The organism is Coleofasciculus sp. E2-BRE-01 (assembly GCF_040221695.1).
GTDB lineage: Bacteria > Cyanobacteriota > Cyanobacteriia > Cyanobacteriales > Coleofasciculaceae > Coleofasciculus.
On sequence record NZ_JAVKEA010000245.1, the window covers coordinates 1 to 41,585 of the forward strand.

38 protein-coding genes are annotated in these 41,585 nt (G+C 45.6%); 25 read left to right on the forward strand and 13 right to left on the reverse strand.

Annotated features, from left to right (window positions below):
• Positions 1 to 187 precede the first annotated feature (187 nt).
• Positions 188 to 658 carry a hypothetical protein gene (locus RIG66_RS33175; RefSeq protein ID WP_446384270.1) on the forward strand — a complete coding sequence of 157 codons (471 nt, stop codon included), beginning with the start codon at positions 188 to 190 and terminating at the stop codon, positions 656 to 658.
• 54 nt (positions 659 to 712) lie between these two features.
• Here RIG66_RS33175 and RIG66_RS33180 read toward each other — a convergent pair whose 3' ends face one another.
• Complete coding sequence (locus tag RIG66_RS33180) at positions 713 to 1,699, reverse strand: hypothetical protein (RefSeq protein ID WP_446384272.1); 987 nt, start codon at positions 1,697 to 1,699, stop codon at positions 713 to 715.
• Between the two features lie 343 nt (positions 1,700 to 2,042).
• On the opposite strand from RIG66_RS33180, the gene RIG66_RS33185 reads away from it, so the two are divergent.
• From RIG66_RS33185 to RIG66_RS33195, 3 genes are all read left to right on the forward strand, one after another.
• On the forward strand, positions 2,043 to 3,053 hold the full coding sequence (locus tag RIG66_RS33185) for an ABC transporter permease (RefSeq protein ID WP_446384274.1): 1,011 nt from the start codon (positions 2,043 to 2,045) through the stop codon (positions 3,051 to 3,053).
• Positions 3,054 to 3,373: 320 nt separating this feature from the next.
• Complete coding sequence (locus RIG66_RS33190) at positions 3,374 to 4,378, forward strand: zinc-dependent alcohol dehydrogenase family protein (RefSeq protein WP_446384340.1); 1,005 nt, start codon at positions 3,374 to 3,376, stop codon at positions 4,376 to 4,378.
• Positions 4,379 to 4,508: 130 nt separating this feature from the next.
• The gene (locus tag RIG66_RS33195) at positions 4,509 to 5,288 is read left to right on the forward strand and encodes a pentapeptide repeat-containing protein (protein ID WP_446384276.1); all 780 of its coding nucleotides are present in this window, start codon (positions 4,509 to 4,511) and stop codon (positions 5,286 to 5,288) included.
• Positions 5,289 to 5,483: 195 nt separating this feature from the next.
• Here the strand turns inward: RIG66_RS33195 and RIG66_RS33200 are convergent, their stop codons facing one another.
• Complete coding sequence (locus RIG66_RS33200; protein WP_446384278.1) at positions 5,484 to 6,422, reverse strand: Rpn family recombination-promoting nuclease/putative transposase; 939 nt, start codon at positions 6,420 to 6,422, stop codon at positions 5,484 to 5,486.
• A 218-nt stretch (positions 6,423 to 6,640) separates the two neighbouring features.
• On the opposite strand from RIG66_RS33200, the gene RIG66_RS33205 reads away from it, so the two are divergent.
• The gene (locus tag RIG66_RS33205; protein WP_446384280.1) at positions 6,641 to 6,766 is read left to right on the forward strand and encodes a hypothetical protein; all 126 of its coding nucleotides are present in this window, start codon (positions 6,641 to 6,643) and stop codon (positions 6,764 to 6,766) included.
• A 180-nt stretch (positions 6,767 to 6,946) separates the two neighbouring features.
• Here RIG66_RS33205 and RIG66_RS33210 read toward each other — a convergent pair whose 3' ends face one another.
• A complete protein-coding gene (locus RIG66_RS33210) occupies positions 6,947 to 8,149 on the reverse strand; it encodes an HhoA/HhoB/HtrA family serine endopeptidase (protein ID WP_446384282.1) in 1,203 nt (400 codons plus the stop codon).
• Positions 8,150 to 8,347: 198 nt separating this feature from the next.
• On the opposite strand from RIG66_RS33210, the gene RIG66_RS33215 reads away from it, so the two are divergent.
• The 3 genes from RIG66_RS33215 (at position 8,348) to RIG66_RS33225 (ending at position 10,520) form a co-directional block, all read left to right on the forward strand.
• Positions 8,348 to 8,767, forward strand: a complete 420-nt coding sequence (locus RIG66_RS33215) for a metal-sensing transcriptional repressor (protein ID WP_446384284.1) — start codon at positions 8,348 to 8,350, stop codon at positions 8,765 to 8,767.
• Between the two features lie 17 nt (positions 8,768 to 8,784).
• Positions 8,785 to 8,931: a hypothetical protein gene (locus tag RIG66_RS33220; protein ID WP_446384286.1), complete on the forward strand. Its 147-nt coding sequence runs from the start codon at positions 8,785 to 8,787 to the stop codon at positions 8,929 to 8,931.
• A gap of 92 nt (positions 8,932 to 9,023) precedes the next feature.
• Positions 9,024 to 10,520 (forward strand): hypothetical protein, encoded by a 1,497-nt coding sequence (locus RIG66_RS33225; protein ID WP_446384288.1) that lies wholly within the window; start codon positions 9,024 to 9,026, stop codon positions 10,518 to 10,520.
• 82 nt (positions 10,521 to 10,602) lie between these two features.
• On the opposite strand, the gene RIG66_RS33230 is transcribed toward RIG66_RS33225, so the two are convergent.
• The 3 genes from RIG66_RS33230 to RIG66_RS33240 form a co-directional block, all read right to left on the reverse strand.
• Entirely contained in the window at positions 10,603 to 10,785 is a 183-nt protein-coding gene (locus RIG66_RS33230; protein ID WP_446384290.1) for a hypothetical protein, read from the reverse strand.
• Positions 10,786 to 10,913: 128 nt separating this feature from the next.
• The gene (locus RIG66_RS33235) at positions 10,914 to 11,822 is read right to left on the reverse strand and encodes an Rpn family recombination-promoting nuclease/putative transposase (RefSeq protein ID WP_446384292.1); all 909 of its coding nucleotides are present in this window, start codon (positions 11,820 to 11,822) and stop codon (positions 10,914 to 10,916) included.
• Between the two features lie 231 nt (positions 11,823 to 12,053).
• Positions 12,054 to 13,481 carry a DUF1517 domain-containing protein gene (locus RIG66_RS33240; RefSeq protein WP_446384294.1) on the reverse strand — a complete coding sequence of 476 codons (1,428 nt, stop codon included), beginning with the start codon at positions 13,479 to 13,481 and terminating at the stop codon, positions 12,054 to 12,056.
• A 420-nt stretch (positions 13,482 to 13,901) separates the two neighbouring features.
• On the opposite strand from RIG66_RS33240, the gene RIG66_RS33245 reads away from it, so the two are divergent.
• The 6 genes from RIG66_RS33245 (at position 13,902) to RIG66_RS33270 (ending at position 22,492) form a co-directional block, all read left to right on the forward strand.
• On the forward strand, positions 13,902 to 15,041 hold the full coding sequence (locus tag RIG66_RS33245) for a DegT/DnrJ/EryC1/StrS family aminotransferase (protein ID WP_446384296.1): 1,140 nt from the start codon (positions 13,902 to 13,904) through the stop codon (positions 15,039 to 15,041).
• A gap of 34 nt (positions 15,042 to 15,075) precedes the next feature.
• Entirely contained in the window at positions 15,076 to 15,969 is an 894-nt protein-coding gene (gene crtB / locus RIG66_RS33250) for a cyanoexosortase B (protein WP_446384298.1), read from the forward strand.
• A 144-nt stretch (positions 15,970 to 16,113) separates the two neighbouring features.
• Positions 16,114 to 16,836, forward strand: coding sequence for a cyanoexosortase B system-associated protein (locus tag RIG66_RS33255; protein WP_446384300.1), 723 nt, complete (start codon positions 16,114 to 16,116; stop codon positions 16,834 to 16,836).
• A gap of 348 nt (positions 16,837 to 17,184) precedes the next feature.
• The gene (locus RIG66_RS33260) at positions 17,185 to 18,399 is read left to right on the forward strand and encodes a polysaccharide biosynthesis/export family protein (RefSeq protein WP_446384302.1); all 1,215 of its coding nucleotides are present in this window, start codon (positions 17,185 to 17,187) and stop codon (positions 18,397 to 18,399) included.
• Between the two features lie 268 nt (positions 18,400 to 18,667).
• Positions 18,668 to 20,899 carry a GumC family protein gene (locus tag RIG66_RS33265; protein ID WP_446384303.1) on the forward strand — a complete coding sequence of 744 codons (2,232 nt, stop codon included), beginning with the start codon at positions 18,668 to 18,670 and terminating at the stop codon, positions 20,897 to 20,899.
• Between the two features lie 351 nt (positions 20,900 to 21,250).
• Positions 21,251 to 22,492 (forward strand): AbrB family transcriptional regulator, encoded by a 1,242-nt coding sequence (locus tag RIG66_RS33270; RefSeq protein WP_446384305.1) that lies wholly within the window; start codon positions 21,251 to 21,253, stop codon positions 22,490 to 22,492.
• Here the strand turns inward: RIG66_RS33270 and lysS are convergent.
• The 3 genes from lysS to RIG66_RS33285 all read right to left on the reverse strand — a co-directional run bounded on the left by lysS (position 22,455) and on the right by RIG66_RS33285 (position 25,732).
• Positions 22,455 to 23,615 carry a homocitrate synthase gene (gene lysS / locus RIG66_RS33275; protein ID WP_446384307.1) on the reverse strand — a complete coding sequence of 387 codons (1,161 nt, stop codon included), beginning with the start codon at positions 23,613 to 23,615 and terminating at the stop codon, positions 22,455 to 22,457. The two genes, RIG66_RS33270 and lysS, sit on opposite strands and share 38 nt — an antisense overlap.
• Before the next feature lie 471 nt (positions 23,616 to 24,086).
• Entirely contained in the window at positions 24,087 to 24,818 is a 732-nt protein-coding gene (locus tag RIG66_RS33280) for a rhomboid family intramembrane serine protease (protein WP_446384309.1), read from the reverse strand.
• A 218-nt stretch (positions 24,819 to 25,036) separates the two neighbouring features.
• Positions 25,037 to 25,732 (reverse strand): rhomboid family intramembrane serine protease, encoded by a 696-nt coding sequence (locus RIG66_RS33285; protein ID WP_446384311.1) that lies wholly within the window; start codon positions 25,730 to 25,732, stop codon positions 25,037 to 25,039.
• Positions 25,733 to 26,023: 291 nt separating this feature from the next.
• On the opposite strand from RIG66_RS33285, the gene RIG66_RS33290 reads away from it, so the two are divergent.
• The 8 genes from RIG66_RS33290 (at position 26,024) to RIG66_RS33325 (ending at position 34,158) form a co-directional block, all read left to right on the forward strand.
• Positions 26,024 to 27,277 carry an ATP-grasp domain-containing protein gene (locus tag RIG66_RS33290; protein ID WP_446384313.1) on the forward strand — a complete coding sequence of 418 codons (1,254 nt, stop codon included), beginning with the start codon at positions 26,024 to 26,026 and terminating at the stop codon, positions 27,275 to 27,277.
• Positions 27,278 to 27,542: 265 nt separating this feature from the next.
• Positions 27,543 to 28,436, forward strand: coding sequence for a hypothetical protein (locus RIG66_RS33295; protein WP_446384315.1), 894 nt, complete (start codon positions 27,543 to 27,545; stop codon positions 28,434 to 28,436).
• Between the two features lie 116 nt (positions 28,437 to 28,552).
• Entirely contained in the window at positions 28,553 to 29,446 is an 894-nt protein-coding gene (locus RIG66_RS33300; protein ID WP_446384342.1) for a succinate--CoA ligase subunit alpha, read from the forward strand.
• An 870-nt stretch (positions 29,447 to 30,316) separates the two neighbouring features.
• Positions 30,317 to 31,336 carry an aldo/keto reductase gene (locus RIG66_RS33305; protein ID WP_446384317.1) on the forward strand — a complete coding sequence of 340 codons (1,020 nt, stop codon included), beginning with the start codon at positions 30,317 to 30,319 and terminating at the stop codon, positions 31,334 to 31,336.
• A gap of 80 nt (positions 31,337 to 31,416) precedes the next feature.
• The gene (gene ribD, locus RIG66_RS33310) at positions 31,417 to 32,559 is read left to right on the forward strand and encodes a bifunctional diaminohydroxyphosphoribosylaminopyrimidine deaminase/5-amino-6-(5-phosphoribosylamino)uracil reductase RibD (RefSeq protein ID WP_446384318.1); all 1,143 of its coding nucleotides are present in this window, start codon (positions 31,417 to 31,419) and stop codon (positions 32,557 to 32,559) included.
• Positions 32,560 to 32,756: 197 nt separating this feature from the next.
• On the forward strand, positions 32,757 to 33,383 hold the full coding sequence (locus tag RIG66_RS33315; RefSeq protein WP_446384320.1) for a hypothetical protein: 627 nt from the start codon (positions 32,757 to 32,759) through the stop codon (positions 33,381 to 33,383).
• A gap of 279 nt (positions 33,384 to 33,662) precedes the next feature.
• Positions 33,663 to 33,950 (forward strand): BrnT family toxin, encoded by a 288-nt coding sequence (locus RIG66_RS33320; RefSeq protein ID WP_446384322.1) that lies wholly within the window; start codon positions 33,663 to 33,665, stop codon positions 33,948 to 33,950.
• Positions 33,928 to 34,158, forward strand: a complete 231-nt coding sequence (locus RIG66_RS33325; RefSeq protein ID WP_446384324.1) for a hypothetical protein — start codon at positions 33,928 to 33,930, stop codon at positions 34,156 to 34,158. Before RIG66_RS33320 ends, RIG66_RS33325 begins: the two co-directional genes overlap by 23 nt.
• Here RIG66_RS33325 and RIG66_RS33330 read toward each other — a convergent pair.
• Together RIG66_RS33330 and RIG66_RS33335 are read right to left on the reverse strand one after the other, a co-directional pair.
• The gene (locus RIG66_RS33330) at positions 34,142 to 34,381 is read right to left on the reverse strand and encodes a UPF0175 family protein (RefSeq protein ID WP_446384326.1); all 240 of its coding nucleotides are present in this window, start codon (positions 34,379 to 34,381) and stop codon (positions 34,142 to 34,144) included. The genes RIG66_RS33325 and RIG66_RS33330 overlap by 17 nt on opposite strands.
• 239 nt (positions 34,382 to 34,620) lie before the next feature.
• Positions 34,621 to 37,203, reverse strand: coding sequence for a glycogen/starch/alpha-glucan phosphorylase (locus RIG66_RS33335; protein WP_446384328.1), 2,583 nt, complete (start codon positions 37,201 to 37,203; stop codon positions 34,621 to 34,623).
• 68 nt (positions 37,204 to 37,271) lie between these two features.
• Between RIG66_RS33335 and RIG66_RS33340 the strand changes: the two genes are divergently transcribed.
• Positions 37,272 to 37,427: a hypothetical protein gene (locus tag RIG66_RS33340; RefSeq protein ID WP_446384330.1), complete on the forward strand. Its 156-nt coding sequence runs from the start codon at positions 37,272 to 37,274 to the stop codon at positions 37,425 to 37,427.
• Between the two features lie 513 nt (positions 37,428 to 37,940).
• Positions 37,941 to 38,144 (forward strand): hypothetical protein, encoded by a 204-nt coding sequence (locus RIG66_RS33345; RefSeq protein ID WP_446384332.1) that lies wholly within the window; start codon positions 37,941 to 37,943, stop codon positions 38,142 to 38,144.
• A 26-nt stretch (positions 38,145 to 38,170) separates the two neighbouring features.
• Here the strand turns inward: RIG66_RS33345 and RIG66_RS33350 are convergent, their stop codons facing one another.
• Complete coding sequence (locus RIG66_RS33350) at positions 38,171 to 38,557, reverse strand: PEP-CTERM sorting domain-containing protein (protein WP_446384334.1); 387 nt, start codon at positions 38,555 to 38,557, stop codon at positions 38,171 to 38,173.
• Positions 38,558 to 38,785: 228 nt separating this feature from the next.
• Positions 38,786 to 38,965 (reverse strand): trypsin-like serine protease, encoded by a 180-nt coding sequence (locus RIG66_RS33355; RefSeq protein ID WP_446384336.1) that lies wholly within the window; start codon positions 38,963 to 38,965, stop codon positions 38,786 to 38,788.
• Positions 38,966 to 39,321: 356 nt separating this feature from the next.
• Here RIG66_RS33355 and RIG66_RS33360 point away from each other — a divergent pair.
• Positions 39,322 to 41,585 (forward strand): two-partner secretion domain-containing protein (locus RIG66_RS33360; protein ID WP_446384338.1); only part of this gene is annotated, 2,264 nt, incomplete at its 3' end.

The following is a 41,585-nucleotide window of genomic DNA, read 5'->3' on the forward strand; positions in this document are numbered from 1 at the left end:
GGTCTTCCGTAGTTAGTGTGCTAAATTGTTAGTTAGATTTGCCCAAGTATTGGACAGCAATAGCTTTAACCGTTTTTACCCGAATTTCAATTTATTTTGAGGCGATCAAAAGCTACAGCCCTTGTGTGGAAAACCTTCTGACTCATTAAAACTGATAATTTAGCACACTAAGTCCGGAAGACCCCATTTGTGGTGTGAGGAACCGAATTGTCAGCATTTTGTTCATGATATCGATAAAGGAGTTTATGAGTTTAAAGCGCCGCGTGAATGGGTGGAAAAAGTCGCTCCCTACGCTAATTTAATTGCGGGAGTGTTGAAAACCTTAACCCCGATTACCGCACCCGTCGCGAATAGCTTTTTTGGCGAAGACTTCATGAAAGTTAGTAATATTCAATCTCAATTGGAGATAATGAAGGAGTTAACCAATACGATTCTCAGCGATAATAAACTCCTGATTGATGGAACCATCGGGATGCGAGATGGCTTACTCAGTCAAGCGGAACGTTCGGGAATTTTGGCGTTACATTCTTTCTTAGATGAGGAAGATCCCCATCATCAACGGTTGGGACTTAAGCGACTTCCAACCTATACCGGAGACTACCTTTGGTTATGTGAAAAACACTATCAGAATCGTCAGTCGAAGATGCCCCAGTTCTAGAGGATTTACAGGATACTATAGAAGGGTGCGATCGCTTCCAGGGTGGATTGGGTATTATCCGTTTTTTTGTTGAGATGCGGTTTGCAATTGGTGCATCAATCTCAGAAGTGGCTCATAGTTACTACAGGATTTTAACGCTCGGCTGAAATTAGCAATCGCTCCAGTGGGATCATTACCTCGGAGATGACCTAATCCTGCATCCATAAGTAATCCAGGATGTTCAGGGTATTTTTCATAGAGGGAATTATAGATGGTGTCGGCTGTTTGATAGTTCCCTTTCTTGGACAACGCATTTGCCTTAGCTAGTCGTTTGAGGTAGGGATCACGTCCGGTTAGCGATTTAATTTTGATCCACAGTGAAGCAGGAACGCCAATGACAAAGAGTAAGTTTAAGAAAAGCGTTTTCAAAAATAGTCCATTGGCACAATTATCGCAGACATGGCGGCGTTGGTAGAAAAATCCATAGAGAATGACCAGAAAGTAAAAGTAAAATTCAGTATAGCTTCTTACTCGGTCAAACATCCCACATTCATCGCAAAGGCGATAGGTTGCTCCTTTGGTCATTGACAGGAGATTTTCTTGAAAAATGGTTTCACAGAAGCGACAGTAAACATAGGTGGAAGTTTTATAATCAGAAAGGTCAATAGTTGCTTCACATTCAGGACATTTGACTGACCGAAAGCGGTGAAGTTGACCTGTCTGTGCCAATCGCTGTTTCTTCTTTTCTATTTCTTTAGCCGAAGCCCTTTTGTCAATGAACTTCTCTAAATCTCGGCATTTTCCCCCATAGATTTCTAAGACCAAGACTGAGTTGACTAAATGCTTGGACAGTTTTTTGCTGAAACAAGCTGTTTTAGATAAGGCTAAAACGAGGCGTTGATCGCGAGTCGTGGTATCGGCAATGTCTTCATAGACTAAGAGATCTTTTCCAAAAGTGATTTCTTGTTCATTTGCCATTCCTTTTTGAGAGAATAACCCTTGCGCTTTACCTTGCTTCACAAACCGGAACTTAAATGAAAGCTGAGATGTTGATGAGGACATAAAAAGACTCCTTGGAACGTGTCGTAAGACACTTTGACAGTTGAGTTACTCGGGTTAGGTCTACTTATACCTATTTCTAGAGCGAATACACCTTATGCACTATCAGCAAATCCAAGACCAGTTGAGTGTTAGTATACTCAGGTCATAAGTAGTCGGACAAAAGAAAACTGCACGCTCACTAAGTTTTGTAAACAAGCCTCAAACCCTTACAAAGGACGTAGCTTGCTTCTCGCAACAGCGAGTTCTCCACAGTTAGCTTTTATTGTGTCCACCTACTTAATCACACCATCTCTATAAACCATTATAGGATAAGGAATTGAGGTGAAAAACGTTAAACCCGAAGATGACTCACTATATCATCAAGCGTCTACTGAACCTATTACCTGTTCTCCTCGGTATTACCCTGTTAGTCTTTCTCTTCCTTCACCTAATCCCCGGTGATCCCGCAACGGTTTTGCTGGGAGAACGGGCTACCCCTGAACAGGTAGAAGCGTTACGGGAACAACTGGGTTTAAATCAACCCCTACCCCTGCAATACCTCACTTTTATCAACAATCTACTCCATCTGGACTTCGGCACAAGTATTATCAGCGGTATTCCGATTATTGATGAAATTAGAACCCGCTTTCCCGCCACCTTTGAATTATCCTTAGCAGCTATGATAATTGCCGTCATTCTGGGAATCCCGGCTGGAGTTTTAGCGGCGGTTTACAAGAATCGTCCCGCCGATAACCTAACCATGATTGGCTCATTACTAGGGGTTTCTATGCCTGTGTATTGGCTGGGATTACTGTTAATTTACCTGTTTGCTATTACCTTGAACTGGTTTCCCCCCAGTGGACGAATTAGTATTGAAGCGGGATTAAATTTTCAACCGATTACCGGATTTTACCTCTTAGATGCTATTCTAAAATTAGATATCAACCTATTAAAAGATGTCCTATCTCACCTCATTTTACCCGCTTTAACCCTTGGCACAATTCCCTTAGCCATTTTAGCTCGAATTACTCGTTCTTCTCTGTTAGAGGTTCTATCCCAGGACTATATTCGCACAGCTAGGGCAAAAGGTATTCCCGAACATTGGGTGATTCTTCGCCATGGATTAAAAAATGCTCTATTGCCTGTGGTGACGATAATTGGTTTGCAGTTTGGTACACTCTTAGGCGGTGCTATTTTAACCGAAACCATCTTCTCGTGGCCCGGAATTGGTTCCTGGATTTACGAAGGAATTTTGGCACGAGACTATCCCATTGTTCAAGGTGGCGTTGTTGTTATCTCGATTATCTTTGTCTTGGTTAATCTTGTTGTTGATATTTCCTATGCGCTAGTTGATCCGAGAATTAAGTATAAATAGCGAGTAATGCTAGGTTAAAGTCACCAGTTATCCTGACTTTTGACAGTCTGTGGCGCAAAGTGAGTGTGAATTCTGTAGGGGCGGGTTTCACCACTATCTTTTCGGTTGCAACCTGATGTAACTAAACCCGCCCAGACGCGCCATGGCGCGTCTCTACAATAGTTTTTAGACTTCCCGTGAAAAGTCAGATAAGTTATCAGGCATCAGAGGAGATATTTTGTATCTATGTGTTACCGTTTTTAGGAAAAATTCCCTATTCCTTGACAAAGGACAAATGACAACGGACAAATAACAAAGGACGAATGACAAAGGACAAAGACATGAAAGCCGTAGTCATGACTACTCCGGGTAAGCCAGAAGTGCTGCAATTGCAGGACGTACCCGAACCCAAACTGCAAACCGATAGAGACATATTAGTACGACTCCACGCCGCAGGCGTTAACCCCATCGATACCAAACTGCGAAACCGTGGCACATTCTATCCCGACGAAATGCCTGCGATTTTAGGCTGTGATGGGGCGGGTGTCGTGGAAGCCGTGGGGTCTGCTGTTAGCCGATTTCAGGTTGGTGATGAGGTGTATTTCTGTGCAGGCGGATTAGGAAAATCGGGTACAGGAAATTATGCCGAACTTACGGTTGTGGATGAACGTTGGGTCGCCCGAAAACCCAAATCCTTATCCTTTACAGAAGCCGCCGCCGCACCGTTAGTGCTAATTACCGCCTGGGAAGCCTTATATGACCGAGGGCGCTTAGAAGCGGGACAAACAGCGCTGATTCATGGCGGTGCGGGTGGTGTGGGACATGTTGCCATTCAACTTGCCAAAATCAAAGGGGCTGATGTTTGTACAACGGTGAGTTCCCAGGAAAAAGCCCGATTAGTGCGACAATTAGGTGCAGACGAACCGATTCTTTACAAACAAACCAACTTTGCCCAAGCTGCATTAGATTGGACAGAGGGAAAGGGTGTAGATGTCGCCTTTGATACTGTTGGGGGTCAAACCTTTTACGATACCGTTCCCGCCGTGAAAGTCTACGGGGATTTGGTCACCATTCTCGAACCTGACTATAATATCGGGAAATTGAAAACAGCGCGATCGCGAAATCTGCGGATTAGCTTAGAACTCATGCTAACACCGACACTCCAAGGATTAGTAGCAGCCCAGGAACACCAAACCGAGATTCTCGAACAATGCGCCCAATGGATAGATGAAGGTAAGCTGAACATTCACCTCTCTCAAACCTTTCTCCTCCCCGACGCCGTTAGCGCTCATCAAGCTATAGAATCAGGATCAAATACTGGAAAAATCGCCTTGCAGATTGCATAAAAAGTTAGTAGCTTGGCACACCTAATTTGATGGATTAGCATCTCTTGCTCCCCTCTCCCAAACTTGGGAGAGGGGCTGGGGGTGAGGGCTGTAGCCTAAGTTGACACCAAAACACCAATCATCAGTAAAAATGGACAAAGAGAACCAACTGCTTCAGCAATATAGCCAAAATCAACGAAACTTTTCCGGCATAAACTTACAAGGTGCAACACTAATCGCGGAAAGACTGCAAGACGCGAACTTCAGCCATGCTGATTTGAGCAACACAGTTTTCTTTGGCTCAAACTTGAGTGAAACCCTATTTCTGAATGCCAATCTTAATGGTGCTATCTTAGTTGCCACCAATTTAACCGATGCCATCCTGATAGAAGCCAACTTAATTAACGCCAATCTCAGCGGTGCAAAACTCATCGGCGCTCAATTAATCAACGCTCAATTAACTGGCATTACCATAGTCGGAGCAAACCTGAGCAATGCCAACTTGATTAACGCTGATTTGAGTCAGACCAATTTATATAAAGCCAACCTCAGTTGGAGTGAGTTGAGTCTGACGAATTTAAGTGAGGCGAATTTGAGTGAAGCAGACTTAAGTCATGGGCGTTTAGTCGGCGCTAATTTGACTGGAGCAGATATGAATGGTGCTAATTTGCAGGACACTAATTTCAGTGGTGCTAACCTGACTGAAGTTAACCTAAAAGATACTACATTAAACTTAAATTCGCCAGAATTATTAGCAGAAATTTTACGACAAGCGGCTGGAGACGACAAAGACAAACAAAACCTGGCTGAATTACTGCTCATGTATCGCCAAGGATGGGACTATTTACTCACCCTCAATCAGCCCTTAACTGAATGGGGAATCGAGACGATTAAAGCCATTGCCTCATCCGAGCAAAAATTTCCTAAATAGACCTGTTTGTAGTAGGCACTTTAGTGCCATAAAATTCTTTCTTGTCAACCCCTAACGTCATACCTATTGTAGGTTTCTATACTATCGTGTTTTCCTACATCTGGTGGGATACCGGATATGATATGGATTGTGATGTTGGGTTTCGTTCCTCAAGCTAACCTACGAGGTGAGAGATCGCACTCCTGTAACATCTGCTTAACGCGATCGCACTTCCAGCCAACTTGACAAATCTTCCCAACTGTTAAAATCAAAAATATCTTCTCCTAAACGTTCCAACTCTTCAATAGATAAATCTTCCACTTGGCTGGTGATTGTCACCGGAATATCTCCAAAACGCTTTTTCAGTTGGCGCATGATCAAGGCGAACGCCTCTTTAATTCGTCCTTTTTGCTCACCTCGTTCTTCACCTCGTTTTTCACCTTTTTCTTCAGCATAAGCAATTCGCCCTTTTTCATCTTGCAACATCATGCCTCGGCGATCCACGATATCTAACTCTTCCACCGTCATGTTAGCTTGGTTAGCCAGTTGTAAAGCAAATTCTATCTCAGAGATGGCTGCCAAACTCTCCGGAATATTATCTAAATGTGCCGTCTCTTTCAGGAAATAAATCCATTTATCTGTCAAACTATGTGACTCCGAGATGGTTTTATTAAACTTCGGCAATTCTACAAAAATGAGTCGCAATTCATTTTCCAAGATTTTAAACTTTTCTTCTTCCTCATGAAAAGCAAACTTACTAATTATTTTCTCCGTATCGTTAAATAGGATGAAATCGGTAATCGTCACCGCGATCGCTGGATTGAGTAGTGGATAATCTTCCCCTTTGACCAACTGATTACTATAAGCTTTTGCCAGGTTATACGCCACCCGTTTGTTAAAAGCCACCATAGACGCGATTTGCATCTCTATGATCACAATAGAACCATCCGCTAATACAGCTTTTACGTCCAAAAACGTGTCTTTTAAGGTGAACACCTGACCGGGATTATAAGGATTGATAATCGTTAAGGATTGAATCACCTTATCGCCGCCATAAATTATGGCATTAAGAAAGCTAATTAAAATTCTTTGGCTTTGTTCAGAACCGAATATTTTTTTAAAGGCATAATCAACCTTAGGGCTGATAAATTTCATTAGTTTCTCCCGTTTTAGCCTGAGATGATAGAAAATAATTTAATTGTAACATAAATAAAGAATCCCTGACCCATACCTCTTATTAAGATTAATTCAAGAAGAAAATATCGCATTTTTGAGATATTCGACAATATTTAAAACGCCACTCATCACATTTTATCAGAGCTTTCTTTCATTTTAGATATAGCATTCGCCAGGGTGATTAGGACATAAGATGAATGCTATGTATTGTTTTGATCCATGTTAGTGTCATAACCGTCGTGGCGGTTGCTATAAAAGTGATGCGATCGCCAGAAAAAATAGTTATGAAAACCATGCCTAATTATTCAATGTCGTTAACCTAAATCTTCTTGAGCCAACTCTCACAAGACCAACGGTTACCATCACTTCGGAGGAAATATAAGGTGCGTTAGAAGCTGTGCGATCGCGCTGGGAGTGTGTCCGAGAAAACCCAATCTGATGTGATGGATTGGAATGGTAGGGGCGCACAGACGTGCGCCCTTTGATCACACCGATGTGTTGCGCTACGTTGTTTCTCGCATTTCGCTGGTGCGTACTGATAAAGTTTTCGTCTGGTTCCCCCGCACGACTTTGATTTGGAGAACTTGATTCACACCACTATTCTCCACCAAACGTTGTAACTGTTCAGCACTTGCCACCGATTGTCCATTAATGGCTGTGACAACATCGCCACGACGCATACCCGCCGCTGCGGCTGGTGAATCTGGCACAACTTGCACGACTAAAACCCCATTCACTTCCGGCACCATAAAGGAGGAATTGGGATCGCGATTATTTTCTTGCGCCAGTTGCGGGGTTAGGGTAGTCATGCGAATGCCGATGAACGGGTGAACAACCTTTTCACCCCGCATCAACTTGGCGGTAATTTCTTTGGCTTTATTGATGGGAATGGCAAACCCAATCCCCATCGCATCCGCACGAATGGCGGTATTAATGCCAATGACTTGTCCCTGTTGGTTTAAGAGTGGACCGCCAGAGTTACCGGGGTTAATTGCGGCATCGGTTTGAATGAAGTCGAGTCGTTTTTCAGGAATCCCAGCTTCTGCACTCGATCGCTGGAGGGTACTGATAATTCCTAACGTCACGGTATTATCTAACCCCAAGGGATTACCCACCGCGATCGCCCAATCCCCAACTTGCACATTAGTCGAGTCTCCCAATGTGACAACCGGCAAGTTGTTGCCATCAATTTTGACCACCGCTAAATCTGTGATTTCATCGACACCCTGGACATTTCCTTCAAACTGGCGTCCATCTTTGAGAATCACCGTTACCTTATCTGCCCGATCCACCACATGGGCATTGGTGACAACCACACCAGTGGGATCAATAATAAAGCCAGATCCTTGACCCCGCAGACGGCGTTCTTGGGGCATTTGGGGAAATGCATCCTCCCCGAAAAACCGCCGGAAGAAGGGATCATCAAAAAATGGATCGAGGCGGCGTGTCACTGTACGTTCCGTGTCAATTCGTACCACAGCCGGTCCCACTTGATTCACCGCCGCTGTGACAAAACTGCCGCCGATATCGGTAATGGGTGGGCGTTGGGCGAGAACTATTGGGGATTCGGGTTCATTTGTCAAGATCGGTTCAGCGTGAGAGGGTGAGACATTATAAAACCCAACCGTCAACAGAACACCTGTCGCGATCGCAATCAGATAAGCGCTGATTTGGCGTAACCGAGGGAACAACGTTGTCAATCGCATAGCCTTATTTTTGAGTTCAGTTATATGTATCTATGATCATCTATCCAAATTATTGTCACAAGCACTTAACATTGGCTGGTTGATCCAGGACGTTCTTTGAGCCAAGAGTGTTTCAGCGATGGGCGATTCCCCTCCATTAGAAAACCTGGCTCCCAAACATCTCAACTCTGGATTAGGATGAACAGTAAGAACCAAACCATGAATAGTTACCCATCCCGAACTGGAGTTAAGCCATTGATTAATGAAACCTATACTCGGTCAGCGTCAGACCAAGATTCGCTGAATCAATCCTTTCATCCCAGTCATGGTGAGCATGATCATGATCATGCTGGATCTACCCACGCCCATGTTCACGATGAAGAGTCTCTGCGGCGAATAGTCAATCGGCTTTCTCGAATTGAGGGACATATCCGAGGGATTAAGACGATGGTACAGGAAAGTCGCCCTTGTCCCGATGTGTTGGTGCAAGTTGCTGCCGTGCGAGGCGCATTAAATCGAGTTGCCCGAATTATTCTAGATGAGCATTTAAGTGAATGTATCGGTCGGGCGGCGGAGGAAGGTAACATGGAGGCGGAAATTGAACAATTAAAGACGGCGTTAGATCGATTTTTGCCGTAGTTCTTTGGGTGGGAGTTTTGAGTTTGTGTAGGGCGGGTTTCACGATTATCCTTTCTGACCTCACCCCGATGGAATTAAACCCACCCGTGTGTAGCGGTGCAGGGAGAAAATCTGGACTGGTGGATACATTGAGAAAGTTTGATCTCTTGCGATCGCGATTTTGAGCATAATGAAGAAAGGATAAACCTATCTGGCTATAAATTCCTGCTGATTGTTGTTCTCAGCACAAGGTTTCAATCTAGAGTGCGATCGCCTTATGGCTAATTTTTACTGGAAACGTCCCTATACCGTCCTTGCCGCGTTATTGGTGGGGGTAACTGGCTGTTCCTTGAATTCACCTCCCGATACGGCTGAAAGTCAGCATTCCCCATCTCAAGCTGACTCCCCAGCTGAATCAATTCTAGCGGTGGAAAATGCCCCATCCTGTCCGCCCCAAGTTGATCCCTTTACCAAAGCGATTGACAAAGCGATGGGGGCGGCAAATCTTGCCCAATCTGCCCAATCCCCCCAAGATTGGGATTTGGTTGTCTTAGGCTGGATTCAAGCGATTGAAGCGATGCAGTCGGTGCCACCGGATAGTCCGAAAAGGGCGTTTGCTCAGAAAAAGGTGGCAGAATATCTCAACAACTTAGATGTTGCCCAACAAAAAGCGACGACAAAAACGTCTCCTCTACCCTTTGCCAGCTTTAATAACCCCATCTTTGAAGAACAACTCCTGCTGTATCTGTCTTACGTCGCCGCCGTTGGTCCGCCAGATGTCCTTATTGTGGGCAGTTCACGGGCATTAGTTGGTGTTGATCCCCAACAACTGCAACAAGTTCTGGCGCGTTACGGCAAAGGGGGGTTAAAAATTTTCAACTTTGGCGTGAATGGGGCGACGGCTCAAGTGGTTGATTTTCAACTGCGGCAACTTTTAACGCCGGAACAACTCCCGCGCCTGGTGATTTGGGCAGATGGCGTGCGGGCGTTTAATAGTGGGCGAACGGATAAAACTTATAATAGTTTGGCAACATCGGCGGGATATCAACAGGTAATGGCAGGGAATCGCCCCAAACTACCGGAATCGACGACCAAAACCCCAAATACTTGTGAAGAGATTCCGGCATCAATCACCCAGAGTCCCGACTCAGAGAAATCGACACAACCGAGCGATACGATACCTGCTAATGATACGGCTGAACGCTGGCGGTTAACCCGCGTTTCCTTTGAAACCAGTAGTAATCCTGTCTCCACCCCAGAGACGCGGTTACTTTTAACTCAGTTAGGCGGAAGCCAACCGCAACGACTAGCACTGGCGCGTAATACTACAGGGTACAGTGCGATCGCGATGGATGCCAATGGCTTTTTGCCAATGGATAGTAAATTTGACCCGAAAACGTACTATCAGAAAAATCCGCGTGTGGCGGGGCGTTATGATGCGGATTATCAACCGTTTAGCTTTGCAGGTTCGCAGGCGGTGGCGTTGAATTCGATTCAGGCGTTTTTAGCACAGCAACAGATTCCTTTAGTGATTGTGAATTTGCCTGTAAGTGATGATTATTTAGATTCGGTGCGTTTAACTCGTGAACGGCAATTCCGCAAGCGAATGCAGCAGAAGGCGGCTCGCAATGAGTTTGTTTTTGTGGATTTAGGAGAGCAATGGAAAAATCAGAATCAGTATTTTGCTGATCCGAGTCATCTTAATCGGTATGGCGCAGCGGCGGTGGCGAGTCTCTTAGCCGATAAGTCTGAGATTCCTTGGTCTCAACGTTGAGTGTCAATCAGCTTAAGGGGTGACAAGCTAAGTTAAAGGTAGGCAGGGTGTGGGGTATGGGGTATGGGGTGTGGGGAAAATCTTAGAGAAAAACAAAAGCCCATAAGAGGAGATAGGGTAAGGAGCGAGCGCTCTCCAGGCGAGCCAACGAATAAACAATAGAGTTTTTGGTGACTCCCTGAGTAAAGTTCAACACCGAGCGGAGTCGAAGCGTCAATTTTTCCCGACACCCGACACCCGACACCCGACACCCGACACCCGACACCCAGTAGTACCATCAAGTCCCTTGTCACCCCCTCAGGGGGATGAGGGTAGGAAAAGGTTAGCGAAAGCACATAACATTCAAGTCGGTTGGCTAGAGCCAAAAATTAGGACAATTATCAGTCTCCTAACTTATTCCGCCGATGTATCTTGTTCCAGCCAACTCGACAAATCTTCCAGGCTATTAAAGCTTAAAATTGTCTGGACTAAACGTTCTAAATCTTCCCTAGACAAGCCTTCGATTTTCCGGCTAATGTTTTTAGGAATTTCGCCAAAACGCTGCTGGAGTAAAGCCATTACTACTCCGAGCTTTCCCTGTAGAATTCCTTCATCTTTAGCTTGAATGATTCGCCCTGTTTCATCTTGTAACATTATTGCTCGCCGCTCCAATTCCTCCAATTCTTCTACGGTGAGATTGGCTTGATTCGCGATATTTAGCGCTTTCTCTATTGCAGATACTTCCGCCAATGGTGCTGGAATGCTTTCCCAGGTTGCTGCTTCTTTAATAAAATAAATCCACTTATCCGTCAAACTATTTAACTCAGACAAGGTTTTATGGAATTTCGGTAATTCTATGAAAATGAGTTGTAATTCTACAGCTTTATACTTAAATGACTCTTCCTCTTCTTTGAAAATAAACTTCGTCACAACTTTAGGGGTTTCTTGAAACATGATAAAATCAGCAATATTGATAGCAATTACTGGATTTAACAGCCAGTAACCTTCGCCAACGCCTAACTGATTTGCGTAAGTCTTAGCGAGGTTGTAAGCGACCCGTTTATCAAAAGCTTTTGTGCTGGATACTTGCATTTCAATAATAACAGTCGAGCCGTCATACAAAATGGCTCTCACGTCCAAATAGCTCTCCTTTAACTCTCGAACTTTACCAGGATTGTATGGGTTGAGAATGGTTAAAGAACGAATAACGTTTTTGTTACTATAAATAATGGCATTGAGAAAGCTAATCAGTATTTCTTGGCTTTGGTCAGACCCAAATATTTTTTTAAACGCATAATCGACTTTAGGACTGATAAATTTCATGTTTTTTTCTCATCGATAAGGAGTAGGATAAAATTAAATTTAACGAGATAGGGGTATGGGAAAAACGGAAGCCTGTCGCCTTTTGTATTTGTGTAGGGGCGACTCGCTTGCACAAATTAACAACTTTATCCCCTAAATTTGATCGGGTCGCCCTTTATTTAACCCCCTGTGTTAGTAGAGACGTTGCATGCAACGTCTCTACATTTCCTCTTGAGGAGGCATTTTTCTTAATTAAATGATTTGAATCATATCTGTATATTCGGTCAACAATTCATCATAAGTTAGGCTATCGTCTTGACTCTGAGGACTCCAAAGCAGTTCCACGGTCATTAAATACTCAGGTCGCACTGACGCGACTTTCTTTAATGCCTGATTCAGGGTTTCTGCTGAACGAATGTCATCAAACAACGGGTGATCATCTGCCGTTCCCACTAACAGCGTCACGACAATATAAGCCGCTGGGTCTTCCTGAGCATCGGGCATTACCGGAACCTTTTGCCGCACTCTTCCGCCAACATTGCTCAGGGTTTCGGCACTAAATTTGCTGCGTTCTTCTACGGAAAGTTGCGTAAATAGTGTTTTTGCTTCCTCGATATTAACGCTTTGCGAACTGCTTAAAACATGACTCCAGGTATCTGAATGACGTAGCAAAACTAACGCCGATTCTTGCAGCAGTTCGAGTAAGCCTTCGGGAGTCGTTGTATCGACCGTTAAGGTGAGTTCCGATAACTCTGATTGCAAGTTTGGGGTGTGAGCAAATAAGGCTACCTGTAATTTACTCACCGTGACAATATCATTGTCTAGTTCATTGGTGGCGGCTTTTCGGCGTTTGAGGAGAGACAAAATTAACCTAATTAGCAGATAAACAACTAGGAAAATACCGACACCAAAAAATAGTAAAACGATCAAGACGGGTAACGGGTTCGCTGATTTCGTGGAGTTCACCGCTTGAGTTGGATTCGTGGCTGGTGCGGTAGCTGGCGGTGGAGTTGTACTATTAGTTGATTCCGGATTGGTCAGGCTTTGATTGGGTTGTGCGGCGGGTGCTGAATCCGTTGTCGCTGCATCCGGAAGGGTTTGATTTTGGGGAGGCGGTGCTGAAGTTGTCCCTGGATAGGATGTTGAGGGATAATCCTGGAAATCGTTATCGTCATTTTCGATTTCAATTTCCAGTTCTACTGAACTATGTCCATGTCCAGAAGACGGGTGAGAGGTACGCCTGGGATAGGTTGATGAGGAACTCGGTTGATTCGGCTTGGTTTGAGTCTGAGTTGGAGATGTGGGTTTCTCTAATGTCCCGCCACTAGCTCGTCCCCCCGTTGTTCCCCTATTGGTAGGATTAGATTGAGATGGAGATGTTCTCGACGATGATGGAGGAGAGGATGAACGGCTAGGGGAAGATGAACGGCTGGGGGAAGATGAACGGCTAGGAGAGGATGAACGGCTGCTACTGCTGGAACCCGAACGTGAGGATGAACCGCGACTAAAGGAACCGCCACCGCTGCGTCCCCCACTGCTTCTAGCGTAGGCGTTGGGATGCATATCAATCGATGCGCTGATGCGATCGCGCGATACCTCTAGGTCTACACTGTTAATTAGGCTTAAACAAAGAGCGGTAGCCAATAACGTCTTAAAGTTCATCCGTTGTAGCCGATTCATGAAGTTCTCCCGATGCTACTCCCTTAGCTACAATTCTAGCTTTTTGGTGAAAATTATTCATCGTTTCATCGCCATCATGGTAGAGAAGGGCGGGTTTAGTTACGTTATAGCGCTACGCGCTAGGCAATGGGCAATAGGCAATGGGCAATAGTGAAGAAAAACACTTACCTTACAAGGGATTGAGCGATTTAAATTTTTATTCTTTTGTTCTAACGTGTGTGCGTAGTGCTATATCGGTTGATTCCCAAATGTTATCGGTAAAACCCGCCCCTACAGCTTGGCTACCAGACGTAGGTTAACCGGAAACTTTACCAAAACTTGATAATTCAGGGGTAGGCATTAGCACCTAAATCGGACATAAATTAAATAAGGGATAAAATAACCTAACTCAGCAAACTCCTATTCTTTCCCAGTATATTCATGAACCCCCCACCCCCAGAAACCATTCCCTTTGTTGATCTGACGCTGCAACACCAGCCGATTCAAGCGGACATTGAACAAGCGATTCAGACGGTTATCCAGCGCGGTGATTTTGTCTTAGGTCAAGCTTTAGCCGAGTTGGAAGCAGCATTTGCGGCGGCGTCTGGTGCAGAGTATGGTGTCGGTGTCGCTTCCGGGACAGATGCGATCGCGCTAGGATTACAAGCAAATGGGATTGGTGCAGGTGATGAAGTGATTGTTCCTGCCAATACATTTATCGCCACTCTCATTGGTGTGCTTGAGGCAAAGGCGACGCCCGTCTTAACCGATTGTGACCCCAACACCGCCCTGATTGACCTGAATGCGGCGCAAAAAGCCATTACTCCCAAAACCAAGGCGATTATACCCGTTCACCTTTATGGTCAGATGGTATCACCGCCGCAATCACTCAACTTTGCCCATAGTCATAACCTGTTACTTTTTGAAGACGCCGCCCAAGCCCATTTAGCCCAACGGGACGGCTATCGGGCGGGTTCGGTAGGTAAAGCTGCTGGTTTTAGCTTTTATCCGAGTAAGAATTTAGGCGCGTTTGGCGATGGCGGAATCGCCCTAACGAGTGATCCCGATGTCTATCAGACCTTGCGATCGCTGCGGAATTATGGCGCACCCCGTAAATATTATCACTCAGAACTGGGCAAAAATAGTCGCTTAGATTCCATCCAAGCGGCGGTTCTCAACGCCAAGTTACCCCACTTACCCCAATGGAATCAGTCTCGCAACGCCGCCGCCCATTACTATGACCAATTATTAGCACCGCTAGCGGATAAAGGGATTATCCCCATCCAAAACCAAAGCGGTACGGGTCATGTGTATCATCTGTACGTGATTCGGATTACCGCCGCCTGTTCCCTGACTCGTGAAATGGTGCAAGAGAAACTCAATACCGCTGGGATTCAAACGGGTATCCATTATCCCCTCCCTTGCCATCTACAACCTGCTTATCACTATTTGGGCTATCAAGAGGGTGATTTCCCCCATGCCGAAACTCTGTGCCAGGAAATTTTATCATTGCCTATGTATCCTGGAATAAGTAACGCTCAAATTGAGCGAGTGGTTGATTGCCTCAATAGCCTGTTGTAACCGCATCCGGCGGCTGTAATTTCGGGGTACAATTATGCAACTTGGACAAAAGATTCCTACTGCCATTGACCGTCACCTGTGGGATGGTGCGATCGCGGCTTTACTGATTATCCTCTATGCGCCCCTACTCATCCACTGGTATGATGGCTGGCTGAATAAAAGTATTAGCATTGAACACGAATACTTTAGCCACGGTTTAATTGGACTGCCCTTCGCCGCCTATATCGCTTGGACTCATCGCCAGCAGTGGCAAGCCATACCGGATAAATCGAATTATATTGGGTTAGGATTACTGGCAGTTGGTGGCGTCTTTTATCTGTCGGGTCAATCGGAACTGGTTAATATTTCCTTGCCCACGGTTTTAGCTGGACTTTGTTTGTGGTTTAAAGGGATTCCGGGCTTACGCTTACAAAGCTTTCCTCTACTGTTGGTGATTCTGGCAACACCCACCGCATTTCCTTACTTAATCGAACCCTACGCCTTACCCCTACAACGCTTTATAGCCGGAGTTGCCGGATTTCTTTTGATTCAATTTGGCATTGATGTTAATGTCGTTGGCATTAACTTATTTGTCGGCGGACGAATTGTCGAAGTAGCCCCTCACTGCGCTGGATTAAAGATGCTGTTTACCAGTTTATATGTGAGTTTAATGCTGCTGTACTGGAGTGGGGCGTGGATATCACGACAGAAGACGACATTGTTGCTCATTGGTGCGGTGTTGGTTAGCGTGATTGGTAATATTATCCGCAATACCCTACTCACATTCTTCCATGGTACTGGGATGGATGGAGCGTTCCATTGGCTGCATGAAAGTTGGGGCGGAGATCTGTATTCAGCGGGAATGTTAGGAATGTTAGTGATTTTACTTAAACTCATTGAACGTTCTGTTGATACCGAACCTCAAACGCCTGATTCTGTATCTGAGTGAGATTAAAAAACATTTGTATTTAGTCAGGGCGGGTTTTGTACAAACGTTACCATCAATAGCCAAGCCTAAAATCCCTAAACCCGCCCCTACACAAAATTAAAGACGTACCATGGCACGTCTGGAACACTTAAAACTCATCCGCCCATGAAAGCCAATCTGATGAAATCCTCAAGACTGCACCAGGTAATTAAACGCCTGCGATTCAACCGCGCGATCGTGTTACTGGTATTATTGGTAATTGTCGCGATCGGGGCAGTACCAAGTTATTTGACAGGCAACTGGTCGTGGATTGAGCCACCGAGATTTGCCAATTTCAGTGCTATTAAATCAGTGCAAATTGAGGGGTTAGAGATTCCGGGCTGGGAAACCCTAGAGCAAAGAACAGTCACCTTAGGGGGGCATAAATGGTCCTATCAGGAAATTCAGGGCGACTTAGATAAACCTGTATTGCTATTATTACGTCCTCCCAATGGTCCGATTGATCAACCGCAGGTTGAATGGATGGATATTAATGGTGTCTTTCAATGGAAAAAGGATTCCCATCAACGCTTAAACTTTACCGTTGAAACCCAATCCCAGCAGGCGCAAGTTAATGCCCGTCTCTTTCGCGCTTGGACTCAACAGCAAACCTTTGCCGTTGTTCAGTGGTACGCTTGGGCGACAGGGGGTCATCCCGCTACCCGTCAATGGTTTTGGGTTGACCAAATTGCCCAGTTAAAGCATCAGCGAGTACCATGGGTAGCGGTTTCTATCCAGATTCCGATGGAACCGTTAGGGGATTTGGCAGACGCCAAACCTATCGCTGAATCTCTCAGTCAAACTGTGCAAAAGGCATTGATGACAGAACCGTTGGCGGGAGAGGATTAAGGGGCGCAGAGGGAGCAGAGGGAGCTGGGGAAGCAGGGGAAGCTGGGGGAGCTAGTTGGGCATAGTGCATGTGTAGGGGCGGGTTTTACCATTATTGTTTATTCCCTAACCCAGATGTGACTGAACCCGCCCCGACCAAGGGTTAACATGAACAAGGGCAGGTTTTTTTGAGCCCTTATTTCGGTGAGGAGGGCGGGTTTTGTTGTTCGGTTATCGGTGAGTTATTGGTGAGGAAGGGCGGGTTTTGTTGTTCCATTATTGGTGGATATTTGAATTGAGTCCCTAAACCCGCCCCTACAATTGTGGCTAAACCCGTCCTGATAATTGAGTGATGTGGAGGGAATAATTTTGACTAAAATTAATTGGTATGCTGTCGGCACATTAATCGCAATTGGCTGGTTAGGGCAAATTAATTCAATCGCTTGGGCAACGTCTCAGAGAATAACAGAACATTCAGTTCCAACTCCCCAAAGAGAACATGCCCAAATTCCCACCTTGCCACCTCCACAAGACATTAATAGTCCGACAGAGGGCGTAAATATTAATGTTCCTGATCCCTTTGCCCCACCGCCACCCCTCGGTTACCCAGAAGAATCGCCGCAGAGAGTCCCTGATAGTCAATTTAATGAATATGTTCTCGGTATTGGTGATTCCATTGCGGTTACGGTAGAACGTTTTCCTGACCTTAATTTTTCCGGCACAATTGATTTACAAGGGAATATATTAGTTCCCTTAGTCGGTAAAATTAACGTCCTCGGACTTACTCCCGACCAAGTTGAAAATAGATTAGCCACCGCCTTTAGTGAATTTGTGGTTGACCCTGATGTAACGGTGGTTCTAGCCGGATTGCGTCCCGCCACCGTAACCATTGCAGGTGAAGTGACTCGACCTGGTTATTATTCCCTAGCGCCCGGTTCTCAGCTTACGGCGGCTCTACAAGCGGCTGGCGGAACCACGAATCTGGCTGACTTGCGTACTGTCATCGTGCGTCGGCGTTCTCCTGCGAATAATTCGATTATTGAACAACAGATTGATTTATTTACACCGTTGCAAAATGCTACAGCCTTACCGGATGTGCGTCTCCGAGATGGGGATTCTGTTGTCGTATTGGAATTGGAAACGGGTACAACTATGGATTATGACCGCAGTCTCGCCTCTCGCTCGACGCTGGCGACACCGCAAATTACGTTGCGAGTCTTGAGTTATCCTAATGGTCGAATTGGCAACCTGAATTTGCCCAATGGCAGTAATTTTATTGATGCGTTGACCTCGCTGGCACCAAGTTTGGAGGATGCGGATTTAGGTGAAATTGCCTTAATGCGGTTTGATCCGGAACGGGGTAAGGTGGTGACCCAGGAGATTGATGGGAAGGCTGTCCTCATGGGTGATTTGGCGCAAAATGTCCCCTTGCAAAATGAAGATGTTATTGTGATTGGTCGTAGTCTGATTGCTAAAATCAACTATGCTTTGCGTTTAGTGACTCGACCCTTTAGTGATTTTCTCGGATTTCGTAACTTTTTTGAGAATGTCGGGGATGTGTTTGGCTCAGGGGATAATAACTAGGGCTGGCTGAATAAGCATTGTGGTGAGTGTAGAGACGTGCCATGGCACGTCTGGGAGCAGGGAACAGATGCAATTTGTTATCCGGACAAGACTTTGCTCGTTGAATGGCTGTGCGATCGCATCCTTTCCACTATCCTCTTACAAAGGTGCTGAGCTAGAATACAAGCACAGACACTTTGACCTCATTTATTTCCCTCAATTCAGTATACCCCCATTCGGTGCATACTCTCCTAGACTCCGCTTGCACGACTCGTTCAGCTAAATTGCTATGACTATTCCCTTAATTAAACGTTATTTAATCGCTCTTGATCGTTATAAATTTATTGGTATCGGTATTTTTGCTTTAATTACTGGCGGTTCGGGCGTTGTAGCGATTATGCCTTCTCCTCCCAGTGCTGTATCTTACCAGGGTCAAGGAATTTTGTCGGTTACACCTCCTGTGCAAACCTTTTCAGAAACCGGAACGCAAATTCAGCAGCAGGGGTTGCAACTGACACAGGAGAATCTTTTAGAGGAAAATGTAATTAAAGCCACAGCAATAGCCGTAGGTTCAGATCCTAAAAAGATCATTGATAATGTAGAGTTGATGTTCGACCCGCCTCAAAAAGACAAAGAAGCCGCGACTCTATCCAGAATAGGAGTACTATACAACGATGACGACCCGGAGCAAGCTGCCAAAACTGTAGAAGTGTTGATGCAGAAACTGATCGAGCAAAGTCGTTTGATTAATACTGGACGACTACAAGCAAGGATTGACTTAATTGAAACACGCTCAGCCGAGGCAGAAGAAGAACTAAAACAGGCACAAGAAGAACTGGAAACCTTTAACCGGATTGAGGGTGCTGCCTTAGCCTTAGCGGAAGATAACAGCTTGCTGGCGCAAATTAGTGCTAACAAACAACAGCAACGCCAAGTGCAACAGACTCTAGAAGGAATTGAGAGTCAGATGGCTAGCTTGCAGAGGCGGTTGGGGTTGACGGCTGACCAAGCGTATACCAACTCTGCTCTCAGCGCTGATCCCACCATCGCTGGCTTGCGCGGACAATTGCAACAAATTGAAACTCAGGAAGAACTGCTCAAGAGTCAAGGATATAAAGACCAACACCCGAATGTGCAGGAGTTACAGCGACAGCAACGGACGTATGAAGCGATGCTGGCACGACGAGCTGCTGAGGTGATTCAGGGGAACGGTAGGGGTGAAGCTTTAACTCCCCCACAAATCCGAGCCGATAGCAGCCTTGACCCAGCTAGGAAACAGTTAGCTGATACATTGGTGTCATTATCAACTCAACGCGATACCCTGCAAGATCAACTGGAAACGACCAAAAGAATTGGACAGGAACTGCTCCAAGACTATCAACAGATTCCTACCAAACAGCTTGAGCAAGTACGCTTGGCGCAGCAGTTTCAGCTCAAACAAGACTTCTACAACAAATTACAGGCATCACTCATCGATGCCAAAGCCGCCGAAGCGGAAACCGTAAGCTATCTCAGCGTTAGTCAGCCTCCTGACGTCCAGAAGAAAGGTGGGAAAGAATCAACTAATCCGATTGTCATCCTCGCCGGGGGAACCTTTGTCGGCTTAGTCGCGGCGGCTGGTGTGATTCTCATCCTAGCGATCTTGGATAGCAAACTCTACGCGGCGAAAGAAATCCAGCAATTGCTGGCACAACATGATGTTCCTGTCTTGGCAGAATTGCCTGTGGTGATAAGCATTGACCCGGATTTGGGACAAACGGGTATTTTGCTCAAGTCAAGTTCACCTTATTTAGAGGTGTACGAACGGTTCCGCAGTAAGCTTTGTAGTGGAGAGCATAAATCCTTGAAAGTGGTGTTAATCGCCAGCACGGTTAAGGGAGAGGGTAAAAGCACCACCGCTTATAATTTAGCGATCGCGTCAGCTCATGCGGGTAAGCGTACTCTATTAATTGAAGCCGATTTGCGCTCATCCTCCCAAGCGCATTTCCACCACGTCACCCCTGAACCGGAAGCGAAGACCCAACCATTACCGTACTACGGCTCTAATAGTGCTTGCATTCAATTAGCCCCAAATATTCAGAATCTCTATATCGTACCCAGTCCTGGACCCCAAAAACAAGCCGCTGCTATCCTAGAATCGCGAGAATTCCAACAGCTAATCACTGATGCTCGCAATCGCTTTGACTTTGTAGTGATTGATAGTCCGGCACTCTCCCTGTCCAATGATACCCTGTTGCTCGAACCCCTAGCCGATGGGATGGTACTTGTCACCCGCCCAGGTTACAGTGAGAAATCAATCCTGAATCTGGCAGCTCAAGAATTAACTGAAGCCGAGCCATCACCGCTATTAGGGGCGATTATCAATGGTGCGGATACCTCGATTCCAGTCAGCGCTACTGAGGTTGAGGAGGATATTGAACTGGAGTATGAAGACGAAGACGAAGATGCTTTTGAAGATGAAGATGAAGAATTAGAAGAAGAACAAGAGAAGCCAATTCCGACGGGTGCGACAAGGTATTAATTATCATTTGTCATTTGTCATTTGTCATTTGTTGATTGGGGAAGTCACCTTGGTAGGGGCGCAAAGCTTTGCGCCCGATTCAATGGTAAAATCTAGTCCACAATTTTAGCTGTGTCACTCCAGTGGGCAGAACCTTCTCGTACTTGCCTAGGAGAACCCGAAGGGTAGAGGACTCCAATTGCCAGTTAACCTGTTGGGTTTTGCGATCGCTCTACCCAACCTACACCCCATTCTCGACACCTGACCCCGACACTCTACCGTAAATACCCTACCCTCCATACCCTGCACCCTCATTAATACAGATGATAGAATAGAATTGTTAAGTTTTTTATACTCTATTTATTAATATCTGTGGTTTGGCAACTCTCCTCATTACCGGAATCCCCCTCGATACCCAATCAAGACCGTCTTTCCCGTTGGAGAGAGAAACTCGTTGACAATTTGCCCCAAACCAAACGAATTACCCAGCAGATCACCACAGCGATTGGCGTTGGCTTACTCTTTAACTGGCTGAATGTCCCCGTCGGTTGGCTACTGGGTCCGATGCTGGTGGGAATTGGCTACGCAATCAGTTTAGGACGCCGCCAACCCTTACCTTCAAGTTTTAAACTCATTGGACAAATTGTTGTCGGTTTAGTTACAGCGACTCGCTTTTCTCCAGAAACCATTAGTGTGGCAACAACCTACGCCATCCCTTTGTTACTCTGTGTTTTGCTCACCGGGAGTCTGAGTCTATTTAATGGATATCTCTTAAGTCGTTGGGCTGGGATTGATCGCACCACCAGTTTACTCGGATTTATACCGGGTGCAGCTTCCAGCATTGTGGTCATGAGTGAAGAAATGGGAGCGGATGCGATCGCGGTTGCTCTACTTCAATATATCCGAGTTTTGCTGGTTGTGTTAATCATGCCTAGCGCGGCTATCCTGTTGGTTCCCGCCAACCCCGATACGTTAGCCACCGCCACTGTCACCCCAGCCAGCACCTTGACCACCTTACCCCTGGCATTGAGCCTTTTAATTCTCGCTGGGTGCGGTATCCTGGGAATTTGGGCAGGAAAGCGATTCCGTCTACCTTCCCCTGGATTTTTCGGTCCCTTTCTGGTAGGACTAGCGACATTTTGGGCATTGCCAAATCCAGTACAAATGCCTCAACCTTTATTCGCAGGTGGACTATTACTGATTGGATTATCGGTTGGCGTACAGTTTGACTGGCAAACCGCCCGTAAACTCGGCAAAGCTGTCTTAATTGAAGTCGGGTTAGTCACTGGGTTAATTATCATCTGTTTAGGGATTGGCTATGGCTTTCATTGCGTCACCGATGTGGATATGGCAACGGCTATTTTAGGATTCACACCGGGAGGAATTGAGGCAATGGTGGCTACCGTTATGCAGTTAGGCGGTGACACCGGATTGGTATTAGCCATGCAATTAACCCGGATGTTAAGTATCCTGATGCTTGCACCATGGTTAGTGGCGTTTTTGGTTAAGCGTGCCAAAGCAGCAGATGAGCAAACCTATAGCATCGAACCCGTGATCACCCAAGAACAATCAACCCTTAAGCCGAATTGTGACTCTGTTGCATCGGGAAAGTAGAACGCAATATCTCATCCACAGTGTCTAGGGTCAGTTGTTGTTGGTCAGCTAAAGCTTTAATAGTTTGAGTTGTTGCCTGAATTTGGAAGGGGTCGAAGTCTAATCCCAGTTGACTGGCGCGATTTGCGATCGCATGACGACCTGTTAATTTATGATTAATTAAAAAGGAACGGGATAGTCCAAAATCACTGGGATCAATGGCTTCATACGTCTGGGAATTATTTAACATGGCTTTAGCATGAACCCCTGCCTTATGGTTAAAGGCGGCTGAACCGATAATATAGTGGTTAGCTGGAATTGCCATACCCACTTTATCGGCGACAAGTTGATGAAGTGCTGCAAGTTGAGGGAGGCGATATTTCCACTGCAATTGTTCTGGGTTAACAGTATAGAGACGGGCGATGAGTCCAGCCAGAGGTGTGATCCCATTCCGTTCCCCGATCCCCAATACTGTAGTATCGATATGAGTTGCACCTGCTTCTAGGGCGGCGTAGCTATTCGCGATCGCACAACCTGTGTCATTATGACCATGGAATTCAATATCGGTATTTGTCTGTTGGCGCAGTGTCTGGACTAAATTAAAGACTTGATTGGGAGTGGCGACACCGACGGTATCCGCTAAACCGAAACGATTCACCATGTCGAGTTTATCAATAGCACAATAAACCTGGAGTAAATCCGGAAGCAAACTCCGAAATGAATCTTCTGTCGAAAAGCGTAATTCGGTTTCTGGACTTTGATCATGGATAAAGGAAATAACGTCCCTTGCGCGATCAATAATTTGATTTATACTCTTTCCATGACCAAACTGGCGCAGAAAACTGGAGGTGCCAAAGAACAAATGAATCCCGTTAACGCCTGTATCCAATGCTACTTTTGCATCTTCTAAATGACAGCGAATATGGGTTAATACTTTGGCGTGCAACCCTAATTGAGCTAAATGCTGACAATCTTGACGGGATTGAGGGGAAGCACAAGGGGAAGTAACTTCAATATAGTCAACGCCGAACTGGTCAAGCGCCCTGGCAATTTCTATTCTATCGGGTGATGAAAAGTTAGCCCCACAAAATTGTTCTCCTTCCCGGAGAGTCGTTTCTATAATGGAAAATTGACTCAGTGACATCGATGTCATCCTTTTCTTGATGGCAACTGCATCACCTATACTATCGGAGCTTTCTGTGCTGGATTGCCTCTTAAACTACTGTTTTTATAATCTTTTCAATATGTGTTTTCCGGCAATACTTTATATATTTTTACCAATTAACAGAGTATAAATTACTACAATATGCTTATTTCATAGTATGGCGATCATGTCAAGGAAAGCACATAACTCTCAATAAACACGTTCTAAGCTGATGTGTATAGCGCTACGCGCTAGGCAAGCCAATGTAGAGACGTGCCATGGCACGTCTGGGAGCTGGGGGAGCAAGGGTACATTTTTCCTGAGCAAGGTGATGCCATGCTTATGAATAATACTACCCGATTTCCTTGAATCAAACCCTCTGTCAATAAAGCTCAAAGTATTGATGGGTTTTGCGATTTTGGCTTTGTGCAGAAAGCCCTATTTTATTTTAGTTATCTCAACGTTCAAGATTCAAGAAAGATCCTGAGAATCCCAAAATGATGGTTTCGTATCCTCAGCGAATAATCCTAACAAAGGACCCAGAATAGCGCCAAAGATAAACCCGCCAGCGTGCGCCCAGTAAGCGATACCCCCATTTTCCATCCCCACATTGGCTGGGGCTTCTAACATGGCTAACCCATTAAACGCTTGCTGTAAAAACCAAAATCCCAGGAAAAATACAGATGGTAATCTTAACGTAGTAAAAAAGAAGCCTAGGGGAATTAATGTAACCACTTTAGCATTGGGAAACTTAAGAATATAAGCACCCATCACACCCGCGATCGCACCACTGGCACCTAGAGAGGGAATCCCCGATTGGGCGGAGAAAAACCACTGGGCTAAACTGGCTAATACGCCACAGGTTAGATAAAATATCACAAACTTGAACCGACCCAGTTCTTCTTCAATATTATTGCCAAAAATCCAGAGAAATAACATATTGAATCCCACATGGGTAAACCCCGCATGGAGGAACTGCGCTGTGATTAACGTCAGCGGTTCAGGTATCGGCTGATGCACGGTAATGCCGTTAAAACTGGCTGTCAGTTCTTTCGGGACAACAGCAAATAGATGGAAAAATATATCCAGTTGTTGAGAATTTAAGGTTAGCTCGAAAATAAAAATTAAGACATTAATTGCAATTAATGTATAAGTGATGTATGGTGTAATTTTAATTGGATTTTCATCCCGCAATGGAACCACAAGCCTCTTTCTCCCTGATAAATTAACAATTAATTATTTAAGTAGGTTGATGGATACAAACCTAATTATATCAACTTATGGAAATAGTCTTCACACCTTTAGGTAAGATTTAGCTTGCTTCTCGAAGAGCAACTATGACCAATGACCAATGACGAATGACGAATGACAAATGACAAATGACAAATGACCAATGACAAATGACCAATGACCAATGACAATTAATCTTCAGACAATAATCCAAATAAAGGACCCAGGATGGCTCCGAACACAAAACCGCCAGCATGTGCCCAATAAGCAATTCCTCCAGTTTCCGTTCCCACATCCGTTTGCACGCTGACACTCGCCACGCCACTAAACGCTTGTTGGACAAACCATAATCCTAAGTATAAAACAGCAGGTAATCGAATGGTGGTCACGAAATACCCTAAAAAGATTAAGGTATTGATTTGAGCCGTAGGAAACCTGAGAATATAAGCACCCATAACTCCCGCGATCGCACCACTCGCTCCTAGGGATGGAATCCCGGATTGCATAGAGAAAAACCACTGAGATAGAGCGGCAAGTATACCACAAGCAATGTAAAAGATGAAGTACTTAATATGACCCAGACGGTCTTCAATATTGTTGCCAAAAATCCATAAAAATAACATATTGCCGCCAATATGCAAGAACCCTCCATGAAGAAACTGAGAACTGATCAAGGTAAACCATTCTGGCACGGGTTGATTGACTGAAATCCCCTCAAAGCTAGCGCTTAACTCTTTGGGGACAACCGCATACAGGTGGAAAAATGCATTAAGCTGGGGCGGTGTTAAAAGTAATTGATGGATAAAAACCGCAATATTTGCAGCAATGAGCGCGTAGGTTACATAAGGAGTAATGCGCGTGGGATTATCATCACTAATGGGGAACACAGTATGAATTATAAATTAGGAAATCTAAAAGGCAGTAGTTGAGTAAAATTATACCAATTGCATTTTCAGCGGCTATGCCCGACTGTCCATTCCTACGATACCCTACAGGAGGATTAGTTGAGCAAAACTGATAAGAACACTTTATCATATTAATTGGCAATCTCAATCACTTCAGACAGATTGAGCAACCATCAGGGTGAATGAGTGGCTGTTAGAGTCAGGTTTTTGTAACGTTAAAGGCTAAGAGTTCTTACCCTTTAAGAAGACCCCCTTAGCTGAATATCTAAATTCATGGACTTACTAGAGTACCAAGCCAAATCCTTATTCCGCGAGATCGGCATTCCCGTCTTGCCCTCTCAATGCATCGACCATCCCAGAGATCTCAAGCAGTTAGACATTCCCTATCCTGTGGTTCTCAAATCCCAAGTCCCCAAAGGCGGACGGGGTAGAGCGGGTGGTATCCGGACAGTAGAAAATACAATTGACGCGATCGCCACCGCACGGGCTATTTTTAATCTATCCATTCTCGGCAAGTATCCCAACGTGCTGCTAGCGGAATCCCATTATGATGCTGAACAAGAATTCTATCTAGCGGTTATCCTGGACTACACCTTAAGACGCCCCGTCTTGTTAGGTTCCTGCCAAGGGGGTATCCATGTAGAAAACGTCATGGCACAGATGCAGCGAGTGGTAGTAGAGGAAGATTTCTCTCCCTTTTACGCCCGACGTCTAGCCTTCAAAATGGGACTTCAAGGTCATCTGATTGAATCAGTCAGCGATATTGTCCAGAAAATGTATCAACTTCTGATCCAAAAAGACCTGGATTTAGTGGAGATTAATCCCCTTGGCGTCAGTGCTAGCCATGAAGTCATGGCGCTAGATGGTAAAATTGCGGTCAATGATCACGCTTTGGGACGCCAATCCGAGTTAGCAAACCTCGCATCAAGCCTCACCCACACTCCCCCACCCACCGATCAGCCAACGGATCTACAATGGACAGATAGTCAAGGAAATATTGGTATTCTATGTAACAGTCCTTGTCTTGCTGCCGCCACATTGGATTTAGTGTACAAAGCCAAAGGTAAGCCAGCAAACTGTTTAATTGTAGACGGTTATGCCAGTTGGGATGTACCGTCCGCCGCCTCTCCCGTCCAACAGTTACAAAATGCCTTGCAGCAATTGACGGACACTCAAAACATCCAAGTTGTCTTAGTGAATATTTTGAGCAACGAAGCAGCTAGTGAAGCTGTGGCTGAGGTAATTGCCAGTTATCTACTATCGAAAGATGAAAATAACTCTGGAGTCAGTGCCGTAGATCCCGCCAAAACACCAACGACAGGAAAATTGCACTCCCGTGACTCACGCAATCGTCGCCGCCGCCATCTCACGTCGAAATCTTTATCTAGGACAGAGTTACCTCACCTAGTCATTCGCTTAGCTAACGGCAAAATAGACACTATCCAAGACCGTTTAGCGGCACTCCCTGTACACTGGATGGGTAACTTGGATCAGGCAGTGGCACAAGCGATTTCTCTGGCAAGCTGAAAGAGTTGTGAGTGTGTAGGGGCGGGTTTCACTATTATCGTTTTTTTCCGCCCCGATGTGACTCAACCCACCCTGACTGAATTGGGAATGCGATCGTTGTGCAACATAAGACTTAGCTTGCTAGGAGAGAAGTGAGTGTGACGAATGACAAATGACGAATAACCAGTACTTATCGGTATCCTATCAGGAAGCAAGCTGAGAACCCCCGTGTTTTAACCGGGGGATGAAATTAACTATAATAGACAACATAGGGAGGTGATAAAAATTGTACCGAACCATTCCGATTAGAGCTAAGTTTACGGAAGAAGAAAAAGCGTACTGGATAGACCAATGCCAGAACGCGAATAGTCTAATTAATTGTGCAATTTATTACACCATCCAGAATCATTATCAGTGGAGGGAAAAGCAACCCAACGCTTTTTCTGTATATTGGCGCAATAATGATGAGTTGCGCTGCGGGTGGAAGCTGTACAAGTGTTGTACAACTTACCCAGAGTTAGACAAAGCGCTTAAACTTAACCTGCATTACAAAGCACTAGCCGCTCAATCTGCACAGCAAACATTAAAGTCTGTAGGTGAATCAATAAAAAGTTACAACAGCTTGGTTGACGCCTATTACCAAGGTGATGTTAATCGTCCATCATTGCCTCGGTACAGGAAAAAAGGTGGCTTGGCTGCGGTGACTTTTCCCAGGCAGGCTTTAACTGACAAAGATGGGTGTTTTCGTCCATCTATCAGCAAGGAAACTAAGCCTGAACTCATCACTCAGATTGAGTTACCATTACCAGAGTTTATTGATTCAGATTGGGTTAAAGAGGTGACGATTCGCCCAAGTCTAGGTGAGTTTTGGATTGACTGGGTAATAGATGATGGAAAGCAACCCATTAAGGTTAATCCCAACCTAGATTACTCTCAAGCTTATGGATTTGACCACGGTGGCACTAATTGGTTAACCGGGGCATCTGGTAGTCAGCTAATTAACGCTGATTGCAATGGGGCGGCAAATATACTCAAGAAAGTAGCCACACAGCTAGGGGTAGACCTAGCCAAGGTGGGTAGAGGCAGCTTGACACTGCCAAAACGGTATGACTTGTTTTCTAACCTGAAACGATCATACCGTGAGAAATGCGAAGCGCTACGCTTTCAAGCTAGCGCGTAGTATCCGCTCTCCAATCCACTCTCTTTTAAGGAGTGGAGATGTCAAAGTTAACCCCTTGCGCCAAACCTTTACTGATATTGTTGATCGCATCTACTACATTGCTGCATCCAACGCCTATGAAATTCACACCAGACATGAAAATCCTGGTTCAGGGCATCACCCAACCCATCGGTTCCTATTATGCCGCCCGCATGAAAGCTTATGGCACAAATCTAGTGGCTGGGGTTAGTGCAGGTCAGGGAGGACAGACGTTGCATGGGATTCCCGTCTTTGACCTCGTAGAAGAGGCGTTATCCGAAGTTGGATATTGCGACGCCACGATTATTTTTGCCGAATCCTACAGCGCCTTGGATGCAGCGTTAGAAGCGATAGACGCTGGCTTGTCACCCATTATTCTAGTGACGGGTGGTATTCCACCTCTAGATATGATTCACTTGCTAGCCAAAGCCCAAGCCAGGGAAACCCTGATTGTGGGACCGAGTAGTTCTGGGATTATTGTGCCAGGAAAACTGTTACTGGGGACTCAGGAGTGTGAATTTTATACGCCCGGTACAATTGGTGTGATTAGCCGAGTCAGTACTCTCACTTATGAAGTGGCTTTAGGGTTAACCCAAGCTAAACTGGGACAATCCATTGCTGTGAATCTCGGTAGTGAAGCCATTATCGCCTCGTCATTTCGTCAGTGGCTGGAGATTGTAGCTCAGGATAAACGGACAGAAGCGATTGTCTTAGTGGATCAAACGGGGGGCGATAGTGAAGATGAAACCGCAGAGTTTATTGCCCAAGCCATAGAGAAACCCGTTATTGCTTATGTTGCTGGACAATATACCCCTGAAGATAAACAAGTCGGGGATACCAGTGCCATTATCGCGGCTCAGTTATCAGGACCGATCGCGAATACGACAACGGCTCAACATAAGGTGGCGGCGTTCAAACAGACAAATATACCTGTAGCTGAGTATCCGTCACGAATTCCTGACTTGGTGAAAAAGGCGCTCAAATACCATTAAAGGGAGCTGGGGAAGCTGGGGGAGCTGGGGGAGTTGGGGGAGCTGGGGGAGTTGGGGGAGTTGGGGGAGCTGGGGGATAAAAATCTAAATTAGAGTTCGCCGCCAGCCGTATTGGAACAGAACTTCACCCAAAAAAATCAAATAGGGGGTGACACCCCCCACCCCCACAGTGCTATACTGTGTTATGTAGATGCACCCTGATGATCGGGAGAGTCGCCTAATTTTAGGGCTCTCCTTTTTTATTTGTATGAATGTCGCCGTCTCATATCATGTCCTGACGATTGCCCATAATTGCAATGCCGTAATAACAAGGGTTTCAGGCGTTTTTATTCGGGGTGTTTGACCGGACATGATATCACATACCGCTTGGCCCAACTGATTTAAATAGGGGGTGACACCCCTCACCCCCAAAATGCTATACTATGTTAAGTAGATGCACCCTGATAATCGAGAGAGCCAATCGTAGGCTCTTTTTTTTTCTCTTCTTCAAGATTAATTGGTCAACTCGGCAACGTAAATAGGGGTGAAACCCCTCAACTAAACGGTCATGCATCCAAGCCACACTTGATCGGTGACCCCTGCTTTTGGGAAAATAAGCGACGGTGGCATCATAAAACAGTAGCCTGTACTATCATATTTTGCTGTATAGTGCGCCTATCTATCATAGCCATAGTTATTCGGAAGCAAGCATTACCCTGTTAAGTAGGTTGGTGGAAATAAACCCAACACGATTAATTTCTGCAAATAGACCTTAAACCCTGACGAATGACGTAGCTTGCTTCTCGCTTGCGCGAGTATGACGAATGACGAATGACGAATGACGATCAGAGCCGTTAACTTTAATTATCCCCACCTACTTCCCTCCTAACCATGACTTTACCTGAATCCAGCCGATTGCAATTGACCCCAGATTTGAACATCTGTCGCCTCTTAAATGGCTTATGGCAAGTATCTGGCGCTCATGGACGCATTGATCCCAAAAAAGCCATCCCCAGTATGTTTGATTACCTGGATGCTGGCTTTACCACCTGGGATCTCGCCGATCATTACGGACCGGCGGAAGATTTTATTGGCGAATTTAGGCGTCAACTGGTGGCGACTCGTGGTGAGGAAGCGTTAGCGAACATCCAAGCGTTTACCAAATGGGTACCCCGCCCAGGTCGGATGACTCGACAATGGGTGGAGAAAAATATCGATCGCTCTCGCCAACGGATGGGAATGGATTGCCTGGACTTGCTGCAATTCCACTGGTGGGACTACCGCGATCGCAACTATCTGGATGCCCTCAAGCAGATGGCACAACTGCAAGGGTCAGGGAAAATCAAACACCTGGCGTTAACCAACTTTGATACCGAACACCTAAAAATTATCATCGACGCCGATATCAACATCCTCTCCAATCAAGTCCAGTATTCCCTGATTGACCGCCGTCCTCAAGTCAACATGGCAGCATTTTGTCAAGACCATGACATTAAACTGTTTACGTATGGCACAGTCTGCGGCGGCTTGTTATCAGAAAAGTATTTAGGACAACCTGAACCGGGTGGGGCAGAACTGTCTACGGCTAGCTTGAGAAAATACAAGAACATGATTGATGGGTGGGGCGGTTGGAGTTTATTTCAAGAATTGCTCACCGTACTTCAGGACATAGCCACTCGCCATAACGTGAGTATCCCCAACGTAGCCGTGCGGTATATCCTCGATCAGCCAGCCGTAGCTGGTGTGATTGTTGGTGCGAGGTTAGGCATATCGGAACATATAGACGATAATGCCAGAGTATTTACCATGACTCTCGATGCCAAGGATAAGGAGAAGATTGAAGCGGTATTGGTCAAGTCTTATGATTTGTATCAAATCATTGGTGATTGTGGCGACGAATATCGACGATAAGCCAGAAAAGACAGTCCTGAATCCCTGATCCGGGGGGAGTATATTCTAAACTCAAGAATAACCAGAAAAACAGCAGACCGATGGAACACTCTCCCGTTGACGCCCAACCTGATGCTCAATCGGTGTCATCGGCGTCTTCTCATTGGACGCCATTTGATCGCACGATGATGCAACGGTGCATCGAACTAGCCCGCCGTGCTCTCGGACGAACTAGCCCTAATCCTTTAGTGGGTGCTGTCATTGTCCGGGATGGAGCGATCGTGGGAGAGGGATTTCATCCAGGCGCAGGTCAACCCCACGCAGAAATTTTTGCTCTCCGTCAAGCGGGTGACAAGTCTCAGGGAGCGACTATTTATGTCAACCTAGAGCCTTGTAATCACTATGGACGAACACCCCCCTGCACCGAAGCCTTAATTGCCGCCGGAGTCGCCAAGGTTGTCGTCGGTATGGTTGATCCCAATCCTCTCGTGGCAGGTGGTGGAATTGAGCGGCTCAAAAAGGCTGGGATTGAGGTTGTCGTGGGTGTGGAAACGGAGGCTTGTCGCCAGCTTAATGAAGCCTTTATTCATCGCATCCTGCATAAGCGTCCTTGGGGAATGTTGAAATATGCCATGACACTAGACGGCAAAATTGCCACCGCCAGTGGTCACAGTGCCTGGGTGACGGGTCAAGAGGCGCGGCGGTATGTACATCAACTGCGGACGGCTTGTGATGCCGTTATTGTAGGCGGTAATACTGTGCGTCTGGATAACCCTCATCTCACCAGTCACGATACCGATACCCACAATCCGTTGCGAGTGGTCATGAGTCGCACCCTAGACTTGCCCATCGATGCCCGTTTATGGGAAACCGCTGATGCTCCCACGTTAGTTTTGACCGAGATCGGAGCCAATCCGGATTTACAGCACCAGCTAGTGAACAAGGGAGTAGAAGTGATTGAAATGACGCCTCTGACACCCGCCAAGGCAATGGCGTATCTGTACGACCGACAGCTTTCAACGGTGTTATGGGAATGTGGTGGCACTTTGGCAGCCAGAGCGATCGCGGATGGCACAGTCCAAAAAGTACTGGCATTTATTGCTCCGAAAATTGTCGGTGGTATAACAGCGCCCTCACCTGTTGGGGATTTAGGACTAGCAAGGATGACAGACGCCCTGACGCTTGAACAAGTCAGTTGGCGTCAGCTTGGATCAGATTATGTTGTGGAAGGCTATGTGTCATGAATTTATAAATTATGAATTATGAATTATGAATAACCGAAAAAGAGGTTTAAGTTTTACAGGTTGTAAGAACGGGTTTCACGATTATCGTTTCTTGCTACCCGAATGCCGCTAAACCCGCCCTGACTCAGTGCTGGCTTGGAGAGAAGCGAGTATAACAAATGACAAATGACAAATGACGAATGACGAATGACTAAAAAATGCTTGAAGTGACCATTTTCAGCGTGTTAGTCGGCAATCTGGGTTGGCAGTCAGTGATTGTCAGTACATGGCTGCGCTGGCGACAGATGATCGGGAGTCATCATTATCAGGAGGAGGAAGAGGAGATTGTGATGGGTTTTGAGGCAAAAGAAGACTCAGCGTTATTACAGCAGCGACAAGCTAACGGCACGATTGACCGTATGAGCCATCCAGAACAACCTTCAGTAGACCCGCAACTGGTTGGCTGGGAATTCAAAATTGTGCGATCGCACCGCGACTTATTTCATAAACCTGCTGTGTTTCAACAACTGTGTGAAGAAGAAGCCTTGGCGGGTTGGATTCTACTGGAAAAACTTGATGATCGGCGCGTCCGATTTAAGCGACTGATTGCGTTACGGAATATCATTGATCCCCAACAGCTACCGTTTGATCCCTACCGTTGTTATTATGGGTCATCATGGACTGCCCGAAGCTGGTTGGGTCTAGTCGCCGTACTGATCGCGATCGCAATTCCTGCCTATCTGAGTTATAGCCTCGTTTCAAACCTGCTACACGACTCTCCAGAGGCTTCACCCCCGTCTCCTTACAAAGATATACCAGCCCAAGATTTCCCACCCGCGCCTTAAGTGAAAAGTCAAAATTGGATATTTGAAGCATCTAGAATAGTAGACAAAGCGTGACTAAGGCTAGGAGAGTGGGCAAGGTGAGTTCACAAGGGAAATGGATCTGCGATGGTGAACCGAAAAATAACGATAAGTCTTATGTGGGTACAGGTTCGCTTACTGGAGGTCATAATTGTCAATGATGATGGCATGGGAAAAACCGTTTCTTTGGCAGCGGTATCAGTTTGATCCGGTACAGTAAATAAATATTAATTTTCTCGTCACTTAGCCTCAAATCGGTGCATGAATCTACAATTTGAGTGGGATAACCAAAAAGCTAGCCTGAATTTCAAAAAACACGGTGTCAGTTTTGAAGAAGCTCAAGCCGTTTTCAATGATCTAATGGCTTACATTTTTGAGGATGAATTGCACTCTGTTGGTGAGCGACGAGAAATCATCATTGGACACCAAAATAATCGACTTTTGTTGGTTTCCTTTACTGAGAGAAGACGAAACATTATCCGTATTATCAGCGCACGTCTAGCAACTAAAAAGGAACGCAAGGATTATGAACAATTCACAGGCTTCTGAATTTCCTAACAATATAGATGACGAGATGCTTCCAGAATATGACTTTGACTATAGCAAAGCTAGCCCGAATCGTTTTGTTACTCAAACTGATGACTCTCCGGTAACAGTTACCCTGGCTCCAGATGTGGCTAAGGTTTTTAAGACATCGGAAGCCGTTAATCATGCCCTGAGAGCCTTACTTTCTGCAATGTCTAAGGTAACAAAATAATTGTTTTCAGATCTTCTTTGAAATCCGCAACATCGTAGTGAACACAGATATCCCGACTGGCAATCAAATGCTGGAACTGGATTAGATTCATCCCCAGTAACCGACTGGCTTTGCCAATGCTGATTTTTTTCTGCTGGAAAAGCATTAGCACAATTTCTTGAATCAACTCGGCTTCTGAGAGTCGTGAGGCTTTAACGATTTCATCAGGAATGGTAACGCTCATGCTTATACCTCGCATCTATATAAATAATCAACACCTATAATTCCCCTGGTTTGGGCGAGTTCCCAGTTCTCCATGAGATCGCACGTTCTTAACATCTAAATTGCCATTGGTAGGGGCACGATACCATCGTGCCCTGTTAAGGTGCGTTACTTCATCTTGAGTAACGCTGAGAGGGGTTTGGTTTCCAAACCCCTACGTTGATAATTAACGTGATGCACCTTAATTAATCACAACTTGACTTAAATATGAAGGGGTGGCTTGGTCACCTTTAACCCGGCTTCCGCTTGCACGTATTCCTCAATGTCAATCGAGATTGGTTCAACATTCCAGATATCTTGACAATATTCCCGGATTGTGCGATCAGAAGAAAACTTACCTGTGCGAGCTGTATTCAGAATGGACATGCGAATCCAATTCTCTTGGTCACGATAGGCGTGACTGACACGATCTTGGCAATCGATATAAGATTGATAGTCGGCAAACAACAGGTACTCGTCTTTGTAGAGGAGTGAATCCACAATTGGCTTAAACAAGTCTGGCTGCTCAGGACAGAAATCACCCGAAGCCATGCGATCAATCACTTCTTTTAATTGGGCATTGCTATGGTAGTAATCCATCGGGTTGTAGCCCCTGGATTTTAAGTCATAGACCTCTTGTGCGGTTAAACCAAATAAGAAGAAGTTGTCAGCCCCCACAGCTTCCCGAATCTCAATATTTGCTCCATCTAGAGTGCCAATGGTTAGCGATCCATTCAGGGCAAACTTCATATTGCCTGTGCCGGAAGCTTCCTTACCTGCCATGGAAATTTGCTCGGAAAGATTTGCCGCCGGATAAATTTTCTGACCCAAGGAGACCGAAAATCCTTCCATAAATACCACTTTAATCCGACCCGCGACATCGGGGTCGTTGTTGACCACTTTAGCCACAGCATTGATCAATCGGATCACCAACTTCGCCATATAGTAGCCTGGAGCCGCCTTGCCTGCAAAAATGAAGGTTCGGGGCAGAATTTCGATGCCTGGATTGCGCTTGATCCGGTTGTAGAGGGTAATGATATACAAGACATCGAGTAACTGACGCTTGTATTCATGTAATCGCTTCACCTGGACATCAAACAAGGAATTGGGATCGACTTCTACGTCATTAAACAGTAGAATATAGTCCACCAATTCTTGCTTATGCTGCTGCTTAATCGTGGCAAACCGTTGACGAAATTCCGGATCATCGGCAAATGCTTCCAGTTTTTGCAAGTCTTGCAAATGAGTCACCCAACTATCACCAATTTTTTCCGTAATCAAGTCAGAAAGTTGGGGATTACTCAGCAATAGCCAGCGACGTGGGGTAATGCCATTAGTTTTGTTGTTGAATCGTTCGGGGAACATTTCATAGAAATCGTGCAGCACTCGCTGCTTGAGCAATTCCGTATGAAGTGCGGCTACGCCGTTAATGCTATGGCTACCGATACACGCTAGGTGTGCCATGCGGACAAATTTTTCGCCACCTTCCTCAATCAGGGACATGCGTTCCAATCGCTCCCCATCACCGGGATATTTCACTTTGACCTGTTCCAGGAAGCGATGGTTAATTTCGTAGATAATTTCCAGATGTCGCGGCAGTAAACGCTCGAATAAGCTGACGGGCCAACGCTCTAGGGCTTCGGCGAGAAGGGTATGGTTGGTATAGCCAAAGGTGTGCTTGGTGATGTACCAGGCTCGGTTCCATCCCAATTGATATTTATCCACCAACAGCCGCATTAATTCGGCAATTCCAATTGAGGGATGGGTGTCATTGAGTTGGATGGCGATTTTTTCGTGGAACTGGTCAAAGTTCCGGTGTGTGCGGCGGTAGGTGTTGATGATGTCTTGGAGTGAACAGCTCACGAAGAAATATTGCTGTTCTAAGCGCAGTTGTTGACCTTGAGAGGTATTATCGTTGGGATACAGGACTTTTGAGATATTCTCGGAGAATATCTTGTCTGTCACCGCACCCGAATAGTCTCCACTGTCAAACACTTGGAAGTTGAACTCTTCAGAGGCACCGGCTCGCCACAGACGTAGACTATTGACGGTGTTGTTATGGTATCCCGGTACAGGGGTATCGTAGGGGGTTCCTAAGACTTTGCGATCGGGAACCCAACGCACCCGATACTGACCCTTCTCATCATGATACCCTTCGGTATGTCCGCCAAAGTTGACGACAACGGTTAACTCGGGACGGCGGATTTCCCAAGGGTTGCCGAAACGCAGCCATTTATCAGGATGTTCGACTTGAGCGCCTTCTTCAATGCGCTGATCGAAGATGCCAAATTCATAGCGAATTCCATAGCCAACGGCAGGAATTTCTAAGGTGGCGAGGGAATCCAAAAAACAGGCGGCTAAACGTCCTAACCCGCCATTCCCCAGTCCGGGTTCGGGTTCGAGTGCCATTAAGTCATCCAGCTTTAATCCGGATTCTTCTAAGGCTTGACAAACTCGGTCGTACATATTCAGGTTGAGCAAGTTATTGCTTAACTGACGACCCATTAAAAACTCTGCTGAGAGATAATAAACGGACTTGACCTCTTTTTGCAGGTAGGTTGTCGCGGTATTAATCCACCGATGCAGTAAGCGATCGCGTACTGTGTAAGCCAGAGCCATGTAGTAATCATAGGGGGTAGCTAAGAACTCGTTCTTGCCCTGGATATAGTACAAGTTATCGGCAAAGGCACGTTTTAGCGTCTCCACCGTCATCCCGGTGCGATCGTCTTCTACTTGAATTTCCGGGAGGCAGACATTCGACTGGATGGGTTGATCGCTATTGGGTTCAAAAACTTGGTTATTCATAGACCGGTTGTTACTGATGACACGATTTACTATCGTTCCCCCTGCTACTCTAGTCTCTAAAATTGGCGATGCCAAGGTATCAGACGTTGGGGTTTGCTTTCGCTCTATCCGTCAGCTTAACCGCACCAGACCGCGATCCGGAACGTCTGTGTAAAAATCTGTTATGCCTTGGCGCGAAGACTTTGGTGCAGTCTTTTCCACCTCAGGTGCGATCGCCCTCGTAAACTGCTCGGTATAGTCTCTCCTAACCAAAAATTGATGTAATCCCCTTTTTAGCTGGGATACTTTTTCCTTCTACCCCTTCTGTCCTAGAGCATTACCGAATTACTGTTCTCCCCGTCTTCTGTCTTGGGATAGATGAAGGATCACCTTTTTGGAGACTTCTACTAGCGCCGCTTCCTACCCAACTTCTATTTTGTATTGATGGTTACCAAAACTATTTGTTAAATTTCTGGATTTTAGGCTGATTTTATATCAAAAGATACTTTATGAGGCTAGGGAATTGCTATACCATTCATTCTAGCTGATCAGTCTAGCTGTCAAATCATAATCATTTACTGAACTATCCTTCAGTAACATTCGCTACTTATACTTCCCGGTTATGACTTTGTACAGACGTTCCACCAAAGCGTCTCTACTGACTGATGACTTGTCTTAGTGGATGACTTGTCTTAGTTATCGATTCGCGGCTCTGTGGTTAGCAACTGTTTATTTATGAAATCAGGAGATAGGCAATTATGGGAATCAAAACTTGTCTGTGTTGTGGTCATCCCCTCTTACGCCACGTAAGACGACAAGGTATTTATTGGTTTTGCACCGTTTGCCATCAGGAGATGATTCCCCTGAAGCCGAGCCAGTCATCTATTCGTGTCGATACTCTACAGCTTATGCCAAACAGTCAGATTTTGCGATCGCGTCCCCTAGAAACTGTTCAATCTTAGCTTGTCGTATGTCCTCAACCGACTGATCAAAGGCTCACCTTTTTCTTTTTGGTTAGCCATAATCCTGTAGCCAATGTCATCAGTCCAGCTAAACTTCTGGGTTCGGGTACGGACACTGGATCACTTGGGCTATCGTCACCAATACTATCATCTGGGTGATCAGGAATCTCGTCATCTGGAGTATCGTCAATTGGATCATCGGCAACATCATCACCGCTAGGTAAGTTTTCATCAATGTCATCCCCTGGATTGTCCACAACTGGAGGCGTAGGAGGCTGCCAACTGCTTAGAATATCGTCGATCCAATTCGTGTAAGATGACGCACGGGTATCCAAAGCAAACTCGCCAAAGGAAGAATTGAGGGCATCGTCAATATCAGAGGAAATACCATCAAGGTAATAAACTCGTAACATAAAGGAAGTTACTCCTGCGATCGCGCCATCAATGAATGTGGGACTTCCGGAATCCCCTGATGCTGCACTTACTTCATTTAGCCCTAACCCTAAGTCAGCATAATCATCGCCAATATCTGGGGCAATATCAGTTAACTCTAAAATAGCAACATCATAACCATTAAATAAATCACCCGTCCAACTATCATGAACAAAAATATCAGCAATGGAGAGGTTGACATCACCTGTTCATAACTCAAACGTGGCTGTTCCATCCCAAACCTTTAAATTACCAGAATCATCAGTGAGACAATGAGCAGCCGTGAGAATATGAGCGCCCGTTCCTAATAGTCCACCTGTACAATAACTTCCCCAAAAACCACCTAAAGAAAGTTGAGCAACGCCATCATAGCCAGTTCCGGGAGACATAAGATAGTCATCGGGATTGCCTGTTGTCGTGTAGAGAGGCTGAACGTGAATTGAGGTATTGTTGAAATTCGCGGCTTTAGCGGGTTCGGTGATAACTAAAGGAGTGAGTCAACTTACTACAGAGAGAAGAGTTATAGACTTGAAGTTAGACAAAGTGAAAGTCAGGGTTACAGTGAAATGAAAGAGTCACGATTGAACGATTCACTGTCATCTGTCTCTGAGAGATTGACCCTTATGCACTTTTTTCAGAGTTGTAACGTTTATTCATAACCTGGATGAAATTTTTCCTAACATGCATAAGTTTCCACTGCTGAGCGATATATACTAGGAAAGTAGGGTTTGGGTTCAAATTGGTGATGACTCAAAGCTGGAAAAATTGGTGGTGGACATTCGCCGGAATTGTTGGAATTGGCGGCGTTTTCGCGTTCTGTGGTGCTGATGCTGTGGCTCAGATTACACCAGATACTACTCTAGGAACTGAAAATTCCGTGGTGACGCCAAATGTGGATATCCAGGGACTTCCGGCGGATTTAATTGAAGGCGGGGCGACACGGGGCGCGGCGTTGTTTCACAGTTTCTCCGAGTTTAATGTTGGCGAGGGATTGCGGGTTTATTTCGCGAATCCGGTGGGGATTGAAACGATTTTTAGTCGGGTGACGGGGAGTGATGTCTCCGATATTTTGGGAACGTTGGGGGTAGATGGGGGCGCCAGTTTATTTTTGTTGAATCCCAATGGGATTATTTTTGGGGAGAATGCGCGGTTGGATATCGCGGGTTCGTTTGTGGCGTCTACGGCGAATTCTGTGGTGTTTGAAAATGGGGTGGAGTTTAGCGCCACGAATCCAGAAGCACCGCCAATATTAACGATTAATTTAACACCGGGATTGCAGTATGGGTCGAATTCAAACGGAAAGATTGCCAATGCTGGGAATTTAGAAGTAGGGCAAGATTTGACCTTGGCGGCGGATAATCTGGATTTACAAGGTCAATTAGAGGCTGGGGAAAATTTAACGCTTACGGCTAAAGATACGGTAACGATACGGGATAGTATAGCGAATCCCTTTATTGCCACGGCTGGAGAACAGTTGCTGGTTCAAGGAAATCAAACGATAGATATTTTTGCCTTGAATCATCCCGATAGTGGCTTGTTTTCCGGTGGGAATATGGTGTTGCGAAGTGCCAACACTGTAGGAGGCGATGCTCACTATTGGAGTGGGGGAAGTTTTGCGATTGAGCAGTTAGATGGGAGTTTGGGGGGGTTATCTAGTCCCAATGATCCCGTAATTCGCGCCAATGGAGATGTCGCTTTGAATTTTTACCAAGGAGCATCTCTACACATCCTTGCTGGAGGTAGTGTCACCATTCCTGGCTTAATTTGGATTCAAGGTGCAGACCCTGTTAATGGAATTGTTGAGGAAGTTACTTTATCGGATGGAACATCAGTATCAATTAATGGTCGCACTCAACCGACTCTCGACATCCGAGCCGGAACAACAGCATTCGGGACTCCATTTTTTAATACAGGTGAACCAACAAGTGCAGATATTAGAGTTGGCACAATATTGTTTGCTGATGCGGCATCTGATCCTATGAACGGACTGATTCTACCTCTATCAGGAACGGTTCTATTAAGTAATCAATACCAGCCCAATCCCTCACTTAATGGTGATATTCAAATTGTAGCCACACAGGGAGGGGTATTGACGGGTGTGGCAATAGGAAATAGTAGTTTTGAGGGCGGTGGCGATATCTTTCTTGATGCTCGCAACATGATTACACTCAATGGTCTAGTTTCTGCCTCTTCTTTTGGATTCGCTAATGCTCTGGGTCAGGGCGGTGATGTTAACTTTATAGCCCAAAATGACATCATTTTCATGCCTAACTCTAGTATCGATAATTCTGGTTTATTGGCAGGTGATGTCTCCCTTCAAAGTCAAGGAAATATCTCTCTTTATCGCAGTGGTATTGTCAGTAACAACTTTGGGACAATACCTGGATTGAAGGGAGGCAATATTAATCTTACAGCTCGGTCGCTTTCCTTAACTAATGGCGCTCAACTCAATACCAGCACTTTTGGAAGAGCCGATGCCGGAAATGTGACGATTAATGTCTCAGATGCCATAACTATGGCTGGATTTGGAGGAGGATTATTTACCGGAATTCTGAGCAATGTCGAATCCGGTGCAAATGCTAATGGAGGAAATATAAATATTGTAGCTGGGTCACTGTCTATTCTTGATGGCGCTCAAGTACAAACCCTCGTTCGTCAAGCTACTGGTACCGTCCCTGCCGGACAAGGCAATGCTGGCAACATCAATATTAATGTTCGGGATGATTTTACCCTTGATGGTGTCAATCAGTTTTTCGTGCCAAGTACAGTTACTAGCGGTTTAGATTTTAGAGCTACAGGCAGAGGCGGAAATATTGATATTGAAGCGGGTTCGTTATCTATCACCAATGGGGCTCAGTTAACTGCTAGCACCTTTGGACTTGGAGATGCGGGCAACATAGATATTAATGTATCGAATAATCTCACTGTAGCTGGAGTGAATGCCGGGTTTTCTAGTCGAGTCACCAGCAATGTTGAAGCGGGAGGAGTTGGCAACGGTGGCGATATCAA

Bases quoted from the DNA above. Each gene is read 5' to 3' on its own strand.
- RIG66_RS33180 (WP_446384272.1), bottom strand. From the start codon at position 1,699: ATGTCCTCATCAACATCTCAGCTTTCATTTAAGTTCCGGTTTGTGAAG.
- RIG66_RS33185 (WP_446384274.1), top strand. From the start codon at position 2,043: ATGACTCACTATATCATCAAGCGTCTACTGAACCTATTACCTGTTCTC.
- RIG66_RS33190 (WP_446384340.1), top strand. From the start codon at position 3,374: ATGAAAGCCGTAGTCATGACTACTCCGGGTAAGCCAGAAGTGCTGCAA.
- RIG66_RS33195 (WP_446384276.1), top strand. From the start codon at position 4,509: ATGGACAAAGAGAACCAACTGCTTCAGCAATATAGCCAAAATCAACGA.
- RIG66_RS33200 (WP_446384278.1), bottom strand. From the start codon at position 6,422: ATGAAATTTATCAGCCCTAAGGTTGATTATGCCTTTAAAAAAATATTC.
- RIG66_RS33205 (WP_446384280.1), top strand. From the start codon at position 6,641: ATGCTATGTATTGTTTTGATCCATGTTAGTGTCATAACCGTCGTGGCG.
- RIG66_RS33210 (WP_446384282.1), bottom strand. From the start codon at position 8,149: ATGCGATTGACAACGTTGTTCCCTCGGTTACGCCAAATCAGCGCTTAT.
- RIG66_RS33215 (WP_446384284.1), top strand. From the start codon at position 8,348: ATGAATAGTTACCCATCCCGAACTGGAGTTAAGCCATTGATTAATGAA.
- RIG66_RS33225 (WP_446384288.1), top strand. From the start codon at position 9,024: ATGGCTAATTTTTACTGGAAACGTCCCTATACCGTCCTTGCCGCGTTA.
- RIG66_RS33235 (WP_446384292.1), bottom strand. From the start codon at position 11,822: ATGAAATTTATCAGTCCTAAAGTCGATTATGCGTTTAAAAAAATATTT.
- RIG66_RS33240 (WP_446384294.1), bottom strand. From the start codon at position 13,481: ATGAATCGGCTACAACGGATGAACTTTAAGACGTTATTGGCTACCGCT.
- RIG66_RS33245 (WP_446384296.1), top strand. From the start codon at position 13,902: ATGAACCCCCCACCCCCAGAAACCATTCCCTTTGTTGATCTGACGCTG.
- crtB (WP_446384298.1), top strand. From the start codon at position 15,076: ATGCAACTTGGACAAAAGATTCCTACTGCCATTGACCGTCACCTGTGG.
- RIG66_RS33255 (WP_446384300.1), top strand. From the start codon at position 16,114: ATGAAAGCCAATCTGATGAAATCCTCAAGACTGCACCAGGTAATTAAA.
- RIG66_RS33265 (WP_446384303.1), top strand. From the start codon at position 18,668: ATGACTATTCCCTTAATTAAACGTTATTTAATCGCTCTTGATCGTTAT.
- lysS (WP_446384307.1), bottom strand. From the start codon at position 23,615: ATGTCACTGAGTCAATTTTCCATTATAGAAACGACTCTCCGGGAAGGA.
- RIG66_RS33290 (WP_446384313.1), top strand. From the start codon at position 26,024: ATGGACTTACTAGAGTACCAAGCCAAATCCTTATTCCGCGAGATCGGC.
- RIG66_RS33300 (WP_446384342.1), top strand. From the start codon at position 28,553: ATGAAATTCACACCAGACATGAAAATCCTGGTTCAGGGCATCACCCAA.
- RIG66_RS33305 (WP_446384317.1), top strand. From the start codon at position 30,317: ATGACTTTACCTGAATCCAGCCGATTGCAATTGACCCCAGATTTGAAC.
- ribD (WP_446384318.1), top strand. From the start codon at position 31,417: ATGGAACACTCTCCCGTTGACGCCCAACCTGATGCTCAATCGGTGTCA.
- RIG66_RS33315 (WP_446384320.1), top strand. From the start codon at position 32,757: ATGCTTGAAGTGACCATTTTCAGCGTGTTAGTCGGCAATCTGGGTTGG.
- RIG66_RS33320 (WP_446384322.1), top strand. From the start codon at position 33,663: ATGAATCTACAATTTGAGTGGGATAACCAAAAAGCTAGCCTGAATTTC.
- RIG66_RS33325 (WP_446384324.1), top strand. From the start codon at position 33,928: ATGAACAATTCACAGGCTTCTGAATTTCCTAACAATATAGATGACGAG.
- RIG66_RS33330 (WP_446384326.1), bottom strand. From the start codon at position 34,381: ATGAGCGTTACCATTCCTGATGAAATCGTTAAAGCCTCACGACTCTCA.
- RIG66_RS33335 (WP_446384328.1), bottom strand. From the start codon at position 37,203: ATGAATAACCAAGTTTTTGAACCCAATAGCGATCAACCCATCCAGTCG.
- RIG66_RS33340 (WP_446384330.1), top strand. From the start codon at position 37,272: ATGCCAAGGTATCAGACGTTGGGGTTTGCTTTCGCTCTATCCGTCAGC.
- RIG66_RS33345 (WP_446384332.1), top strand. From the start codon at position 37,941: ATGGGAATCAAAACTTGTCTGTGTTGTGGTCATCCCCTCTTACGCCAC.
- RIG66_RS33350 (WP_446384334.1), bottom strand. From the start codon at position 38,557: ATGTTACGAGTTTATTACCTTGATGGTATTTCCTCTGATATTGACGAT.
- RIG66_RS33355 (WP_446384336.1), bottom strand. From the start codon at position 38,965: ATGTCTCCCGGAACTGGCTATGATGGCGTTGCTCAACTTTCTTTAGGT.